The organism is Pedobacter soli (assembly GCF_900101435.1).
Taxonomy (GTDB): Bacteria; Bacteroidota; Bacteroidia; order Sphingobacteriales; family Sphingobacteriaceae; genus Pedobacter; species Pedobacter soli.
Genome location: NZ_FMZH01000004.1, coordinates 348,642 through 406,312 on the forward strand (window position 1 = coordinate 348,642; position 57,671 = coordinate 406,312).

The window sequence follows — 57,671 nt, forward strand, 5'->3', positions numbered from 1 at the left end:
AAATGCGCAAAAAGCAGTAGGTACAGCCAAACGCGATGTAGAAATTGCTACGCTGAATTTAAGAAGTTACACCGGTATAGAAGGCGATGACCGAATTAAACTGGATATGCCCACAGTGGTGACCCAAATGAGTGTAGCTACCGAAAAGGTGCTAAACGAGGCTTACGAAAACCGCTCGGATGCCATTGGCTTTGTGCGCAGACTTGCCGAAGCCCGGCGTGATGTAGCCAAGGCTAAAGGCGAAAATGGGTTAAAGGCCACTTTGCGGGCAAATCTGGGTTATTCAAATGCAGCAACCAATGCTTTCGATGTTTATCGCTCACCTAAGAACCAGCAATCGGTAGAACTGCAGCTTTCTATCCCGGTAATGGATTGGGGCAGGTCTAAATCGCGCACTAAGACTGCCCAGGCCAACGAACAGTTTACCATTTACGCAGTAGAGCAGGATAAGCAGACTTTTAAACAACAAATTGTCACCCAGGTTACGCTTTTTAACATGATGAAAGAGCAAATACAATTAACTGATAAGGCCGAAAAAATTGCGGCAGAAAAGTACAAAATAGCGAGCGAACGTTATGTGTTGGGCAATTTAAGCATTACTGATCTTAGCATTGCCTTTCAGGAAAATGATCGCGCCAAACGCGATTATGTTTCTTCGCTACGCGATTTCTGGGCCGCCTATTATCAATTACGCTATTTATCCCTTTACGACTTTGAAAAAAATAAAAAAATCACCTATTAAATAATATTTATAACCTTACCTTAAATTATGATACGCTTACAGAACATTAAAAAAGTTTACCGGACCGATACTGTAGAAACGCTGGCCATTAACGGCATCAACCTCGATATTGCCAAAGGCGAATTTCTATCCATTATGGGCCCCTCTGGCTGTGGTAAAAGTACCTTGCTCAATATCATGGGCCTGCTTGATGAGCCTTCAAAAGGCAATATACAGATCGATAGTCAGGATATCAGTAGCTATTCCGATCAGAAACTCGCTAAATTCCGTAACGAAAAGCTGGGTTTCATTTTTCAAAGCTACCACCTCATTAACGATTTGCAGGTGCTTGATAATGTAGAATTGCCTTTGCTGTACCGCAACTCATCAGCTAAAGAACGCAAAAGACTGGCGACTGAAGCTTTAGAAAAAGTTGGGTTAAGCAACCGTTTAAAACATTTTCCTACGCAACTTTCGGGTGGTCAGCGGCAACGTGTAGCCATTGCCAGGGCCATTGTGGGCAATCCGCAAATTATTCTGGCCGATGAGCCTACCGGTAACCTGGATAGTGCAATGGGTAATGAAATTATGGATATCCTCATTAATCTGAATAAGAACGAAGGTACAACCATTGTGATGGTTACACACGATGAAAATATGGCGCATAAAACACACCGCTTGGTTAGACTTTTCGATGGTTCTCAGGTTCAATAAAATACAGCTATGTTAAAAAATTACTTCAAAATCGCCATAGCTGTACTCAAAAGGAGAAAGTTTTTCACCTTCGTCAGCTTATTCGGAATCAGCTTTACGCTAACTATTTTAATGGTTACCACTGCATTTATGGATAAAGTTTTAAGTCCCGATTACCCTGATCTAAAGCGCGAACGCTCGCTCTATGTAAGCAGTATGGAATATAAAAACACCAAAGAAGGCTGGATGAACCGTAGCGACGTTTCTTATTACTTTTTCAGTCATTATGTTTCGACCTTGAAAAATGTAGATAAGATGGCTATTTCATCTAATCCCAAAGCTTCAAACGCCTATGTTAACAATAAAAAGATTGTTATTGCCTATAAATACACCAATGCCGATTACTGGAATGTACTCGAATATCGCTTTCTGGCAGGTAAACCTTTTTCGCAAAAGGAAATAGATAATGCCGATAAGGTGGCTGTTATTTCAGAGGAAACCCGGAAAGCTTATTTTGGTGATGCAAGCAATGTAATTGGCCGGTATATCTCGGCTGATAATGTCAATTACCGTGTAATTGGTGTAGTGGCTAATGTTTCTAAAACCGTAAACAGCTTAAGTGGCGATATGTACCTGCCCTATACCGTGTCGACTTCAGATTACAATAAACCTGATTTAATGGGCCCTTATAACGCCGTACTGCTGGCTAAAAGTAAAGCTGATGTGCCTAAAATGCAAAAGGAATTTCAGCAGATGATGCGGAGGGTACCCATACCTAAAGATTTTGACCGGGTATACAGTAATGCCGATCCCTTTTTCTCTTCAATGACGCGTAGAATAGCAGGCGATGGTGCCAATAATGGTAAAACCCGGGTGGTTACCATCATGAGTATTTTTGTATTGCTCTTTTTGCTCTTACCAACCATTAACCTGGTTAACATTAACGTTACTCGTATCATGGAACGTTCATCAGAAATCGGCGTTCGTAAGGCTTTCGGGGCTTCCTCTAAAACGCTGGTTTACCAGTTTATTGTCGAAAATATGATCCTGACTTTTTTAGGAGGCATTATCGGCATCATACTTTCCTTGTTGGCCATTTACCTCATTAACGGTGCAAATGTAATTTCCAATATGCGCCTTAGCATGAATCTAACCGTATTGTTTTACAGTTTTATTGCCTGCGTGTTTTTTGGGTTAATTTCTGGCGTTTATCCGGCATGGAGAATGTCGAAATTAAATGTAGTGAAAGCACTTAAAGCGCAATAATCTCAAATCGAAACCATTATGATGTTCAGACATTTATTTAAATTAATATGGAACAAAAGGAAGCAGAATTTCCTGTTCCTCTCCGAAATACTCGTTTCCTTTATGGTAATATTTGCCGTATTTTCTTTTCTTACCTTCTACTACCAGAACTACAGCAAACCACTTGGTTTTGACTATAAAAAAGTATGGTCAATCAGTTATGATAATGGCTTGTTAACCAAAAACCGCGATTCGCTCAACATCTTTTACGATAATTTGTATAAATCGTTAAAAGCGATGCCGCAGATTGAAGAAGTAACTTATACGGGGGCTAACTTCCCATACTCAAACAGTACCATGAGTACCGGATTGAATTCAAACGGTAAGAAGTTTAATCCCGTAAACAGTTATGTGGTGGGAGCCGACTATCAAAAGGTATGGAACATTAAACTGGTTGCCGGCAGATGGTTTTTACCAGAAGATGCGGTAACTAAAAATAAAAACTTCATTATTAACGAAACGCTGAAAAAGCAAATGTTTGGTGAAGGCGATGCCATAGGTAAACTGATTGGCGATTACGACGATAAAGAAAAAATGAAGATTATTGGCGTAGTGCAGGATATTAAAGCAAATGGCGATTTCTGGCCTGCAGGTAACGCCATGTTTACCCGCCTGGACACCGGATACTTCAGGAATAACAGCCACATATTGGTTAAAGTTCGCGATGGAGCCGATGCTACTTTCGAAAGCCAGTTATACAAGTTCATGACCAATACAATGAAAAATTCGGTCGAAATACAGCACCTGAGCGAAATGCGCGATGCTAAAAATGAAGTCACCATTATCCCGATGGTTATTTTTATCATCATTGCCAGTTTTCTCATCATCAACGTAGCATTAGGCTTGTTCGGCGTTTTATGGTACAATATTAATAAAAGAAGAAGCGAAATTGGCTTGCGGCGTGCCATAGGTGCCAGTGGGAGTTCAGTAAGCCTTCAATTGGTAATGGAGGCCATGATTTTGGCAACCATGTCGCTCATGGTAGGCTGCTTTTTTGCCATTCAGTTTCCATTACTCAGCGTTTTTAATATTCCGGCAAGTGTATATATCGTGGCCATGTTGCTGTCTATTTTGTTTATTTACCTGTTGGTTTTTGCCTGCTCGTTATATCCCGGTAAACAGGCTGCAGGCATTCATCCGGCTATTGCATTGCATGAAGAATAATACTTATCTTAACTTCGTATATGATATTAATTGTTGATGATGATATTGCGGTAAGGACTTCGCTCTCGCTACTGCTAAAAAGCGCAGGGAATGAAGTGCTTATCGCAGACGAAGCTGTTAAGGCTTTTGAAATTGTTAAAACACAGCATCCCGAGCTCATTATCCTTGACCTGAACTTTTCGATCGATACTTCGGGAAAAGAAGGGATGGAACTGCTCAAAAAGATCAGAAATTTTGATGCAACGGTGCCAATTATCCTCATTACCGGCTGGGCGAGTATAGAACTGGCCGTGCAAGGCATGAAATTGGGTGCGAACGATTTTATTAATAAGCCCTGGGATAACGATTATGTGTTGCAATCGGTAAAAACCCTGCTTCAACTCAATCAGCAACAACCACAATCGCGTACACGTAAAGAGCTCGATAAAAAATACAACTTTAAGCAGATTATTGGCGAAGATGCCGGCCTGTTGAATATTTTAGAAACAATTGGTCGTGTAGCCGGCACAAACGCATCGGTTTTAATTACAGGCGAGAGCGGTACCGGAAAAGAATTGATTGCCGAAGCCATACACGAGAACAGTAGCCGCGCAACAAAACCTTTCGTAAAGGTAAATCTGGGTGGTATTTCCGCTTCGTTATTTGAAAGTGAAATGTTTGGGCATGTACGTGGCGCCTTTACTGATGCTCGTTTTGATCGGGTGGGGCGCTTTGAAATGGCCAATAAGGGAACTATTTTTTTAGATGAAATCGGCGATCTGGAAACGGCTAGTCAGGTAAAGTTACTGCGTGTACTGCAAGACAGAACTTACGAGGTTTTGGGTAGCAGCCGTACCAAAACGGTTGATGCCCGCGTAGTTTGTGCAACCAATAAAAACCTGAACGAAATGGTTGCTACAGGTGTTTTCAGGGAAGACCTTTTATACCGTATTAACTTAATTACCATTCATTTGCCTGCGCTTAGGGAACGCGCTGCAGATATACCATTGCTGGTAAATTTCTTCATCAATAATATGAAAGAAATTTATAACCGCCCCGATTTAACGGTTTCAGGAGCGGCCATGCGCTGGTTGCAGCGCTTACCTTTGCCCGGCAATATCCGCCAGTTAAAAAACCTGGTCGAAAGAACGGTTTTAATCAGCCGGAATGAGGAGCTAGGTCCCGACGATTTTAAAGCCCAGTTGAATTTATCGCCATTAAAAAACGAGCAGGTAAAATTACCGGGGGTGGGTACCATGACTTTAGACCAGATGGAGGCCGAAATGGTTAAGCAAGCCATGAATTTCCATAAAAACAGGATTACCAAAGCAGCTGCATCTTTGGGTATTACCCGGAATGCACTTTACCGTCGCCTGGAAAAATATCAAATTCCGTTTAATGAAGCTGAAGACTAAATACATCCTTTTCCTGGTTATCCTGCACCTCATTTGTCTGGTGATGAGCTTTTTTATCTTCCAGGATAATAAGGTTGTTTTTATCCTTACAGAGGTGTTAATCATCATTTCGGTAATCATTTCACTCAACCTTTACAAGCAGCTTATCCAGCCACTTACTTATTTAAGGCAGGGTATTTCGGCTATAAAAGATCAGGATTTTAACGTCAAATTTTTGTTTACAGGCAAAAAAGAGGTCGATGAACTGGTAGATGTATATAACCGGATGATTGATGAATTGCGTAAAGAACGTACCAAACAGGAGGAACAACATTTTTTTCTCGAAAAACTGATCCAGACTTCGCCAACCAGCATCATTGTGTTAGATTTTGATGGACAGATTAAGCAAATTAACCCCATAGCTACTACGGTATTGCAAACTAATCCGGAGCTTTTATCACGTCATATTCAGGATATGGAAACCGGAACCTCCAGAACAATCCGCACGGATGGCTTGCGGACTTTTAAAATTCAGAAATCAAGGTTTATGGACCGTGGGTTCGAACGTGTTTTTGTGATGATGGAAGAAGTAACGGCTGAAATTTTTGAGGCCGAAAAAAATGTTTACAGCAAAGTCATTCGCATGATGGCCCATGAAGTAAACAATACCGTTGGTCCGGTAAATTCGATTATGAATACTGCTTTGGCGCAACAGCATTTGTGGGTAAACGAAACCGACGATCAGCTTAAAAATGCCCTTAAAATCGCTATAGACCGTAACCAGAACCTCAATGTGTTTATGCGCAACTTTGCCGATCTGGTTAAAATTCCCGTAGCTAAAAAAGAACAGGTAGATTTAATAGCCTTGCTAAAATCAGTGACTGAATTGATGTTTTTTCAAGCCAATGAAAAGCAGGTTAAATTTAAATTCGATTTACCCGTTGAGCCTTATATCATCCGGGCCGATGTGGAACAAATGGAGCAGGCGCTGATTAACATCGTAAAAAATGCCATTGAGGCTATTAGAAATGATGGTTTTATTCAGTTTACTGTAGATAAGCGTAGCAGAACTTTGGTTATTACCGATTCAGGCAAAGGTATTTCACCAGAAAATACAGCACATTTATTTAGTCCGTTCTTTAGCACTAAAAAAGACGGTCAGGGCATTGGTTTAACACTCGTTAGGGAAATTCTGCTCAACCATGGTTTCGAATTCTCATTAAAAACCTTCGGCGAAAAGGATACCCGTTTTACTATTAAGTTAATTTAAATGCGGGAGGTTTACGGTGAGCACATCTTTTGAAATCCCTCAGCACAGATCGTCATTGCCAGCTTGACTGGCAATCTCAAGGTAATAGAATAACAAATCTAGAGTTTACCACACACCTTCCCTTTTTCCTCACTATATTTGATTCCATACTATACCTGAAAAATGAGTAAAAACAACCCCGCTACCGTTACCATCCCCGCATCCAGCATCCAATTTCTTGCCCAATTAAAAGAAAACAATACCAGGGATTGGTTTAATGCCCATAAAGATGAATTTGTAGCAGAGCAGACCCATATAGAAGAATTTGCTACGGCACTTCTGGGCATCCTCAACTTAACCGACGTAATTGAAACGCCAAGCGGGAAGAAAAGCCTGTACCGCATTTATCGCGATACGCGTTTCTCTAAAGATAAAACACCATACAAATCGCACTGGAGTGGTAGTTTTAAACGTGCAACCAAACAAAGGAGAGGTGGTTATTATTTTCATATTGAGAAAGGCAACAGTTTTGTAGCTGGTGGATTCTGGGCACCATCGCCGGCAGATATCAAGCTCATTAGAGAAGATATTGCTTTTGATGGCACACCTTTAAGAAAAATCATAGGCAGTAAGGATTTCATGGCCAATTTTGGCACATTAAAAGGCGAGCAGCTGGCCACGGCACCTAAAGGTTTTGCTAAAGATGATCCCGAAATTGATTTGCTACGATACAAACAGTTTCTTTTGGTACGGAAATTTGAAGATAAAGATGTGCTCGATCCAGGCTTTCTGCAACAAGCCGGGCAAACTTTTGCCGCCATGCGACCTTTCTTTGATTACATGAGTTCGGTATTGACCGGCGATGCCAATGGCGAAACCGATTAAATGATGTTTTAAGATGTAAGTAATATAAAAGTCTTTTTTTGAAATACATTTTTTAAAATATACCAAATGGTTTAATTTTGAAGCTTAAATCTAAGATCATGAATAAAGCAGAGCGCACCAGAAGATTTATTATCGAAAAATCAGCTACCATCATCAACAAAAAGGGGATGGCGGCAACATCGCTGAGCGATATTATGGAAGCGACTAAATTAACCAAGGGAGGGATTTATGGTAATTTCGAAAACAAGGATGAAATTTGTAAAGAGTCTTTCTTTTATTTAACCACCTCGCTGGCTAATGTGTTGGATAGGGCTGTAGCCCAGGGTAGAACAGCCAAACAAAAACTTTTTAACCTGATTGAAGCCTATAAAAGTATTAAAACGGAAGATGGGGGATGTCCTTTATTGAATTTTGGTACCGAAGCTGACGATACTGATGAAAGCATGAAAGAATATGTCAAAAAAGGGATTCGTTCAGCACAGAAAAGGATTTTTAATATTGTAAGTGATGGCATTGAAGACGGAGAATTACGCGCAGAGCTGAACGCCAAAAACTTCAGCATTAAAACATTTGCAATGATTGAAGGGGCTATTCTATGCAGCAAAGTATTGGAAACCAGTGAACAAATGAATATCATCACGGATGCCATTAAAGCAGATTTTGAGTCGTATCTGATTTAATTTTTTTTGAAAAAATAAAGACCGATTGGTATAATTTAAATAACCAAATAGCAATTATCAAAGACCAATTAATAAATGTCCAATAAACAAAATACAATTACCAATTAGTTAGTCAGAAGGTAATGTTAACCGAATTGGCTATAAACCATTGACCAATGAACTAATGACTAATGAACTATTAAACCAATAAAAAATAAAATGTCAAAAGTAATCTTAATCACAGGAGCTTCGCGCGGGTTTGGTAAAATCTGGACAGAAGCATTTTTAAAACGTGGCGATAAAGTAGCCGCTACAGTAAGAAATCTCGAATCGCTGACAGACTTGAAAGCACAATATGGCGATCAGTTATTGCCCATTCAATTAGATGTAAACAACCGGGAGGCAAGTTTTGCGGAGGTTAACGAAGTGGCAGCTCATTTCGGACGGATTGATGTACTGATCAACAATGCAGGTTATGGCTTGTTTGGTGCAGTTGAAGAAACCAGCGAGATAGAAGCCCGTAACCAAATGGAAACCAATTTCTTTGGCGTACTTTGGTTATCGCAAGCCGTATTGCCAATCATGCGTGTACAACAAAGCGGCCATATCATTCAGGTATCGAGCTTTTTAGGCTTGGTTACTTTGCCTGTATTGGGCATTTACAACGCTTCTAAATTTGCTGTAGAAGGTTTAAGCGAAACTTTGGCCAGCGAGGTAAAAGATTTTGGTATTCATGTTACCCTGGTTGAACCTAATGGCTACACTACCGACTGGGCAGGAGCTTCGGCAGCACAAACCACCAGTATTGATGCGTATAATCCGCTAAAACAAGGTTTCCAGGAAGCGGCATCAACTCCAGGTATCTTCGGCGATCCACAGGCGACAGCGGCACCCATACTCGATTTGGTTGATAATAGTAATCCTCCTTTGCGTGTGCTTTTCGGCAAATTTGCTTATACTGCTGTAACACAGGCTTACAAAGAACGCTTAAATGCTTTCGAAGCATGGAAAACTGTTTCTGAAGCAGCTCACGGGAATTAATTTTTTTTGCGCCCTATAAAAGACTGATCGGTCTTTTATAGGGCTTTTAGGATAGTAATACAGTACTAAAAACTTACAGGAAAATCATCATATCTTCAGTACTTATTAAAGGTTTTTAAGCGTTAATATCTGTCAGCTTAATTTTATAGGTGTTTTCGATCTTGTTGATACTTTGCTGATTGTTTACAGCATATTGTTTTAAATGATTCAGCTGTGTTTTCAAATAACCTGAGGCCAGGTAAACGGAAATCTTTTTGCGGATCTTATCGGCCAAAAAGATTTCGACCAGAATTAAAACAATTAGAAAAATAAAATGCCCGGTTATTAACGAATGTGTAGGCTGGGTACTTAACAAACCAAAATTCTTGGTCAGGTAATCGAACAATAGCGGGATGCCTAAAATGGGTAGGAGGGCAACTAAGTTTGCCTTTAATTTTGTTTTTTGCTCTGCCGCGCGCAACTCGTCCAGTTTTTCGGCAATATCGGTTAAACTTTCTGTTTTAGGTTGCGAGCGCTGCTGGTTTAGTTTTTCCTGCTGTTTTCCGTATTCGATATCAATTTCGCGTACATGGCTGATTAATGCGGTTTCGGCCTGGTTTAGTTTTTCCTGGTCGGCAACAATCAGCTCCTGCTCCGCAATCATTTTTTCCATAATTAGCAAATCGTCGGGTATCCCCCTCGACATTTTTTGCTCAGCAGCGATAATCCGGTTATCCAGCAGTTTGAATTGCTTTTTTAATTCTGCCAACTCGCCATCCCAATGCGTTTTCTTTAACTCATAATCACTTTGAATGCGCATAGCCGAAGCCTTATGTTCAAACTTATTCAGGGCTTGCTCATTTAATTCAAAACGCTGGTATAACTGGATCAGCTTTGCAAAATTTTCGTGAACTGACTTTTCCTGATCAGCAAGTTGATCTTCAAACTGCAACAAATCTGCTTCGGAAAGCGGGGTTAAAGACATCGGCATATTGCCGTTAAAATTATAAAAATTATGCCATTAGTAGCCACTCAAATCACGATAGTGTAAGTTTTAGATGCAGATATTTGAAAGTAACTGTATGCTAGCGGGTTAATTTTAGTGATTGCGGTTTAGCTGGAAAATTAATTGCCGGTGGGGCGGGTAACTACGACATTTCTTCCGAGTGTTTTAAAACGGTCAGAATTTTCCTGCACCACAGTGATGGTAATATGGCCGGTTTTACTGGTATTGATATCTCTTACCGTACCCGATTTTCCTTTATGTGTACCGCCTACAACTAAACATTGATCGCCGTCTTTTAACAATGAAGGGTCTTGAATATCCATATTTGATCTGTTTATTTTTTTAATTTAATTACTGCTTTTCCTCAAGCTTCATCTTTACTAAGGTACATAATTAAAGATTGGAATAAATTAAAGCAGATAAAAATCATCAAAAACAGCTATTTTATCAAATATCTAAATATTTTATTTGATAAGTATAAATATAAATTTAGATTTGTCTAAAATTATATTTAGACAAACAATATTTGATGAAAACGATTATACTCTTTACTTCTTTCCTTTTTATTTGCCTCGCTTCCAATGGTCAGCAAACCGTATTGCAAGGCCTGGTTACTTCTCAAAATACCCCAACCGAAAATATTACTGTCAAAATTTTAAATTTAAATAAGTCAACCAAATCAAATCAATCTGGTGCTTACCACTTTACTAATGTGCCTTCGGGTAGTTACGATGTTTTGTTCTCTGGTGTGGGCCATCAGAACAAAAAGATTAAAATCACGTTGAACAACGATACCACTTTTCTGAATGTAGATCTGATTTCGATGGAAGCTAATTTAAAGGATGTGGTGATTACCGGGGTAAACCGGGCAACCGAGCTGCGCAAAAGTCCGGTACCTATTGCCGTACTCTCAAAAAAATCGATGGATCAGAACGTGAACACCAATCTGATCGAAGCCATTGTAAAAGGAGTGCCTGGAGTTACTGCGGTTACTACCGGCCCAAATGTTTCCAAGCCATTTATCCGTGGTTTAGGCTATAACCGGGTTTTAACGCTTTATGATGGTTTGCGGCAGGAGGGGCAACAATGGGGCGATGAACATGGTATTGAGGTTGATGAGTATGGAATTGCAAGAGCTGAAGTGGTAAAAGGGCCTGCCAGCTTAACTTACGGATCGGATGCATTGGCAGGCGTAATTAATATGATTCCTTACAGCCCGAATTTTGAAAATGGAAAGTTAAAAGGCGATTTTACAACCAACTACCAGACCAATAATGGCATGATAGGTGCCTCGCTGGGCTTGGCTTACATCAAAAACGATTGGAAATTTACCATCAGGGGGACCGGGAAAACGGCTCACAATTACGAAAATAAGATAGATGGTTTAGTTTATGGTACGGCTTTCAGGGAATATAATTTTTCCGCCACAGCAAGGGTAGATAAACACTGGGGTTATTCGAAAACCGCTGTAACCTATTACGATAATTTAATGGAAATACCCGACGGAAGCAGGGATTCGCTTTCGCGTAAATTTACACGTCAGGTGCTCGATGATGGTGACGATATCAAAAGCAGACCGATTGTACCAGACAACGAACTCAATACTTATCGGATAAACCCTTTGCATCAGCACATTCAGCATTACCGCTTTTACAATACCAGTCAGTTTAAATTTGGTAACAGCGATTTGAATGTATTGCTTGGTGGCCAGCAAAGCGTGCGCCGCGAATACAACCACCCAACTGTACCTCAGCAAGCGGGTCTTTATGTGGTGCTCAACACTTTTAATTACGACCTGAAGTACAACCTTCCTGATTTTTCGGGGATTGAAAGTACTATTGGGGTAAATGGTATGTATCAGGCCAACAGGAGCAAGGCGGCAACCGATTTTCCTATCCCGGATTACGATCTCTTTGATATTGGTGCTTTTTATTTTGCAAAGAAAACATTTGGCAAGGTAGATATTTCGGGCGGGATCAGACTCGATAGAAGGAACATTAAGTGGGACGATTTTTACGTGGGTACCGATGCACAAACCGGTTTCGGACAACAGGTGAATGCATCTACTCCCGGCGGAAACCTGCAATTCCCATCATTTAGCAAAAATTATTATGGGGTATCAGGAAGTTTAGGCTTAACCTATAACATTTCTGAGAAATTATTAATCAAAGCCAATATTGCCCGCGGCTACCGTGCACCAAATATTACCGAAATTGGTTCGAATGGATTGGATCCGGGAGCGCATATTGTGTACTTGGGTAACCGGACTTTTAAGCCCGAATTTAACCTGCAGGAAGATATTGGCCTGATTGCTTATTTAAAGGATGCCGATATCAGTCTGGAGTTGTTTAACAACAATATTCAGAATTATATTTATCAATCGCGCTTAACCGATGCAAATGGTAATCCCGTTGTTATTGTGCCGGGTAATTTAACTTATCAATACCAGCAATCAAAAGCGAGGTTGTATGGTGCTGAGGTTACGGTTAATTTGCATCCCGCTGCCATTAAATGGCTCAGCTTTAACAATAGCATGGCTTATGTGGTGGGTTTAAACCAAAACAAAGAACTTTTGGCCAAACATGGTGATGAGGCTAAGTATTTGCCGTTTATCCCGCCTTTGCAAATCCGATCGGAGCTTAAAGCAACAGCACAAAAGGCTATTGGCTTTTTAAGTAAACCATATGTTAAAATTGATGCTGCCATTTTTGCCGATCAGCATAAGTTTTATGGTTTAGACGATACCGAAACTTTTACCAAAGGTTATACATTAGTTAATGGTGGCGTTGGATCAACAATTGTAAGCAGAAAAAACAAAAGCCTGTTCGATGTTTTTATTCAGGTCGATAATTTGTTCAACACTGCTTACCAGTCTAATTTAAACCGCTTAAAGTATTTCGAATATTACGCTGCTTCGCCAAACGGCCGATCGGGTATATACAATATGGGCAGGAACATGAGCTTTAAAATTATTATACCGATCTAGGATGGAAGAGGTAAGATGGGATAGGGGAAAGGGATAATGTGAACTGAAAATTGCCAACTGATGTCTTCTTTATCCATTTTCTTTTTTTTAATGCTTGTTTAAACCTTTTTTCTGGTAACCGTTCCATCTTATGGACTATGGACTATGGACTATGGACTATGGACTATGGACTATGGACTATGGACTATGGACTGTTTTAGCTATTTTTACATCATCATGGAAGAATCTTTAAGTGAACAAAGACTAAATTTTTTAAGGCAATCGATAGGTAAAGTCATTACCACATCGCCTTCTAATTTTATGAACTGGCTGGCACCGGTTTTAATCAAGGCCGAACATGGCATTTTAGTTTGCCAATATACCGTACGTAAAGAAATGACCAATCCTTATCAGATTTTACACGGTGGCGTAACTGCAGGCATCATCGACGATTTAATTGGTGCCACAGTTTTTACCATGGGGTTGAATGACAGATTTACCACGGTAAACAATTATATTGATTATTTCGCTACTGCAAGCGAAGGAGATGAAATTGTAGCCGAAACCGCTATTGTAAAGCGAGGACGAACGATATTAAATTTGCAATGTGAGGTATTTTTACCTTCAAAAAAGCGTTTAATAGCTAAAGGCTATTCGAATATGTTAAACATAGGTTAAGCCTGTTTTAACGGTTGTAAAGAAATTTATTAATTCCTTAAAATTAACAAAACATTCTCGTTAACAAAGTGTTATAAATTAACCAAAAATATAATGAGCCATGTTAGAAAATTATTCAACCCTGCAATTTATTGTTAGAGGCAAAATTTTTAAAGGATTTTGCATGCGTATCCAAGATGATTTTCATGAAACTTATGCCGTGATTTTAGATGGCTATCATTCTTTTTGTATCTGGTTAGATAACAAGAGCGAAAAGTGGTGTGCATCTAAAAATGTAGCCATAGATCCTGATGCCATTGATGAGATTATCAGCAGAATTTCTTTGCCTGCCGCTGTTTCTTAAGCTTTCATAATAATACCTATAAAAAAATCCTTGTACGGTATAACCGGACAAGGATTTTTTATGCATTTATTTATTTCAGCGTTGGCCAAAACAGGTAGGCCATGGTAATGGCTGTAATTACTCCAATTAAATCGGCCAATAACATCGACCCAATAGCATAACGGGTATTTCTGATGCTAACCGAACCAAAATAAACGGCTACTACATAAAAAGTGGTGTCGGATGCTCCCTGAAATACACCCGATAACCTGCTGGCGAAAGAATCAGGTCCGTTGGTAATCATGGTGCTTACCATCATACCTCTTGCAGCGCCACCGCTCAAGGGTCTGATCAAAGCTGTTGGCAGTGCATCAACAAATCGGGTATCTGCACCGAAAAACAGGAAAACATGTTTAATGCCATTCATCACTACATCAAAGGTGCCGCTGGTTCTAAGCATACAAACGGCTACCAGTATACCTACCAGATAAGGGATAATTTTAATAGCGGTTTCAAAGCCTCCTTTGGCACCGGCTACAAAAGCATCAAATATGTCGATCTTTTTATAAAGTGCACCCAATACAATAAGCAGGAAAATTAATAAGATCAATCCACCACTTAACAGGCCCGAAAAAGAAGTAACTCCTGCTGCATTTAAACTACTTACATACCATACTATAGCCGCAATAACAATCGAAATACCCAATACCCAGGTTAATATTGCGGGCTGTAAGAGGTTGATTTTTTGTTTAAAGGAAACAATCAGCATGGCTGCCATGGTCCCCACAAAGGTTACAATCATACAGGGGATAAATATATCGGTAGGATCGGAGGCATTTTGTGTAGACCGGATTGCAATTACACTTACCGGAATTAAACATAAACCAGCAGCATGCAAACACAAAAACATAATTTGTGGGTTACTGGCTACATTTTTATTAGGGTTTAACTCTTGCAGGCTTTCCATTGCTTTTATCCCGAATGGCGTAGCGGCATTATCCAGTCCCAGTAAATTGGCAGAGAAATTCATAATCATGTGCCCCATTGCAGGGTGTCCCTTAGGTACTTCAGGAAAAAGTTTGGAAAAGAACGGGCTAATGATTTTAGATAATAAACGGATTCCGCCGGCTTTTTCGGCAATACTCATAAAGCCCATAAATAAAGCCAGCGTTCCAACTAATTCAATACAGAGTTTAACGGCAATAGAACAGGTTTCGATAATACCATCCAGTTTTAAAGGATTTAAAGGATCTGATGATTTGCCAATCACCATCCAGTTAAAAATGTCGCTTTGCCCAAAGAAAATACATTTAACACTTGCTACTACAATAGCTACAATAATAAATGCCGACCAAATCCTGCTTAATGCCATTACGTATGTTTAGTTTTTGTTGCGTGAAAATAGCTTTTTTAACTCATAGTGCAAAAGCTGGAGAAAAATGGTTTATGCTTTAATGGTCGATAGTCAATAGCCGATAGTTGATAGCATTTCTGACTATGAACCAATAACCATGGACTATTAACCAAAAAAGCCCATAACTAATAGTGCTCTACTATTAACTATGGGCATTTAACTTCGGGCCTCGGACCGCCGTCTGCTGACTAACTAAGGCTTATCATCAGTTAATTCAAAACCCCAGGTTTTTCCTTTTTCAGTTGCCGGAATTCCGGTAGTCATCCAAACCGGTGCTTTGGCACCTTTTAAATAATAATCGAAAAACTGTTGTTCACGGATCTGAATATCTTTGCGGTTTTGGCGTTGAACCAGGTTGTGTGCTTCACCATTGTAGTTTAACATCCAAACCGGTTTACCTAAACGGCGCAGGCCGGTAAACATTTCAATTCCCTGGTACCAGGGCACAGCTCCGTCAGCATCGTTAGCCATAATTACTACAGGTGTATTCACTTTAGGGAACATGAATAAAGGCGAGTTTTCGATATAAAGTTCAGGTTTTTCCCACAGGGTTGCACCAATGCGGCTTTGTGTTTTTTCGTATTGGAACTGACGGTTCATACCGGTTTCCCAGCGGATGCCACCATAAGCAGAAGTCATGTTGGCTACTGGTGCACCTGCCCATGCTGCTGCATACATGTTATTTTGGGTAATTAAATAAGCAACCTGATAACCACCCCAACTTTGTCCCTGGATACCGATTTTACTGCCATCTACCCAGCTGTTTTTCTTTAAGCTTTCTACACCCGAATTGATATATTCGACAGCTGATTGACCCGGGTGACCGGTTTCGTAACTAATATCCGGTGCAAAAACAAGGTAACCGTTGCTTACAAAATAAGAGATATTTAAACGTGAAGGTGTAGGTGCTGGTTGCTGATAGCTATACAAACCATCGGTAAGTTTCTCATAGAAATAAGCAATCATCGGGTATTTTTTGTTTGGATCGAAATTTTCGGGCTTGTATAAAATACCTTCTGCTTTATAACCTTTTGGTGTGGTCCATTTTACCAGCTCGGCCGTTCCCCAGTTGAAGTTTTGTTGTTGTGGGTTAGTATTGCTTAATTTGGTTTCTGCTTTAAAATCGCTCGTTACATAAACATTTGGCGATTCTACATAACTGGCTTTATCGTAAATGTAAACATCTGCGTCTTTGGCTTTAGCCAGGTCAGAATATTTAAATTTGGCCATTACCACTAGCTCAGGCGCTTTGGCCGAACCTACATTAGTACGGTAGAAACCATTTTCTTTGGTAACATTATTAAATGCCGATAACCAAACCAATTCATTTGCTTTAACAAATTTATCCGAATTTTTCTCAGCTCTGTCTTGCTGTACTCTTTCGTAGTGAAAAGTGAGGTTGTTTGCTCTGCCAAAACCAGCAGTAATGTTTTTTGCAGCCGATTTACCATCTGGTGAAAACGACCAGATATCGTATTTATCGTAAATTAAAACAGCTTTATCATCTTCAGTCCAGGTAGCTAAACCATAGGCCGAAGGAAGATCAGGTACATCGTTTTCTTCGTTAACAAATTTTACATTTAAGCCGGTAGTTAGCGTAGTTATCTTTCCGGTGGCTACTGCATAAGTATTCCAGCTGCCTGCTTTTCTGTCAAAGTATAAAACGTAATTTCCAGCCGGCGAAGCCATGGCATAGCCATTTAAACCTTCTATAATTTTTTTACGCTGACCATTTTTAGTATTTACCAGGTAATAATCTTTGCTGGTAGAACCACTCCATTGCGATTCAATTCTGCGGCCATAATCAGTTGAGGCTAAAACCTGTTCTGCATCGCCATCAGCCATTATACTCGCATCAGGTAAGGTTAAATCGGTTAAAGGAATCACTTTCGGATCGCTGCTATATACATCAATTACAGATAAATAGCTTTTTTTGCTGTCTCTATCTGCATTTTTAAGCTGCATAGGCTGCAGGTAATCATCTTTATAGTTCCAAACATCCACTTTGGCTACTTCAAAATCTACAATGGTGGTATCTTTTGGTTTTTTGATAGGAGAGATACCGAAAAACAATTTCTTACCATCTTTACTAAAAGTGATTTTACCATCGCCGTTAACAGTCCATTTTGCAGGTAAGCCCGGCATATCAAAGTCGACCAGGATCTGGGCTGTATCTAGCGTTACAGAGTTGTAGTAAACGTTATAATTTTTTATTTCTTTCTTTTCAGGATCTTGCTCCCCGACAAAAGCAACATGCTCGTTTTCCTCATCAAAGGTGAAGTTTTTGAAACTTCCTTTACCTTTAATTAAAGTTTTGAGCGTGCCTTTTTCGGTGTTTAGTAGAAATACACCTTGCGGGGCAGTTTTATCTTTTTTAGATCCGCTGCAGGTAAACACCAATTGCTTACCGTCTTTGCTGAAATAATAATCGGTAACGAATTTATAGGTTTTATCAGTTCCCGTTACCAGATTTTTGATCACTAAATCGGTTCCTTCATCAGTTTTACCTTTTCCTGCAGGTTCATCATCAGCAAAATCGGTTTCACCATCTTTTTTCTCGACAGGTTTCACCGTTTTTTTAGCGGTATCAGGTTTTTCGCTCAAATAAGCTAAAACACCAGCACCTTCTTCAGGAAATTTGAACGATTTTACCCGGGCCACTTTTGTAATGGCGTTGGTAGTTAGGTTAGCTATACCCAACGAATCTTTTGGCTGCTCATCTGCTTTTGTTTTTTTAATTTTTGCCTGACGCAAATCTTTATTAAACGGACGGATATTAAAGGCCGCAAATTTAGAATCGTTGCTAAACTGGGCATTAAGACCTCGGGCAATATTTAATTTGGTATGGGTTTTAAGGTTATTAAGGTAAAGTTGTGCATCGCCTTCCTGTTGCAAAATACTGTATATGGCCCATTGACCATTGTTTGATAACTGCTTTGAACCTACCGATTCCCATGTATCATAAACACTGTGGTTTAACGGCTTCTTTTGGGCGTAGGTTAAGCTGACAACGAAAGACAGAATAATTGTTAGTCTCTTATGCATTTTAATAAGTTAATTAATTTGTTGGTTGAGATTTAATCTTCTAAAATTGGAAATTTTTAGCTCATTAAGAAACTTGTATGCCAAATATTACAATTATAGGCGAAAAGGGGAGTCAGGGGACCAAAGCGGAAGTCAGAGGGTTGGGTTTACACGCCCCACGCTCTTCGCTATACGCCTAAACGAAAAACCCCCGATTACGTTAAGCAATCGGGGGTTCGTATATCAAAACTAAATTATTTCTTAGTTTGTTGTTGCTGTTGTTGTTGACGCATGTAATCGTCTAAACGCTGCTGGAATTTAGATTTTTTCTTTTTCTCGTCAGCTGGCCTGGCTTTATTCTGTTGAATTAAAGCGTGGATTTTATCGTCATCAACCATTTTACGGATTAAGAACTGCTGACCGAAAGTCATTAAGTTGGCTAAGAAGTAATAGTAGTTTAATCCGGCAGGATAGCTATTTAATACCCCTAAGAAAATGATTGGCATAATATAACCAATGTATTTCATCTGTCCGGTAGCACCCGAAACCTGGTTGTTAAAGTAGGTCATGATCAGGGTTGATACCGTCATCAATACACACATTAAACTTAAGTGATCACCGATGAATGGTAATTTAACACCGAAACGGATAAACTCATCATAGGTTGACAAATCTTTCATCCAAAGGAAACTCTCGCCACGTAACTCGAATAAGTTAGGGAAGAAGAAGAAGAAAGCCATTACCAGTGGCAATTGTAATACCATTGGCAAACAACCTCCAAGTGGGTTCACACCAGCCTTTTTATATAATTTTAAATATTCTTGTTGAACCAATGTTGGGTTATCTTCGCCTACTTTAGCTTTAATTTCGTCCATTTCTGGCTTCAATACACGCATTTTAGCCATTGAAAGGTACGACTTGTAGGTAAGCGGCGATAAAGCAACTTTTAACAAGATGGTTAATACCAGAATGATTAAACCGTAGTTCCAGCCGAAGCTGTTTAAGAAATTAAATACCGGTAATACAATAAAGCGGTTAATGTATTTTAAAGGCCAGTAGCCCATATCAACCTGTTGCTCTAAATCGTAACCTTGTGCTTTTAAAGCAGAGAATTTGTTGGTGCCGAAGTAGAACTCCATTTCGTAAACCTGGTTTGCAGTATGCGCATAAGGCAATTGCATGTTGGCATCGTAAAACTTAACCTGACCAGGAGCCGTTGGGATTTTTACTTCTAAACTTCCTTTTTCAAAAGCTTGTTTGGCAATTAACGATGCCGAGAAAAAGTGCTGTTTGAAAGAGAACCACTGGATTTTACCTTTCGATAGTTCTTCCTTTTCATCTTTCGAAACACTTAAATGGTTTACATCGCCATCTAAATATTTGTAATAAGGTGCCGAATAACGGTGCTCACTTTCAATCGATTTTTCTTGTTGCAACAGGGTAGTTTGCCAGTTCAAACCAACATTATTACCTGCAATAACCTGCTGTAAGCCAACTAAATTGATGTTGAAAGCAACTTTGTTACTTAATGCTTTTAAATCGTAAACATACTCAACATAAGCATTCGCACCATAATTGGCACGCATGGTAACCGTATTACCGGTTTTAGTTGGCGTAAAGTATAAATCGTTGGTGTTAATTACTTTACCAGCTGCATTCAGGCTTAAACCAAATTTGTTCTGGTTACCTGAAAATAAAACCAGCGGTTTTCCGGCAAAGGTTTTTTGACCTTTAATTTCTACCGATGAAATTTTACCACCTTTATTGCTTAGGGTGATTAACAAGTTCTCGTTTTCTAAAACAGTGCTCGATTCGGTTCCGGTTATTGCCGTACCAAAAGGGCCTTTTAAAGCTAAAGAATCTACTGCAGGATTAACAACTGCAGTTTTTGTAGTATCTTTTTGTATTGGCGAAACGCCGGCTTTTTTCAGCGAATCTAAACGCTCAATTTCTTTGGCTTTTTTCACTTCAGCCTCGTTCGGCTTCAGGAAGTAGAATGATCCAGCCAAAATGATCATAATCAGGAACAATCCTGTAAAGGTATTTCTATCCATTATTTGTGTCTGTACTGCTTTTAATTCGTTTTCTTTTTCGCAAACTCCATCGCAGCGGCGACAAATTTAACAAAAAGTGGGTGAGGATTAGCAACTGTTGATTTTAATTCAGGGTGAAATTGTCCGCCAACGAAAAAAGGATGGTTTTTAAGCTCCACAATCTCAACCAAATTGCTTTGTGGGTTCATACCCGAAGCAATCATACCAGCTTCTTCGTATTGCTTTAAATAGGCATTGTTAAATTCGTAACGGTGACGGTGGCGCTCATTAATGTGCGTTTTACCATAAATGCTATAAGCTTTTGTACCTTTTTTAATATCGCATGGGTAAGAACCTAAACGCATGGTTCCACCTTTATTGGTAATTTTTTTCTGCTCTTCCATCATGTTAATTACCGGATTAGCAGTGTTTTCTTCAATTTCGGTAGTATGTGCATCTTTTAAGCCTAAAACGTTACGGCCAAACTCAATTACCGCACATTGCATACCTAAACAAATACCAAAGAAAGGTACGTTGTTCTCGCGAACATATTTAATGGTATCAATTTTACCTTCAATACCACGGCTACCAAAACCTGGTGCTACTAAAACACCTTGCAGGTGACCTAATTTTTCTTTTACGTTATCGGCAAAAATACCTTCAGAGTGAATATACTCCACTTTTACCTTACATTCGTTTTTCGAACCTGCGTGTACAAAAGATTCGATAATTGATTTATAAGCATCAGGTAACTCAACATATTTACCCACCAAGCCAATTCTAACTTCGGCAGTTGGGTTTTTTAAACGACCAAGGAAATCTTTCCAGCTTTCCATATCCGGATCGTTTTTGGTTGGCAGTTTTAATTTCGATAAAACAGTTTTATCCAGTTGTTCTTTTAACATCAACAATGGCACATCGTAAATAGTAGATGCATCCATCGATTCGACTACGGCATTGATGTTAACGTTACAGAATAAGGCGATTTTTTTTCTTAAATCAGAACTTAAGTGGTGCTCTGTTCTGCAAACCAGGATATCTGGCTGAATACCGTACTCTAATAAGGCTTTAACAGAGTGTTGCGTAGGTTTTGTTTTTAGCTCACCTGCAGCAGCTAAATAAGGCACAAGCGTTAAGTGAATTACAATAGCATTGGTGTTGCCTTCTTCCCACTTAAACTGACGTACAGCTTCGATAAATGGTAACGATTCGATATCGCCAACAGTACCACCCAATTCGGTAATTATAATATCGTACTCGCCGCTTTCGCCAAGCATACGCATGTTGCGTTTAATCTCGTCGGTAATGTGGGGTACCACCTGTACAGTTTTACCTAAATACTCGCCTTTACGTTCTTTGTTAATTACATTCTGGTAAATACGGCCGGTTGTAATGTTATTGGCCTGCGAAGTTGGAACGTTAAGGAAACGCTCATAATGACCAAGGTCCAAATCAGTTTCAGCGCCATCTTCGGTTACAAAACATTCACCATGCTCGTAAGGGTTTAAAGTTCCCGGATCGATATTGATGTACGGATCGAATTTCTGAATGGTTACACGGTAGCCCCGTGCCTGTAAAAGTTTAGCTAAAGATGCGGAAATGATGCCCTTACCTAAAGAAGAAGTAACACCGCCCGTAACAAAAATATACTTAGTCATGTTTGATAATTTGTGAAATCAACCAGTTTTTAATCACTCGTTAATTGTTTTTGTACGGGATACAAAGGTACGAAAAATTATCGCCGGTTTTAGGTTGTGGCCAGAATATTTTTTGTTGATTTTATATGATTGATATTGACTGATTTATCTGCCGGATCTGGTTACAATATTAAATTATAGATCTCTTTTTTGATGTCTTCTATTTTTCGGGGATTCTTTTTATCGTCGTATCGGGTATAGAGATCGATCATTTTTTTGAAATCCTTTTCATTATCCGTCCTTTTGCCTTTAGTTGGTGCTGCAATAGCCAGAATAGGTACATTTTTGGCTTCTATTTTGGTAGCAAACCAGGTAGTATAATAACGGGGGATGGCTAAACCCAGAATCATACCCGGTAAACCGGTAAATCCTTCAGGACCACCGCGCAGCAATATTTCATCGGTATAAAAGGCAACCACCGAAACGGTATCGTTAATCACCGCAATGGCTTTACGGCATTCGTAACCGGCAATCTTGCGTACATCGTGCATAATTTTCCATTTCAAATGGGGGATGGTATCTTTCAGGATAAAATCTTCGCCGTGTATAGGTTTTCTCAGTACGCGGGTTTTCTGACCAAAGTTGGTAAAGATCTCGTTGGTATTTTCATCCGACAGGAAAAAGAACTGATTATCGCTTACTGTTTCTTTGGCTTTTGCACGGTAAATAGAAACACTGTCGTTAAAGTTATATTCCCAGTTTGATGTGCGGTATTTGCTCATTTTATCTTTGGCATCATCTGATATCCAGTCGTTATCGGCAAAGCGTTGCTTTTGGTTTACCTTCTTTTCGAAAGTTATTTTTGCGCTTTGGATAAAAACAGTCTGTGCTTTAAGCAAGGCGACTGTTAAAATCATCATTAGCGTTAAGAATGCGTTTTTCATGCCTGATTATTTTTTATCTGCTTTAATAAAATTGCCTGTTAAATTGTAGGTTACCCCAATTAAAACATACCTCGGGATAAAACTATAGGTATTTTCACTAATATTATTACCACCAACATTGCGACTATAACCTATTTTTTCTGCCAGAATATCAGATACCGATATTTTAAGTTCCAGTTCTTCGGCCTTCATCATTTTTTTTGACAGGTATGCATTCCAGATGGCTACATTTACTGGTGTGCTAAACGAACTATTTGCCGGTTGATACGATAAATTGATGCTGGTGCCAAATTCGGTGCTGTAGGGTAAGTTTATGGTGCCGTTTATATCATGCGCATGACTAAAGTTTTTACCATTGTTGATGGCTCCGATAGACGATTTGCTGTTAGAAAAATTAATTGAAGGACTATATTCCAATTGTACAACCTGGCTATGATAACCAATCCGCGGCCTTATACCGATATTATTACTCACATTTTTATTGAGTTTATTATTGAGAAAAGAAAGTGAAGTATTGCGGTTGTAACTGATATTAACACTGGCATTTAAATGCAATTTACTAAAGCCTTTGTGCAAACTGGCACTGCTATACAAACTGTTTACGCCATTTAAATTGGTATAACTGGTAACGGTTTTATTAAATTCATCAACATTGCTGGTACTTACAATGGCATTTTTGGTAAAATTATAACTTACATAGGCATACATGTACAGCTGCGATTTCTGCTGAAAACTGTTGATATTAAAGTTTACCCCATTGTTAAACGATGGTTTTAAATTAGGGTTACCCAGCACCTGGTACAAGGGATCGTTTACTACCCTGATGGGCTGAAGTTGCTCCAGATCTGGTTGATCGGTGTTACCATAATAGCTTACAGAGAAATTGGTGTTTTTACCTATCCGGTAATCAAAACTGGTGTGTGGTGCCCAGTTGATATAATTTCGGGTAAATTGATTTTTTCTGTCGATATCGTTCAGCTTGAAAGTAGTTCCGGTTGCCTCCATACCACCAGAGATCGAAAACTTTTTAGCGCGGTATTGAAGTAAAGCTTTACCAACATTCGAAAAGTTATTGAAGTCGAAATTATTACTTAATGAATCGATTCTGCTATTGTTCAGGTCTTTGTTAAAAACCTCTTTATGACTGTTAGAGGCTATTGTTTTAAAACTATAGGCCGTTTGTAGCGATAACCTTTTACTCAGCGGCTCAGTGTACGATACACGGGTTGCAAAAGAATGTTGTTTGCCGGAATTATCGTTCAGGTAGTTCCGGTTGTCAGGCCTGATTACTCCTGCCTCGTAATAGTTTGTGGTACTCAGATTTTCGCCTGTATCGCTGTTTTTTTTGGTTTCAGGTTGTACATCAACAGAAAGCGTGCGGCCTTTCTTTGCAAATTTTTTGGCATAATTAATATTGCCACTAAACTGGCTGTTATCACCATCGCTGGTATTGGTCTGTTTGCTATTATTTACAATGTCGCCGGCATCATTTCTGGTTTCATTGTTATTGAAATATTCGCTGCTGTTTCGTGCCTTGCTACCTGCAAATGATACCTTAAGGGTGGCAGATGAATCTAATTTTACTTCTACATTACCCCGTAAACTCTGTCCGCTATTTTTAGTATCGCTGTTTGAGGCATTCTCGCTGAAGAAGTTGGTGCCATTGGGCAGTAGCGACTGGTTTTTGGAGGTGTTGCGATCTAAAATGTTACGGTTATTGCCTTTGTAGTTTAATTTAAGGCTGACTTTGTTTTCATTCCATTTATCAGAAAAATGGGCGCCATAATTGGTAATATCGGGTAAGCCGTTTGTAGGCGAGAAATAATCGTCGTCATCGCCGCCACCATAACTAATCATTACCGAACTTCCATCATCGCCAACTTCAATTACATCATAATCGTTCCCTTTAATTTTGCTCATGGCCGCACTTGCTTTCGAATCCTGATTGAGGTTGCTGTTGGAGCCAAATACGGCTGTTTTTAATTTACCCTTATAAATACCTGCCATTCCGCCCAGGTTTTTAAAATGATTGAGATCGCTATTGGCATCTAAGGTGCTGAGGTAGCCATTCTTGGCATTTTCCTTCAGCTTAATGTTCATCACCTTTTCTTTTGCCTCGCCTTCTTTAATGCCGGTAAGTTCTTCGTCTTTTGTTTTCTTATCGTAAACCTGCACTTCACTAACGGCGTTCGCTTTTAAGTATTTGGCGGCCAGGAGCGGGTCATCGCCAAAAAACTCTTCACCATCCACCAGCAAGGTATTTACATCTTTTCCGCCAGCTTTTATGGCTCCGTTTCTATCAACCTCGATACCGGGTAAACGCCTTAACAATTCCTGCACATTGGCATGGGGTTTAACAGCAAAGCTATCTGCCTGGTAAGTAATGGTGTCGCCTTTCATGCTAATGGCCTGTTTTTGCGCTTTAATTACCACCTCATTTAAAAGTAAAGCCTTACTGTCCATCGCAATTTTGCCAAGATTAAACTTTGCCGTATCAGATAGCTGGATATCGCGGATATAATCGGCCATTTTTGGGTAGGTGATGACCAAAGTATAATTGCCTTTTTTTAAGTTGGTCAGTTCAAACTCGCCATTGGCTTTGGCCCTGACATCTTTAACCAGGATAGAATCTTTGCTGTTAATGAGCAGTATGGAGCTGTTAGAAAGGTTCCTTTTTTCTACAGTATCGACCACAATACCTTTAATAATGGCCTTTTGGGCTAAAGCAGGGAGAAACAATGCCGAAAAAATAAAAACGGCGAGGAGATTTTTGAGCATGTACGGAGAAAACGTTGATAAATAGTTGTTTGGCTATGAGGCGTGAAAATACAACTATTCGATTAGTTTATCTAAAATACCTGCAATTATTTTTAAAAAGCATTGAGGTTTGATATTGCACTACATGGGACTTTGTTTTTGGATCAATTTTCTGATCAATACGATCTGACCCAAATGGTAATAACTGTGCTCAATTACGCCCGCTATATTGCGGAAATAGGTGCCATACTTTTCCTCTTCAAATACTTCATCAAGCTTTTCGTCAGGCATTTGTGCCACTTGCTCAACAAAATTTGTTGCATTAAGTAGAAACCTTTCTACCAAATTATCCCAATCGCTGGCCGAATGGAGAGGAGGTAAATCAAAACTGTACTGGTCTTTTATCGATAATGGATTGCCGTTGAATACCGATAAAATTCCTTCCAGATAATAATTAATGTGATAAGTAAGTGCGGCAATGGTATTGAGGCTTTCTATCTGATGAACAGCTTCCTGCAATCTGATATTCAATAACTGGTCTTTATAATTGGTATTGGCTATCCAATAACCGTTTAATAAAACTTCCTGTAAGCGATTGGCAAGATCCTGGGCCTTTTTCATGTTAGTGTGTAACTAGCAGCAATTATAGTAAATCTTAACTTTCTGCTCTTGCTCACTCCAGGCAATGTAAATGTTATTTTCTTTACCTAAGCGATATTTGAAACCATTCAACCCCTTTTTTTTCAATTCTTCGTAAAGTGCCTTATCAGGAACATAATTGTCTGCTTTATCTTCGGGCATTACGGCAGGTTCCAGGAAATTTTCATCGCTAAAAAAATCATCGGCAATGGTTTTGATGAAAACAATCTGGTCTTTCTCTTTTGTTAAATCAATATTGGGATCGGTACTGCCTAATAGCTCAGTACCCTTTATTTTAGCGTTATAAATCTCTTTCCCATCAGCTTTTTTTATGGTAAATGTCAATACCATATCTTCGGGTTTTCTGCCCGTGAGTTCGATTTTGAAGGTATCAAGCGTTTTCAAATCAGAGAAAGATTTAGCAACACTCTGGTTAACATTTTTGAATTCAACAGATCCGGCTTCTTTGCCCTGTTTAGATTGGCATGCAGAAAATAGAATAAAACAGCTGATAACGAAGATGGGTAATTTTCTCATGTTCCGAAAATACAAATTTTAGGTCTATTACCGTCTAGACGACTAAAAATAATACCCAATAGAGCATTAATTTATCGTGTACATAATGATATTTCAAATATTTATTTAAATTTGCGTAACCGATTACGTAATTAATTATTTATGGATTTTTTCGAACAGACAGGAAAAGTGGCGATAGGCAGCAGGTTGAGGATGTTAACCGATAAGGTAACGGAAGATGCTGCAAATATTTATCAGCTGTATAATATTGATATGCAGCCAAAATGGTTCCCGGTTTTTTATTCCCTATCACAAGGTGAGGAGAAAACCATAACCGAACTGGCTAAGACAATTGGTCATTCGCATCCTTCAGTAAGTAAGATTATTGGCGAAATGCTGAAGAAGGGCTATGTAAAAGAAAGCAAGGATACAGCAGATGGCAGGCGAAATGTGATCAGCTTAACTGATGCAGGGCAGGAGGTTGCTTATAAAATTAAAGACCAGTTGATTGATGTAGACGCAGCAATTGAAGAGCTTTCTGCACAAACACAAAATAAACTCTGGGAAGCGATAGGCGAGTGGGAGTTTTTACTGGAACAAAAAACATTATTAAGAAGGGTGATGGAAAAGAAAAAGGAACGCGATAGCGCAAAAGTTGAAATTGTAGCTTACAAACCCGAATATCAGGAAGTATTCAGGGCTTTAAATGTAGAATGGATTTCTACTTATTTCGAAATGGAAGAATCTGATTACAAGGCTTTAGATAATCCGAAGAGTTATATTTTAGATCAGGGTGGCCATATTTTGGTGGCTTTGTACGAAGGAGAGCCGCTTGGTGTGTGCGCTTTAATTAAAATGAATGATGAAGAATACGATTTCGAACTCGCTAAAATGGCTGTTTCGCCAAAGGCGCAGGGCAAGAATATCGGTTTTTTACTGGCCTCGGCTATTGTTGAGAAGGCGAGATCACTTGGCGCAGCTAAAATTTATTTAGAAAGTAATACCATTTTAAAACCAGCCATAAACCTTTACCATAAACTGGGTTTTAAGAAAGTGGCCGGGAAACCAACGCCTTATACCAGGTGTAATATTCAGATGGAACTGGTTATAAAATAGTTGGGAGTATGGAGTTTTAAGTTTGGAGTCAATTAACCGATTCAAACAATTAACAAGTTAAACTACTTATTACACTAATAAAATGGTTTTGGGTATGGAGTTTTAAGTTTGGAGCCGATTAACCGATTCAAACAGTTAATCAGTTAAACTACTTATTACTCCTGCTTTAACGCTTTCAGCAATTTATTCAACTTCAATAAATCTTCCGGCGTATCAATGGCAACCGTTTCTAAATCGGTAACTTTTGTCTGGATGTAAAAGCCGTTTTCAATCCAGCGCAATTGCTCTAAACTTTCGGCTATTTCTAATGAAGACGGAGGTAATTTGGTAATGGCTTTTAAAGCCTCTACTCTATAACCGTAAATACCAATGTGTTTGTAAAACTGATGTTTTTCTGCCCAAACACCCGGCTCGCCATTTCTGATAAAGGGAATAGGACTACGGCTAAAGTACATGGCGCGACCATTTACATCAATTACAACTTTTGGGCTGTTGGGATTGTAAATGCTTTCCTGGCTTTGAATCGGCTTAATTAAAGTAGCTAATTCTACTTTATCTTCGGCAAAACAGCTGGCTAATAAATCAATTTGTGCCGGTTCTATAAAAGGTTCATCGCCCTGGATATTAATTACGATATCAAAACCCGGCAATTGCTCAATTACTTCTGCACATCTATCGGTTCCGCTTTGGTGGTGAGCAGCGGTGAACGCAAATTCGCCACCAAATCTTTTTACTTCCTCGGCAATCCGCTCATCATCGGTAGCAATAACCACTTTCGATAAACTTTTTGCTTTTGAAGCCTGTTCGTACACGCGCTGAATCATCGTTTTTCCGGCAATATCAACCAAAGGTTTTCCCGGAAAACGGGTAGAGGCGTAGCGTGCAGGAATAATTCCGATAATTTTAGCCATACTATTTATTTAAGGTTCTTAACAGATATACAGCACCAAAAATAAGTGCTAAAATTACATAAGAAATGGGATGAGCAAAGTTGAATGTCCAGCCCAGCATTTTATGCCGTTTCGGAACGAGTACACGGGAATCTGCTTTGTTGAAGTAAATGATTCCCCATTTCCAGTTCAGCGGATTCTCATGTTGGAAATCTTTGCTCATCTTAATTGAATATTTTAAAACCGTGTTTTTTGCTCAGCACTAAAATAAACCGTTAATCTCGGCTTCGATAGACTGGATTACGGTTCCCAAATCTTCAGGGTTGTTGGTGAAATCCAGTTTATCTTTATCTAATATCAGTAATTTCCCCAGGTTGTAACCTTTAATCCAGGCTTCGTATTTTTCGTTCAGCTTAGAAAGGTAATCAATTCTGATTCCAGCTTCATATTCGCGGCCACGACGCTGGATATTATTTACCAACGTAGGGACCGAAGCACGCAGGTAAACCAATAAATCTGGTGGTTTAATAAACGAGGTAATGTTGTCGAAAATCGCACGGTAATTGTCATGATCACGCGTAGTCATTAAGGCCATATCGTGCAGGTTTTCTGCAAAAATATGGGCATCTTCGTAAATCGTTCTGTCCTGAATTACATTGCGTTTATTTACTTCAATATCGGTAATCTGCTGAAAACGGCTGTTCAGGAAATAAATCTGAAGGTTAAAACTCCAGCGTTTCATGTCGCTATAAAAATCTTCCAGATAAGGATTATTGTCAACAGCTTCATATAAAGCTTCCCAACCATAATTTTTTGCCAGCAGGCCAGTTAAAGTGGTTTTACCAGCACCAATATTCCCTACAATTGCTATATGCATATGTTCTTGCGTTTTGCGTTGGGCGTTTTGCGGGTGGCGTTGTCTAGCCAAACGCTAAGCGCTTATCACAATATTAATTAAAAACTTTTAAACCCGATTAAACTGCGAACTTCCCTGATGGTTTTTTGTGCACTTTCGCGTGCCTTTAATGCACCATGTTTGGCCACCTGACGTAAATAAGCATCATCTTTGGCAATATCCTGAATACGCTCGCGCATTGGCGCAGTAGCAATAATCATATCTTCGGCAAGTTGCTTTTTAAAATCACCATAACGGATCTGCATTTTGTTATAAAGGTCATCGAAATGCTGGTGCGTATCTACACTCGAAACCACTTTCATTAGATCGAAAAGATTTTGGATCGGCTCAGGTTTTGGCTGGTTTTCTTCTGTCGGGCCACCATCGCTTACTGCACGCATTACTTTTTTGCGGATCGTTTCCGGATCGTCAGAAAGGTAAACCGCATTGGCTTCTCCTTCCGATTTACCCATTTTACCTTTACCGTCTAAACCTGGTACTTTTACCAGTTTATCCGAATAGCTAAAAGCATAAGGCTCAGGGAAATATTCGGTGTTGTACAAGCGGTTAAAACGGTTACCAAAAGTACGCGCCATTTCGAGGTGTTGCTCCTGGTCTTTACCAACAGGAACCTTAGTGGCTTTGTGAATCAAAATATCGGCAGCCATTAAAACCGGGTAGGTTAACAAACCTGCGTTTACGTTATCGGGATTGGCACGCACTTTATCTTTAAAAGAAGTACTGCGTTCAAGCTCGCCCATATAAGCGTTCATGTTCAGGTATAAATAAAGCTCTGCAATTTCAGGTACATCGCTCTGTATATAAATGGTGCTGTTTTCCGGATCTATACCACTTGCCAGGTATTCAACCAGTACATGTTTAATGTTACCGTGCAAATCGGCAGGGGTAGGGTGTGTAGTTAAAGAGTGTAAATCGGCAATAAAAAAATAGCAGTTGTAATCATTTTGCATTTGCACAAAGTTTTTTACTGCGCCATAGTAATTACCTAAATGTAATTTTCCTGTTGAGCGAATGCCGCTCACCACTGTTTCTTTCATAATGGCACGAAATTAAAAATAAAATGCAAGCATTGTATAACATGAGGTTAATTTTATCTCAATTTAGATTATTGCCTTATACATTACTTCACCGTCGTTTTTTGCTAAATTAATGGAAACGACTATAACCTTAACCACCTAAGAAATATAAGTACACACTAGCTGAATGTTCTAATATGACTTATATGGTGAAATGATTATAATGTTTTAAATTCTACCAGCTTAAAAAATCGTATATATAAAATGTAATTATGTCAAGCTATTTTATATTTTTGAAGCCTCTATGATTAAATTTCTCCGTCAGCTGCACCGTATATGGTTTCTATTCTGGATCATGTTCTTTTTTGCGCTGTTTTACCCATTTTACTATTTAACATCGCGCAACGAGCGCTATTATGGTATCTTAAATTTCTTCAGAAAAGCAAATAGTTTTCTGTGTAGTTTTTTCTCAGGGGTATTTTTCGCTTACCATTATGAAGAAAAGCTGGACAGGAACCAAACCTATATTTATTGCGCCAACCATAGTTCTAACCTCGATATCATGATTTTTTGTATCATGGGGCATGGGAAGTATCATTTTATGGGAAAAGATGAGCTGCTGAATAATCCGGTGTTGGGCATTTTTTTTAAAACTATTGATATATCCGTAAATCGCGATAGCAAGATTTCGGCTTTCAGGGCATTTAAAAAAGCCGGAGAGAATTTAGAAAAGGGAATGAGTCTGGTTATTTTTCCTGAAGGAAAGATTGACGATCATTATCCGCCAAAACTCGGGGAGTTTAAAAATGGTCCTTTTCGTCTGGCTATTGATAAAAACATCCCTTTGGTACCGGTAAGTTTAGCCAATGTTTGGCAAATTAACTGGGATGACGGCGCAAAGTATGGAAGTAAGCCAGGAATTTGCGATATTTACGTCCACAAACCCATAAATACTGCTGCAATGACTGCCGATGATTCGGATGCATTGAAAGAGCAGGTGTACCAATTGATTGATAGTAAGCTAGTATAATATGAATTTAGACGCAAAAACCATCCATAAAATAGCCGATCTGGCCAGAATTCATATTGATGAAAAGCAGGTTGATGTTTTGATTCCGGAAATGAATAAAGTCTTATCGTTTATGGAAAAGTTAAACGAATTGGATACCACTAATGTAAAACCTTTGGTTTATATGAACGAATCGGTTAATGTTTGGCGTGAGGATGTAGTAAAACAAGAAATTACCACTGCCGAGGGGTTAAAAAATGCCGCAAAACATAGCGACGAATTTTTTATGGTACCGAAGATTATTGAGAAATAGCTTGTAATTAAAGCCACAAATTTACAGATTGGATAGCTTTTGTAACTTTGCTCGCTTTACAATCCGTTAATTTAAGCAGTATTTGCAATCAAATTTTAAATCTCTTGTAACATACCTGCCATTGCTCATGTCTAAAGAAGAAAAAACATGGAGAAACCACTCATTACTATAAAGGAAATTGGCCGTAAATATGTTATTGGATCTGAGGTGATTCACGCTTTAAAATCAGTTTCTTTAGATATTCATAAAGGCGAATTTGTAGCACTGATGGGGCCATCTGGTTCTGGTAAATCTACTTTGATGAACATTTTAGGCTGTTTAGATACCCCCTCAAGCGGCACCTATGTGCTAAATGGTACAAATGTGAGTCACATGAGCGATGATGCACTTGCTGAAGTGCGGAACAAAGAAATTGGTTTCGTGTTTCAAACCTTTAACCTGTTGCCACGCTCAACTTCATTAGATAATGTAGCTTTACCGTTAATTTATGCAGGAAGCAGCAAAAAAGACCGCCAGGCCAGGGCTGCCAAAGCCTTAGAAAATGTGGGTTTGGGTAACCGTATGGACCATAAACCTAACGAGCTTTCTGGTGGTCAGCGCCAGCGTGTGGCAGTAGCCAGGGCATTGATTAACGACCCATCTATTATTCTTGCCGATGAGCCAACCGGTAACTTAGATACCAAAACTTCGATCGAAATTATGGGCTTGTTAGAAGAAATCCATAGCAAAGGCAATACCATCATCCTGGTAACACACGAAGAGGATATTGCCCAACATGCACACCGGATTGTGCGTATGCGCGACGGATTGATCGAAAACGATTATTTAAATACCGAAGTAAAAAATGTTTCGCCACGCCTGCAGGCTTTGAAAGAAAGTGGCAGCGATTGGGAGAAAATTAACTAAGGCTGAAGGTGTAAGGCATAGGGCTTAAGGTTTTGTAGCACTATTCTTAAATCTTTGCAAAATAAATAGAGGTTAAGGGTGTAAGGCATAGGGTATAAGGCTTTAAACCCTAAACCTTAAACCTCATACCTTAAACCTTTTCATATGAAAATCTACACCAAAACGGGAGATGGAGGACAAACCTCACTTATTGGTGGTACCCGCGTTCCTAAATTCCATCACCGTATCGAAACTTACGGAACCGTTGATGAGCTTAATTCGTACATTGGTTTAATTATGTGCCAGGATATTAATCCGCATTACAAACAGTTGCTGAAAGAAATTCAGGATCGTTTATTTACGGTTGGTGCATCATTGGCTGCCGATCCGGAGAAATCTAAAATGAAAATTCCTGATTTGCACGATGCGGATATTAACCTGCTTGAAAAGGAGATGGACGAAATGAATGAATTATTGCCTGCTTTAAAGCATTTTGTGCTGCCTGGCGGAAATACTGTAGTTTCTTACTGTCATCTGGCCAGATGTGTATGCAGAAGGGCAGAGCGGCTTGCTGTAGCGCTTGCAGAAAATAGCTTTGTAGATGAGCGGGTAACGATTTATCTGAACCGTTTAAGTGATTATTTGTTTGTTTTGGCACGAAAACTGACGATGGATTTCAAGGCGGAAGAAAACATTTGGATTCCGCGGGTTTGATAGTTGAAAAATAAGTTTGTTTTGCTCAGAAATTTTAATATACTTTGCGCATAATAAAGGAATACGAATTTAATTGAATTGATGATATGTATTGGACATTAGAATTAGCATCGCACCTGGAAGACGCTCCATGGCCTGCAACTAAAGACGAATTAATTGATTACGGTATCCGCTCTGGTGCCCCGGTAGAAGTTATTGAAAACTTACAGGCATTAGAAGATGATGGCGAGCCTTATGAAACGATTGAGGAAATCTGGCCAGATTATCCAACTAAAGAAGATTTCTTCTTTAATGAGGACGAATACTAACATGAAAATAAGGAACCTTCCAGCAAAAATGGGAGGTTTTTTTATGCCTAAAAAAATGTATCTAAGACCGCTTATCTGTTCTGTGTTTATCTTCTTAAATCAGTAGGAGAGTGATTGGCGCTTTATTTCCCGCTGATTACGCGGAGTGCGCAGATGAAGGCCTGTCATAAATAAATCTGCGTTTATTATCTTAAATCTGCGGGGAAATAATTTGATATTATCTGCTCAGATTATGCGATCTAATCCGTCTTTCCCCTCCCGGATTTGTCTGAAAATTATCGCAAAATCAAATTAATCTTTACAATTCTTAAACAAAAGTTAAAAATCGGGTGTTAATACTGCAATAATTTACATTACTAAAAAATTAACACTATGGGAAATTTATTGTATTTAGTCGCAGTAGTATTGGTAATACTTTGGGTCATCGGATTTATATTTCACGGCTTCGGCGATGTTGGCGGTATAATCCACGTTTTATTGGTTATCGCAGTGATTGCCATTCTGCTTAAAATTATTGGCAGGGCAGCATAAAATATATCAATCCGTTATTCACTTCTTTTAAGTACGCCTTAAAACAGTTGGATAATAAAAAAGGAGTTTCGATTTTGAAACTCCTTTTTCAATAAATTAATGCTTAAGCAGCAACTCAGCCAGCTCAAGATCAATCGGGTAGGTGATTTTAAGATTACTGCGTTCGCCTTCAATAATATTAATGTTGTAACCTATTGATTCGACTACGCTGGCATCATCCGTAAAATGATTGTCGAATTCCTGGTTATAAGCTTCTTTAAGCACATTAATACTAAAAGTTTGAGGTGTTTGCACCAGGTAGATTTCATCACGTTTTAAAGCCGATGTTTTTCCATTTTTAAACTGGCGCACGCTATCACTCGATTGTACAGCTGCAATAACATTACCCTGCAGGGCAGCCGCCTGATAACAACTATCGATAAGCTTTTTCGAAACCAGTGGGCGTACGGCATCATGAATGGCAACAAGACTATCCTCTTCTATGCTATAAACCGCATTTTTAACTGAATGGAAGCGCTCCGTACCGCCATCAATAACCTGATGAGGAACACGGAAATTAAATTCATCGCACAGCCGTTGCCAATAAGCTTGTTGTTCTTTATTTAAAACCAGTAAAATTTTGGGTTGAGATTCGCTTTGTGCAAAAGCTTTTATGGTATGCATTAAAACCGGGAGGTTTTTGAGTAGTAGAAATTGTTTTGGGGTTTCTGTTTGCATCCGATTGCCAGAACCGCCTGCTACAATTATAGCGTAGTATTTCATAGTTGTGCGTTTAGGGTTTGGCGTTTAGCGCTAAATCGCCAAACGCCAACCGCAAAACTTATATAATTAGCATGGCATCGCCGTAGCTATAAAATTTATATTTTTCTTTAACTGCAACCTCGTAGGCATTCATTACGTTTTCGTAACCACCAAATGCACTTACCATCATCAATAAAGTAGATTCAGGGGTGTGGAAGTTGGTAATCATGGAGTTTGCAATGCTGAAATCGTATGGAGGGAAGATAAACTTACTGGTCCAGTCGTTAGCTGCTTTTAAGGTTCTGTTGGCAGAAACGGCCGATTCGATAGCACGCATTGAAGTGGTACCTACCGCACAGATTCTTTTTTTGTTTTCTAAAGCCCTGTTTACAATGTTCGCATCTTTTTGCTCGATAATAAACTGCTCAGAATCCATTTTGTGTTTGGTTAAATCTTCAACCTCAACCGTTCTGAAAGTTCCTAAACCCACATGTAAAGTTACTTCAGCAAAATCAACACCTTTAAGCTCAAGGCGTTTCATTAGCTCGCGGCTAAAGTGTAAACCTGCAGTAGGAGCAGCAACAGCACCTTCGTGTTTAGCAAAAATGGTTTGGTAACGCTCTTTATCTTCAGCCGTAGCTTTACGTTTAATGTATTTAGGAAGTGGTGTTTCGCCTAAAATTTCAACGTTTTTTCTAAACTCTTCGTCGCTACCTTCAAATAAGAAACGGATGGTACGTCCACGTGAGGTCGTGTTATCTACCACTTCAGCCACTAACAAATCGTCGTCGCCAAAGTATAATTTATTACCTACACGGATTTTACGGGCCGGATCAACCAAAACATCCCATAAACGCAACTCTTTATTTAATTCACGTAATAAGAAAACTTCAATAGTAGCACCTGTTTTCTCTTTGTTGCCGTATAAACGGGCAGGGAAAACTTTAGTGTTGTTTAATATCATAACGTCTTTGTCGTCGAAATAACCTAAAACGTCTTTGAAAATTTTATGTTCAATTTTACCGCTGTCTTTGTGTAAAACCATTAGGCGAGCTTCGTCGCGTTCTTCAGCCGGATTATTGGCTACCAATGATTCAGGTAAGTTAAATTTGAATTGTGATAATTTCATTCCTGATGAATTTTTTGAGGTGCAAAAATACGAATTTAATTTTTCTTTTCGGTATTTTATCAACCGCATTTGATTATATTATGTTTTACTTCATTTTAAGTTAAATTATACAGCCTGTAAATACGCGCTAGCCACAAAAATTAATTAGTTTTGAAGATATGCTGTAACCTTTTAACAGGCTTTGCATCTAACCACTAATTATGATAATCTTTAGGCTAATAGGCGAGAGTTTCCGTTTTGCATTTGATGCGTTGCGCCAGAATAAATTGCGTACCATGTTATCGCTTTTGGCTATAACCATTGGTATTTTTACCATTATTGCGGTGTTTTCTGCTGTAGATACCTTCCGCGGTAAACTGCAGTCGAGCGTTGATAAACTGGGTTCGAATACCATTTATGTACAAAAATGGCCCTGGATATTTGGTGATGGCTACCCCTGGTGGAAGTACATGAACCGCCCTCAGCCTTCTATACGCGATTTTGAAACGCTGCGCGAAAGGATTGAAAATGCACAAGGTGTAACCTTCGAAATATCGACCAACGACCGTACCATTAAATACCGGAGCAGTTCGGTTGAAGGAATTTCGGTTTGGGCCGCTTCCCACGATTTTAATAAAACCTGGAATTTTGAGCTGCAAGATGGCCGTTACTTTACCGAAAACGAAAGTAAAAACGGTTCGCCGGTTTGTATTTTAGGTTCTGATATTGCCGACGGTCTTTTTAGCGGTGATAAAGCGGTAGGGAAGCAGGTACAGATTTTAGGCAGAAGGCTCACTGTTGTAGGTGTTTTCAAGAAAGAAGGTGAAGATATGCTGGGTACATCGCTCGATAAGAATGTAAATATCCCTATAAATTTTGCCAAAGGTGTGCTTGATATCCAGAGCGAACGCTACGGACCGCAAATTACTGTTCGCGGTAACGATAACGTAAGTTTAGAAGAGGTAGAGAGCGAACTGAGAGGTTTAATGCGCTCAATTCACCGCATCAGACCAGGCCAGGAAGAAGATTTTGCCTTAAATAAAACTACCATCTTATCTAACCAGTTAGATTCGATGTTTAAGATGGTTAATATTGCCGGATGGGTAATTGGAGGCTTCTCTATTCTGGTGGGTGGCTTTAGTATTGCCAATATCATGTTTGTTTCGGTTAAGGAGCGTACCAATATTATCGGTATCCAAAAATCACTAGGCGCTAAAAATTATTTCATTTTACTACAATTTATATTTGAATCGATTTCACTTTGTATTCTGGGCGGATTACTGGGGCTGTTGCTGGTGTACCTGTTTGCACTGGGCATTGGTGCTGCTACCGATTTCCATATTATATTGGGCTTAAATAATATTGCTTTAGGTATTGGAATTTCGATCATTATTGGTACAATTTCGGGATTCTGGCCAGCTTACTCTGCTTCGCGATTAGATCCGGTAGAGGCGATCAGGAGCTAGTTCAGTTGGCAGTTATCAATTTACAGTTGGTAGTTTGCAGTTTGATGGGGCATTAGGATGTAGTTACCCTGGTTAAATAAACCTTATAGAAGTGGAAAGCCCGGAGTGAGGTACGAGCGAGGACTTGAAACGGAAAGAAGGACTGATGCAGCCATGAAATACTGACTTTCATTTTCAAAGTATAAAATATAGCTAAGTTATAGGGATCACTTTTTGTGGTCGGTGTGACACCAACCACAAAATAAATATGCCTGGAGACAGATCTCTCCACTCCATTACATTTCGGTCGAGATGACGAAAAGATAAAACCCCTCGTTAAAACTGAATTAACGAGGGGTTTATTATTATATAGTTAACTGAAAATTGCTAACTGTTAACTGAAAATTGCTAACTGTTAACTGAAAATTGTCAAGTGATTAAGCTAATTTGCCTAAAGCTTCCTTAATTCTTCTTAATGCTTCAACTAAACTCTCGTCTGATGCAGCATAAGATAAGCGGATGTAGTTGTTGTTACCGAATGAATCGCCACCTACGGTTGCTACGTGACCTACGTTTAATAAATATAAAGCTAAATCAGCCGAATCTTTGATTACGTTGCCATCAGCATCTTTTTTACCGAAGAATGAGCTGATTTCTGGGAAGAAGTAGAAAGCACCATCAGGAAGGTTGGTTTTTACACCCGGAATTTCGTTCAACAAGTTGTACACCAATTCTCTTCTGCGTAAAAAAGCTTCTTTCATTACCAAAACACTTTCTAAACCTTGCTCGTAAGCCACGATACCTGCACGTTGTGCAATAGAGCAGGTACCTGAAGTAGTCTGGCCCTGTAATTTATCGTTAGCTGCAGCAATTTCTTTGTTAGCGGCAATGTAACCTAGTCTCCAACCAGTCATGGCGAAAGCTTTAGAAAAACCGTTTACAATAATTACGCGGTCTTTAATGCTGTCGAACTGGGCAATTGATTCGTGTTTATCTACAAAGTTGATGTGTTCGTAAATCTCATCAGAAAGGATGTAAATATTAGGGTGTTTTTCGAAAACCGCTACTAAAGCTGCCAGTTCTTCTTTGCTGTAAACCGAACCTGTAGGGTTACATGGCGAAGAGAACATAAATAATTTACTTTTTGGGGTAATGGCTGCCTCTAACTGTGCAGGGGTAATTTTGAAATTGCTTTCAATGTCGGTATCGATAAAAACAGACTTTCCTTCGGCAAGTGTAACCATTTCTGAGTAAGAAACCCAGTAAGGAGTTGGAATAATTACCTCATCATCAGGATCAATTAAGGTTAAAATTACGTTTGATAACGATTGTTTGGCACCTGTTGAAACCACGATTTGAGAAATATCGTAATCTAAATTGTTTTCTGTTTTAAGTTTATTTACGATCGCCTGGCGCAGGTCAGGATATCCCGGTACCGGCGAGTAGCGTGTATAATTTTCGTCTAATGCTTTTTTAGCCGCATTTTTTACATGGTCTGGCGTATTAAAATCGGGTTCACCAACACTTAAACTGATTACATTAATGCCCTTTGACGCTAGTTCGCGGCCAAGTTTGGTCATTTTAAGGGTTGCAGATTCTGACAGGCTGTTGATTCTTTTCGATAAGGTGCTCATGGTTAATTACTTTGAGCGCAAATATATAAACCAAATATTATTCTGCACTAAAAAACCGATATTTTTCTCATTTAATTTATGCGATAAGCGTATTTTTGTACAAAAAAGCACTGTGTCGGTAAAGAAAAGAGCAATCATACTGTCGTTGGTAGTAAGCATTTTATTAATGCTGGCCAAGTTTACGGCTTATTTTATTACAGGTTCTAACTCCATTTTAACTGATGCAGCAGAGAGTATTGTAAACGTAATTGCCGGAAGCTTTGCTTTTTACAGCATTTACCTCAGTACCCAGCCACGCGATGAAAACCATCCTTACGGACATGGGAAAGTAGAGTTTTTCTCAGCTTTTGTAGAGGGGATATTGATTCTGATCGCCGGAGTGATCATTATTTTCAAATCATCATACAACCTCATTTATCCCCATGCAGTAGGGCAATTGCTTGAAGGAACGCTGATTATCGGGATTACAGGGCTGATTAACATGATAGTGGGCTTGTACCTGATTAATGTAGGGAAAGATCAGCATTCGATTACCTTACAGGCTGATGGAAAACATTTGCTAACCGATACTTATACCAGTGTGGCCATTGTGGTCGGGCTGATCCTGATCCAGCTGACAAATATTATTTGGCTGGATAGTTTACTTTCTGTGCTGGTAGGCTTTTATATCGTTTATTCGGGTTATAAACTTACCCGGGGTTCGGTGGGTGGTTTAATGGATGAAAGCGATTTTACCCTGGTAGAAGAGGTGGTAGAAGTATTGCAGAAAAACCGACATAACCCATGGATTGATGTACACAATCTGCGTACACAACAATATGGCCCGGAGTTTCATATTGATTGCCACGTAACTTTACCTTATTATTTCGATTTAAATAAAGTACATCGCGAAATTTCACAGATAGATGAACTCATTAATTCGAATGGGGTACGCAAGGCGGAGTTGTTTATTCATGCCGATCCTTGTTTGCCCGAGTGTTGTCATTATTGCCACATGAGCGAATGCCCTGTACGATCGGAGGCATTTAGAAAAGAAATTGTGTGGACACCAGAAATTGTAATCAAAAATAAAAAGCATTTCGAAAATGAGCTACTTTAATGTTCGTGTATACGGACTCTTAATTAACCAGAATAACGAAGTTTTGGTAAGTGATGAAGAAGAATACGGTTTCCGTTTTAGTAAATTTCCTGGTGGCGGTTTAGAATTAGGCGAAGGTCTTATTGATGGATTGAAGCGCGAATTTGTGGAAGAATGTGAAGCTGAAATTGATGTTTTATCGCATTTTTACACCACCGATTTTTACGAAAAATCATCCTTTAACGATAGTCAGGTAATCAGCGTGTATTATCTGGTTAAAGAAAAAGCACCTCTGAAACTGGCTTTTAAAGATAAAATTTACGATTTCGATGGTGAGGGCGAGATTTTGCAAGCTTTCAGGTGGGTTAAAGTTGAGGATCTGGCTATCGATGAAATCACTTTTAAAACCGATAAAACCGTAGCGCAGCTTTTAAAAGATCATTATTCAGTTAAATTGTAAATTTTTATGTCTGATACTTCCAAACTTCAAACTCCAAACTCCAAACTTAACTTAGCTGAGCGCGATAAAAAAGTAATCTGGCATCCCTATACGCAAATGAAAAATGCTTTGCCGCATATTCCAATTGTGCGGGGCGAGGGCGTTTATGTTTTCGACGAAAATGGTAAAAAGTATATCGATGCTGTTTCTTCATGGTGGGTAAATATCCATGGCCATGCACATCCTTATATTGCCCAAAAGGTTGCTGAACAACTGAATATGCTCGAGCACGTTATTTTTGCGGGTTTTACCCACGAGCCGGCTGTTTTACTGGCAGAAAGATTGTTACCCATCTTACCGGGTAAACAGGATAAGGTTTTTTATACCGATAATGGATCGACAGCGGTAGAAGTGGCGCTGAAAATGTGCCTGCAGTACTGGGATAATAAAGGAAAACCTAAAACACGCATCCTGGCCTTCAAAAATGCTTACCATGGCGATACTTTTGGAGCCATGTCTGTTAGTGGGCGCAGTATTTTTACCGATGCCTTTAACAGTTTGCTTTTCGATGTAGATTTTATCGACCTCCCAAACAAAGACAATATCTCTGATCTCACATCTTATATTTCAAATTTAACAGATACTGCGTGTTTTATCTTCGAACCACTTATTTTAGGCTCAGGTGGTATGTTGATGTATGAAGCCAAATATCTTGACGAACTGATAGTAGCCTGCCGAAAAGCCGGCATTTTAATTATTGCCGATGAGGTAATGACAGGTTTTGGCCGGACAGGAACTTATTTTGCCTGCGAGAAATTAAGCAATAAACCTGACATTATTTGTTTAAGTAAAGGTTTAACTGGAGGCACTATGCCTTTGGGAGTCACTACATGTACCGACGAAATATTTGAAGCCTTTTTAAGCGAAGATAAACTGAAGACGCTTTATCACGGACATTCATTTACAGCAAACCCGATTGCCTGTGTGGCTTCGCTGGCTAGTTTAGATATCTTATTACAGGAAGAAACCCTAGCCAACATTAAAAGGGTAGAAGCTAAGCACGCCGTGTTTTTACAGGAAATAAAGGCACATGCTAAGGTTAAAGCGGTTAGACAAACGGGGACTATTATTGCTATTGAGTGGGAAACCGGTAACGAAACTTCTTATTTAAGTAACCTGCGCAACTTATTGTATGCTTACTTTTTAGATAAAGGCATTATATTGAGGCCTTTGGGCAATATCATTTATATTTTGCCGCCTTATGTGATAAGCAATGCCGATCTGGATTATATTTATGGGGCTATAAAACAAGCTTTAGAAGAGATTTAATTAGATACCGGGCGCGTTATTCGTGCCCGGTAAATTAGCAATTTGTTAAGCAGCCGGCTCAAGGTAATTTTTAAGCGCATCGTTAACAAAATAGTTCCAGCCTCCATTGAAACTTGTTTTAGCAAAATCAGATCCGTTATTGGCAAAGCTTTCTAAACCTGTATGTGTTAGTTTTAATAGGGTTTTATCGCCTTGCTCAAATAACTCCCAGCTTACTACAGAGTTTCCAGGGTAACCGTCGTACCGCCAGGTATAGGCCAGTTTTTTACCCTCAACAATCTCGGTTATTTCCCATAAATGCAGGTATTGAGGACCGTCATCCGGCCCGCCGGTAAATTCGAATTTAAAGCCAACTTCTGGTTTAAAATCGGCCAACTGAAAATACCATTGCTTAATTTCATTATTATCGGTTAATGCTTTCCATACTTTTCCGATAGGGGCATTGTACACCCGTTCTACAATAACTGGTTCGTTTTCCATCTTTATTTTGGTTTTAGTATAAATTTATTGTTGTTCTGTTTGCTGATCTTTGGAAAGGTGAAGGGCTAAGGCATCTAATTTTCCTGTCCAGAAAGAACGGTATTGCTCTATCCATTGTGCCACTTCTGCCAGTTTTTGAAACTGGATATAGCAATACCTGTCGCGACCTTGTTGTTTCATTTCAACTAAACCGCATTCTGTTAAAATTTTAATGTGTTGTGAAATAGCGGGCCTGCTCATCTCAAAGTTTTCGGCAATGGCATTCAGGTTTAAAGTTTTATGCGCAATGAGGCCAATAATTTCGCGGCGGGTAGGGTCGGCAATGGCCTGAAATACGTCTCTTCTCATAATTATGTAAGTGATTGCTTACAAATATAAACGTAAGTAATCGCTTACGCAAATTTTATTTCATTTTTATATTAGATTTTTGAATCTAAGTAATTGAGGTACATTACTGAATAAGATTAATCTTTGCTGTATTTGGCTGTCAGTTTTGGCGGTGCCACGTTACCATAGGAAAGGGTTAGCGCATCCATCAGCATTTCATCTGCAAGCTCTGTGATTTCAAAAATAGTCCAGCCTTGTTTGCCCCAGGCCCCGTTTGCAGGTTTTATTTTGTCAGGCTTAAAATCGCAGAAAACAGATTGGTCGATTGCTGATAATTTAAAGGTGGCCTTGCTGTGCTGAAGATCAAGCGTGGCAAATATCTTTTTGTTTACCCTGAAAGAAGTTTTATCGAAATGGGGCATTTCAACAGCTTCATCAAATGAAAGGCAATGTGCCCGGAAGGTTGAAATATCCATAACAGTAGGTTTTTGAACTACAATTTATACAATTTCTGCGGAAACTGCTCGGCGTGGCTTAAAATAAGATTTAAGATGTAACTGTTTGATTGGTAAGTAGACAAATCATTTTTAATTGGCGCTAAGCCATCTGAAAGATATTTGGTATCGGTAAAATAACCCATGCCGTAAAACTGACCATTTTCAACTACCAGGCAGCTAAACTCATTGTCAGCCCGGCCTTCATCAACCAGTGCAAAGCTTGGCTGCTGTTTTTGTATATCTGCCAGTGCCGCATTCAACTTTTTGTTGTAAACCGTAACGGTTTCTATGCCACTGCAAGCCCCGAAACATTGCCCGTTTTCGTGCGCATAACATTTGGTTGCTGTTTTTTGCAGGTAGCAGAGCCTGGCGCAAAGCTGGTACTTATCTACCAGCTGGTTTAAAAAGTTATAACCTTCTAACAGGTTGTTAAAGCTCTGAAAGGCACGGTTATTCTTTTTATGCTTATCAATGGCCAAACGCAGGTAGCCGTTCTGATCTTCGAATACATACAAATCGTATTTGTGTTCGTAGCGTTTCATGGCGCGGTTATTTTCTGGCCAAAGGCGTTTAATTTCATTGGCTTCTAAAATTAAAGCCATTAATTCGGTACCACATACCACAAAATCAACATGGTGTATGGTGCGCAAAAAATCCTGACGCTGCCGGTTGGCATTATTGCCTGTAAAATGACTGGTTACCCTTTTTTTAAGGTTTTTTGCCTTTCCAACGTATACAATTTTGCCTTTGCTATCTTTAAAGTAATAAACGCCGGGCTGGTTGGGCAATCTTAAAATAGAAGCCTTATCCAGGTGAGGTGGTAAAGTCTGTTCTTTCGAAGTTTTTTTAAGCATTTCTGCAATAACGCCGTTATCATCAGCGCTTAACAGCAGGTTAAAAAGAATACTCGTTGCATCTGCATCGCCTGCAGCCCTGTGCCGGTTGTATATCGGGATTTCGAGTGCCGTACAAAGTTTGCCTAAACTATAGGATGCTTTACCCGGTAATAATTTTCTGCTCAACCTTACCGTACATAGCTTAGTGCATTGCAAATCGTAACCTGCGGCTGCCAGATGGTGCTTTAAAAAGGAATAATCGAAATTAACATTGTGCGCTACAAAAACCTTATCGTGTAACAGCTGGTATATTTGCAAGGCCACATCGTCAAAAACAGGTGCATCTTCCAACATGGCATCATCTATACCCGTAAGTGCTGTAATATGTGCCGGAATAGCTATTCCTGGGTTAATGAGGGTAGTATACGATTCTATTATTTCATTACCATCGTGAATATTAATGGCAACTTCGGTAATGCCATTTGCTGAGGCATGACCGCCAGTGGTTTCGATATCTACAACTGCGTATAACATGAAATAAATTTTGACTACAAATTTATGCTAAAATAATTAGTATAAAAATAATTTTGATTATTTCTTTAGCATAAAAAAAGCGGTTACCTATTTAACGTAACCGCTGCAGTATTTTGTATGTATGCGCCACTACAGTTTGCTCAGCAATTTGCTTAAATTGGGTTTAATGCCCAGGGTAATCGGCACAGTGTTAAAAACGCGGTTTTGTATTTTACCAAAACCATACATATAACTGGTTTCTACAAATAAATTGGCCCCTCCGAGGTTGTATTCAATACCAGCGCCAGCTTCGGCAATACCCAAACCATTCGATTTGTTGGATTGCGTAACCTGTAGCGTAGCTGCGTTAACGCCTGCCTGCGGAGTAAGTATAATTCCACCTCCGGCACCCGCAAAGCCATAAAAGGCCCATTTATTTACAATTTTACGGTAACCCAGGGCTACATTTAACAGGTAGGTGGTCGACCTTCCTTTTTGCAAAGTGTAGGTATAACCGGCATCGGGGGTAATCTGGTTATAGGCAAAGGCATGTAAACTCACTTTCGGGTAAAGAAATAATCCGCCATCGCCCAGGCCTAAATTTAGCCCAAGCGAAGTAGAAAATTTGGGTTTAAAATAATCGGCAGTTTCACCTACCGGGAAAGCCAGGCCTATACCACTCATGGAGTACAGCTTATCTGGCCTGCTTTGTGCTTTTACCTGGGTTGATACTGCCGTGCATAGCAAAATGCCTGCGGTTAACAATCTTAAATTCATATCTGGTTCTTTAGTTTTCGGTCAGGGTGCCTACTTTCTGTAACAAACTGTTTATTGTAAATGGCTTCTGTAAGTAATCGTCAGGATGATAGCTTTGCGATACAACATAATTTTCGTCAAATCTTCCCGATGTAAGCATAACCGGTATGTTATTGCTTTCGCTGTTTAGCCTTAACTGTTTAAACACAGCGCGCCCATCCATTCCGTTTAACATAATATCCAGAATAATCAGATCCGGGTTAAAGTCTCTAACGGCTTTAAAAATAAAACGTGGAGATAAGAGCGGATAAACTTTATAATTTTCGGTTTCTAATATCTCTTGCACTACATCTAATACATCTGGATCATCATCCACAACCAATACTTTTTTCAAAACAGATAATCAATTATTATTAAATAGACTATCCTAATACAAATCTTGCACAATAATGTTTTGAAGAAAATGAAATTTGGAAGAGATGCGCTCGGAAATTCAGAATACTATAAGGTACGTGGCCCAGGATTTTCGCCAGATTGATTGCTTTTAACAAATCTTGCAAACTGATCTTTATAAGCATCAAAAACAGTGTACATGGCTTCGTTAGATAAAAGTATGCTATCGCCCAGTACACTTTTAATATGCTGTTTGGCAATAATAACGGTCGGGCTTATCTGAATAAATGCCGAATGCTTTTTAAGCATGTTAAGCATTTTGGTGAAATTAGACCTCGAGCTTAAAAAAGTGCTTACAGTTGTTTTGAACTGTACGTCATGTTCAATATCCTCTACTGCAATAAGGTCGTTCAGATTGATTCTAATCAGGTTACCATCATCACCTTGCAACGGAATGTAGAAGAAATTTTCTTCAAAAATAGAGAAAGGGTTGACCTCTTTTTTACCGGTAGGATATAGGTTGTTTATGGTTTTGGTAAAATGCAAAATAGAATAGGGCTTGAGCAGGTAAGCATCTGCATCTACTTTAAAGGCATCTATAGCATAGCGGGCGTGAGCAGTGGTAAAAACAAGATGTTTTGTTTTTTGCCTGAGCAAACCAGCCAGTTCAATACCCGAAAGGGAAGGCATTTCTACATCCAGAAATATAATATCAACAGGATTGGAAGCAGAAATTTCTGCCAGGGCCTGAGTGGGTTCGGTGAAAGTTTGAATAAGCTTTAGGTCAGGGAGCTTATCCATATAGGCTATCAGATTCTCTAATGAATGGGGATCATCGTCGATAGCGATACAACTGATTGACATTTTAGATAGGTTTAGATGCTGCAAATTACAACTTCAGTTATTAAAATGGAAAAAATTAACATTCCTGAATGATTTTTATCTAATCGGCAAGGGAAATGATCTTCTCTGCTTAAATTATAGCGATTTGCAGAAATTGCGGATAAAAATACTAAAGCTGATTGTCTTTTTTTATTGTAACCGATAATATTACCCTGAAATAATTGTCAGCATCTGCAGTATAATCGAAAGTTGCGTCCCGTCCGTAAGCGTAAGCCAAACGCTTTTTTATGTTTTCCAATCCGGCTTGTAAGCCCGAATGATCCTTAACTTCTTTAATCAGGTTTGCAGTTTCAATAATGAGCTTACCCTGCTCTGCTTTAATACTTATTTCGGCAGGGTAGGCCGGTTTTAATAGCTCGCCATGCTTAAACATGTTTTCGGCCAGGGTAATCAGCACCATGGGGATAATTTTAATCCTGCGGATTTCATCATCATACCAAAAGCGTAAACTTATGCCATGATTTTGCCGTAACTGATGCAGGTTGATCAGGTTTTCTACCTGGTTAATTTCTTCAGCCAGCAACACAAAATCTTTGTCTTTGTTATTGTCTACCGAATAGCGCATCATTTCTGAAAGGGAAAGGATGGTTTCTGCGGCAATGGGCGACGATTCGCGGGCGTGCTGGTAAATAAAATCCAGAGTATTAAACAACAGGTGCGGCTGTATCTGGGCTTTTAAAAAGGCATTTTCTGATTTTGCCAGTTGAATAAGGTTGTTTAGACGTTGTTTTTCTAGCTCTTCTGTTTTCTTTCGTTCTTTAATATACCTGATCAGGAAATAATAACCGGTAGAAAAGCACATGAAATAAACACAGCGGTATAAAGGAGCAGAGAAATAGATCAGATCGAGCGTAATTTTTCTTGATCCGGTATAAGCAGTATAGTTAATAATGATATAATCGAGGCAAATGGAAATACAAAAATAAGCGGCAATTTCGGCGAACAGCAAAAGCGGTAATTTCCATGCAGTTTGCCTGGGGTTGCGAAGGCTTACGCTTAAAATAAGGTGCGCATGTACATAAAAGGTGGTAATGTTGAGCGCATAGTATAAAACATAGGGGGTTAAACGACCAAATTTTCCATTAATCAGGCCTACAATAATGGCTTCGTAAAAAATAAAGATGACCCAGATAATCAGGTGGAGTTTTTTACTGGCTATCCAGTTTAAAACAGGCCATTTTTTTGTGCTTTGTTTTGTTATGCTCATAAGGTTAGACGGCTCGTAAATTCGGAAACGGCAAATACATTACCATTCAACAAGCAAAGTAGCTGATGAATTGGTGATACGAAAATAACAAAAAATTAACGTTAAGACCGGTTTGTTTTAATGGTTTTTTCCCGGATGTAATCCTGAATGCTATCGCGATAACTGCTGCCGATGTTGATGGTCAGGTTATTGATCATCTTTAAAGTATGGCCTTCAACCTTTTCTATGTAGTTTTTCGCAATAATAAAAGAGCGGTGCGCCTGTGCAAAATTGGGGTAGTTTAACAGGATAACTTTAATCTCAGACAAGGCGATATAGGCAACAATGGTTTCGTTTAATGTAAAAATTCTGACATAATTCTGAAGACTTTCAACCGCAACGATATCCGGATACCTCACTTTTATGAGGTTATTGTTGTCGTTTTTATTCCTTACAAAGAAGTAATCGTCTTCTTGCTTAAGACTTGTTTGGGGAGTTGCTGGCCTTTTCGGGTACAAAATATTAATGGTTTCGGCAAAACGCGCGAAGGTATAAGGTTTTAGCAGGTAGGCACTGGCGTACATTTCGAAAGCTTCGTAAGCGTATTTAGAATGCGACGTGGTGAAGATCAGCTTGTCGGTTTTATGCCTGATCACTTTGGCAAGTTCAAGACCAGAAATAAGGGGCATGTCAACATCCATAAAGATAATGTCGACCGCATCTCCGGCTGTAATTTCATTTAAAGCCAGCAAGGGATCGGTATATGATTTGATAAGCTGGATGTTGGCCAGCGAATTGATGTAAGATACAATGCCATTAACGGCATGAATATCGTCATCAATTACGATACATGTTAGTTTCATTAAGTGCGTGTGTGTTAGTAAAGCTAATTTATAGCATGCATTTTAATTTCAGAAATTAATTTTTGCGGGGTAACTTTTTTTAACACTTTATGTAATAAATATGATACCTGCTTTTTTTAAATTAAAAATGTTGGTGTGTAGTGGCCTAAAGCTAATATCCGGGGACTATAAAACACACAGGTGTGAGATTTAATTGCTTGTAAAACAATATATTGTATTTTGAATCGTAATAATTTATAGATATATTTATTAAGCGAAATTATCATCCCGGAATTTACCTAAACACAATATCCCATGAAAAATAAAATCCGTACCACCAACCGGTTAAATGTATCAATTACCAAAAAGGTTATAGAATTACAGGAAAAAGGTTACGATTGCGACTTCTTGTTATTGGCCAATAATAACCTGCTTTGTATGCAAACCAATTTTAAATATCCTTTAAGTGCTGTGTCTATTAAGCAAATGGAACACGGTTACGATTTGTTTAGCCATTCTTATAAACATGTACATACCATCGAAACCGGAAATGGCGAAAAAGGTGTGTTGCTTACCGAAAAAGCCTTTAAATAAGCCAGGCTTATATTCTCCGACATCAGGTTTCTAATATTTTTCCGCTCTTTTTACTTTTTTTAACTGCATGGGTTTACCCGTTGGCTTTTGCATACGATAAAAATAAATACGGAATTACTTTTTGTTTAAATTTTAACCAATATATTTGAACAAAATAATGACTTATTCAATTTCAGATCTGGAACAGCTTTCGGGCATCTATGCGCATACCATCAGGATTTGGGAGCGGCGTTATGGCGCATTAAGTCCGGCCCGCTCGCAGGGGAACACCCGCTTATACGATGATAACCAGTTAAGAAGACTGCTGAATATTGTAAGCTTAGTTAAAAGCGGGCTCAAAATCTCTAAAATCTGCTCATTCTCTGATAATGAAATGAACCAGTTGCTGGATCAGGAACTGGGCCATGTAACTGAGGATGAATACAGTGAATATACTGTTTCGCAATTGGTACGACACGGCATAGCCTTTGATGAATTTGCTTTTAACCGGCTGTTGGCCGAATGCATTGATACTTTAGGGCTTTCGGCCTGTTACCGCAAGGTTATTTATCCTTTGCTGGTAAGGTTGGGATTAATGTGGCGTAAAGACGACATTTGTCCGGCACACGAGCATTTTTTATCGAACATTATCCGCCAGAAGATATTTGCGCATATTGATAACCTTCCTGTTCAGCAAGGAAAAGGCCCTAAATGGCTCCTTTTTTTACCTGAATGCGAAGACCACGATATCGGCTTACTTTTTGCCAGTTACCTGTTGCGGATTTACCACCAGGAAGTTATTTTTTTAGGGAGTAAAGTACCCTTAGATGCTATTGCTAAAGTGTATCCTGCTTTAAATGTTGATCATGTATTGCTTTTTATGGTGAAAACACAATCAGCTATAAAAAACCAGTTATACATCAATCAGTTATCGGCTATTTGTGCATCAGCCCAGATCCACCTTGCCGGAAACAACCAAATGATTGATAAGCTGAAAAACATGAGTCACATTAACCGGTTTAAAACACTTGAAGAATTTGAACAATCAATCCAGTTCCAATCCCTGTATGAAAGAAATTTTTGATCAACTATCTGCCGATTGCAGCCGGCTAACCACTAAAAGATACAGCACCAGCTTTTCTTTCGGCATTTACATGCTTGGGAAAGATTTGCGGCTGCCGGTTCATGCCATATACGGTTTTGTGCGTCTGGCCGATGAAATAGTAGACACTTTTCACCATTACGATAAAAAATTTCTGCTCGATAAATTTAAACACGATACTTTTGAAGCAATTAACCTGGGTATTAGTTTAAATCCGATTTTAAACTCTTTTCAAAAAGTTGTTAATCAATATAAAATAGATCACGAACTGATTGTGCTTTTTCTGAAGAGTATGGAAATGGATCTTTCAGAAACCAAATATACGGCCGAGCTTTACAATGAATACATTTTAGGATCGGCTGAAGTGGTAGGTTTAATGTGCCTCAAAGTATTTACCAATGGCAACAATGCCGACTATGAAAGATTAAAGCCCTATGCCATGAAATTGGGCTCGGCGTTTCAGAAAGTGAATTTTCTGCGGGATGTAAAAGCCGACCACCAGGGATTAAAGCGCAATTATTTTCCGAATGTTAACCTGGCTGCGTTTTGCGACACACAAAAGCAGCAGATAGAAACAGAAATAGAAGAAGAATTTGCTGCAGCGCTTTCAGGGATTAAGCTTTTACCCGCAAGTTCGCGCAATGGAGTTTATTTAACCTACATCTATTATAAGAAGCTTTTTGGTAAAATAAAACGGCTAAGCGCCGAAAAAATCATGACGGAAAGGATCAGAATTTCAAATACACGTAAAGTTGGTTTGATGTTTGATTCAATCATCAGGAATAAGTTAAATGTAATATAAATGGAAGAACACGTTATATTGGTAGATGGTGATGATGTGCCCAAGGGGCAGATGGAAAAGATGAAGGCGCACGAAGAAGGGGCATTGCACCGTGCCTTTTCTGTTTTTATTTTCAATTACAAGCGCGAATTGCTCCTGCAGCAAAGGGCCAAAAGCAAATACCATTCAGGAGGTTTGTGGACCAACACCTGTTGCAGTCATCCTAAAATTGGCGAAAGCAATGTGCATGCCGCAAAAAGAAGGCTTAAAGAAGAGATGGGGATGGAGTGTGATATCAGTTACCTGTTTAAATTTACCTACAAGGCTGAATTTGAAAATGGCCTAACTGAACATGAAGTAGACCATGTTTTTTTCGGAATGACAGATGAACTGCCGGTGATTAATAAAGCAGAAGTGGAAGATTTTAAATATATGGATTTGGTATCGTTACAAGAAGATATTAATCTTAATCCTGAGGCATACAGCCCATGGTTAAGGATTTGTTTAGATAAGGTAGTAAGACATGCCTCAACTGCAAGAACAAAAAACGGGCATACAGCCTAAGCCATATACCCGTATCTAAATTAACGCTCTCGAGGACAAATATAGGAGTAGTTTAGAAAATTGCAAGCGTTTTAACATTTCTTTTACTTTAAGATTATACTTGAATAGCTAAATTTAGCATTTTTGATGTTGTAAGCACTTAATGGAGAGAAGTTTACAGCCTTACACTTAAAATGATTTTTTTTTAAAAGTGTAATTTTACCTATTCATTTAGTTTTTAGCGCTTTAGCAAAATGTTTGTAAGCTATCTTTTCAAAGCAGGTGATTTCGGTTTTTATAACAGTACCTTTTTTTATGGCCTGCAGTTGAGTTAAACAGGAAACATTTTGAGTATATTTATGTTATTCAAATTGTATTTAATTGCTAACTGTTATGGAAAGATCAGAAATCATTTCTCTATTAGAAATAATCAATCAACAGATGAGTTCTTCTATTCTGGGCGGGATGGAAGAGGATTACGAAGAATTAGAAAGTATGGGACTAATTAAAATTAACCGCGAATCGGTACAATGGTCTGCGGCGATGACTCCTCTGGGTAATCAATACCTCGGGCACGATTAGCCTGTCAGACTTTAAATACCATTGTTTCTTCAAAATACCCGCCGGAAAACCTTTGGCATTTCTGGTTGACTAAACTTTGACCGAATAATTGCTTTAATTCTGTTAAATTTGCCGCTGGTTTAGAACGCTACATTTCCTAAATAAATTCGTTCTATCTGTGTTTATGAACGATTTACAATTAAGAACAGTAAATGTAACCCGCTACGTTACGCCACTGCGCGAAGGAGGTTCTATGCCTGCCATAGCCGAGGCCGACGACAGCTTTTTATATGTACTGAAATTCAGAGGTGCCGGGCAAGGTCCGAGGGCGCTCATTGCCGAATTAATTGGCGGCGAAATCGCCAGGATTTTAGGCCTCCGTGTACCCGAACTGGTGTTTGCCAATTTAGACGAAGCCTTTGGTCGTACCGAACCCGATGAAGAGATACAGGATTTATTGAAAGCAAGTGTTGGGTTAAACCTCGCCCTGCATTACTTGTCGGGCGCGATAACTTTCGATCCAACTGTAACGACAGTAGATGCTACACTGGCCTCGCAAATTGTGTGGCTCGATTGCTTTTTAACCAACATGGACCGCACCTGCAGAAATACCAATATGCTGGTGTGGCACAAAGAGCTTTGGTTAATTGATCATGGTGCATCTTTATATTTCCACCATTCGTGGCAAAACTGGGAAGAACAGGCCGCTAAACCTTTTTATCTGGTTAAAGACCATGTTTTATTGCCCTGGGCTACCGAACTGGAACAGGTAAACGAAGCCTTTAAAAAAATCCTAACCCCTGAAAAAATTGAAGCCGTAATTGCTTTAATTCCGGATAACTGGCTGGAAGGTGAAACTATTTTCGACAGTACAGCAGAGCACCGTAAAGCTTACGCACATTTTTTAACCACGAGGTTATTACACGCCGATAATATGATAAAAGAAGCACAACATGCAAGAGAAGTTCTTATTTGAGTATGCTGTGATCCGCGTGATGCCCAGGGTAGAACGCGAAGAATTTATGAATGTCGGCATTATTTTGTTTTGTGCCAGGCAGAAGTTTTTAAAAAGTATTTTTGCTTTAGATGAAATCCGTATGCTCGCTTTTTCGCCTAAAATTGATTTAGACGAGCTGAAAGCCAATCTTTGCGCTTTCGAAAGGATCAGCATTGCGGCAAAAGGATCCGGACCAATTGGTCAGTACGATCAGGCTTCGCGTTTCAGGTGGCTTACCGCAACCCGGAGTACGGTAGTACAATGCTCTAAAGTGCACCCAGGGCTTTGTACAGATGCCGAAGAAACATTATTGAGGTTACACCAGGAGCTGGTTTTGTAGATGGGGGCAATGGGGATCGCAATAACCAATGTTCAATTACCAATGTTCAAATAGCAATGATCAGATCTGGCGATAGGTCAAAATTGGCGATTATAATATCAGTTAACCAATTAACCAGTTTAAACAATTAACCTAGTAGGCAATAACCAATGAACCATCGCCAAATCAATCGCCTGTAAACAATTAAACAATCAAGCAATAGCACAATTAAACAATAAAACCCATTCCAGCCTTGCCTAAAGAATATTTTAAACAGCTTCAGCATTTGCTTGATATAGAGCGTGAGGAAGATTTACAGTCGTACTTAAAACTTACCGAAAATACTTCTGCCGCAGATAGAAGGGCCCTGGGTTTAACCTGGTATCCTATAGCCATCAGAAATACGGAGATTGGTCGTGGCGATTACCTTACGGTTGAGCTCGAACGTACCACGCATCAGGAATTTTCGCATCAATTTAGGTTTGGCTCATCGGTGGTGTTGTTTTCCAACCACGATGCCAAAACTGACCGTATAGAAGGGATAATAACGCACCAGAGCGGCAGCCGGATGAAAATTAGCTTCAGGGTGGATGAGCTACCAGATTGGAGCAGAGACGGAAAACTGGGCGTCGATTTGTTGTTTGATAACAACAGTTACGATGAAATGCAGGCAGCGCTGAAACAGGCTACCCATTTAGCTGAAAACGAAGCAGAAAATAAACTAATCCGCATTTTAACTCAGGGCGATAAACCTTCTTTCCGGGGCGAGGAGAAATTTATTATCCCCAATACTTTAAACGCATCGCAACAGCTGGCGGTTAACAAAATTATTTCGGCCGATCATTTAGCCATTGTGCATGGTCCGCCGGGCACCGGAAAAACAACCACGCTCGTTCACGCCATTAAATCGCTGGCGAAACACAGCGATCAAAAGATTTTGGTGGTAGCGCCAAGCAATACCGCAGTTGATCTGCTGACCGAGAAATTAGCTGCCGAAGGATTGAAAGTAATCCGTGTAGGCAATCCGGCAAGAGTATCTGAAAGGTTATTGGCCGCCACACTCGATCATCAAATGGCAGATCATCCGGATATGAAAACCATTAAAGCGCTTAAAAAACAGGCTGCCGAATTTAAAAATATGGCCCATAAGTATAAGCGTAGTTTTGGTAAGGCAGAACGCGACCAGCGGAAAGCCCTTTTTGATGAGGCCCACAAAATTGGCCGTGAAGTAGAAAAAACCGAGCAGTACATTATGGATAATCTGTTTGGCAAAGCACAGATCATTACTGCAACCCTGGTTGGTGCTAATCACTATACGGTACGTAACTTAAGCTATGAAACGATAGTAATAGACGAAGCCGGACAGGCCCTGGAACCAGCCTGCTGGATTCCGATTTTGAAAGCCCGGAAGGTGATTTTGGCAGGAGATCATTTCCAGCTTTCGCCTACCATTAAATCTAACGAGGCATCGAAAAATGGTTTAAGCAATACCTTACTCGAAAAAACTGCAGGCCTTCATCCTGAATCGGTTGTACGCTTAAACGAACAGTACCGCATGCATAAGGATATTATGGGTTATTCGTCAAAAGTATTTTATCAGGATGCTTTAAAGGCACATCATTCGGTAGCAGACCGTTTGCTTTTTGCCGATGATGCCCCGATTAATTTTATCGATACAGCGGGTTGCAGCTTTGAAGAAAAATTAGATGGTACGAGTACCACAAACCCTGATGAAGCGGCCTTTTTGGTTAAACATCTAAGCCATTTGATCGATAATTTGCAGAATGATTCATTTCCTTCAATCGCCATTGTTTCGCCCTATAAGCAACAGGTTCAGCTTTTAACAGCCCTGATTGATGATAATGAGGCTTTGGCTCCTTACCGTAAACAGATTGCAGTAAATACCATCGATAGTTTTCAGGGACAGGAACGCGATGTGGTGTACATTAGCCTCACCAGAAGTAATGCCGACGGTACCATTGGCTTTTTGGCCGATACCCGCAGAATGAATGTTGCCATGACCAGGGCAAAGAAGAAACTGGTTGTTATCGGTGATAGTGCAACCTTATCAAAATCAAAGTTTTATGCCGATTTTATCGAATATACCGAAAAACTAGCTGCCTATCATAGCGCATGGGAGTACATGGATTTGTAAAAAATGATTGAATTTTGAATGGGATGAGTTACATTTAAATTCATTTTCCGTGAAATGGTAGAAAATATTAAAATTCTGATTGCCGACGACAGTGATTTGATGAGACTATTGATGAAGCGTTTTTTTACGAGATGGCTGGGGTCTCCGGTTATTGTAGAAATGGATAATCTGCCCAGTACCATTGAATTACTCCGTCAGGAAAAGTTCAGTTTCCTCTTACTGGATATTAACATGCCAACAGGCGACAGCTCTCCTGATACAGTGAGGGAAATCTTAAACATTCAGCCAGATATCAAAATCTGCATGTTTAGCGGCAATAACAAGGCTGCACTCGAACAAAGTTATCTCGAGGCAGGAGCGATCGGCTTTATAGAAAAAGACGAAAACATGAGTGCAGCGATGGAACAGGTAATTAAAGAAGCCTTTAGTTAAGCTTTTTCCAATTTCTTTTCCTCGTTAAGCTTGCCCGAAATGCTTGCGCCTGCAATTAACAATTCGTTTGTTATCATTTTGGTATATTCGGTAATTTCTGATTTGAAATCTTTAACCGATGAACCTGAGCGGATTTCTTCCAGGCGTTTTTCCCACTGGCCGGTTAGCTCGGCCTGTGCAATTTGCTTATCTTTCACTACTTCGTACACCGCTAAACCTTTATTGGTTGGCACGAGGTTACGTTTTTCGCGGGTAATGTATTCGCGTGTAATTAAAGTTTCTATAATCGATGCACGGGTTGCTGGTGTACCTAAACCACTATCTTTCATGGCATAACGCAACTCCTCATCCTCAATTTCCTTACCGCAGGTTTCGAGGGCCTTTAACAACGACGCTTCGTTATACATCGATTTCGGCTTGGTTTGCTTTTCTAAAAGGTTTTTTTCGTTGATGGGTAAAAGTTCGCCAACAGCAACTTTAGGTAAGGCTGCATTGTCTTCGTCTTTTTTATCATCTTCAGGATCGTTAAATACTGCGCGCCAGCCAGCCGAGCGGATTACCGTACCATTGGCTACAAAGGTAACACCCGATTGAATGGTGATTTTGGTCAGGTCTTTCAGACATTCCTGGTGGAAAGCTTCGAGCATACGACCTACAACCATATCATACACAGCCTGTTTATCGGGGCTAAGTCCGTAGGCTTGCTCGCCGGTAGGCAAAACGGCATGGTGATCGGTTACTTTTTTAGCATTAACACTCCGTTTATTCAGTGCTACTGTTTGTAAAAACTGAGCCTGTTTTCCAAAATCAGGGTGATCGGTAAATTTGGCAATCAGATCAGGTACGCCGGCATATACATCATCGCCTATATACCGCGAGCCTGTACGCGGGTAAGAAACCAGCTTGCTCTCGTATAAATTTTGCAGAATATTCAGTGTTTGATCGGCGGTATAACCTTTTTTCTTATTGGCTTCCTGCTGTAAGCTACTTAAATCGTGC

General features: G+C 39.4%; 59 protein-coding genes (2 of these 59 cut by a window edge). 32 read left to right on the forward strand and 27 right to left on the reverse strand.

From position 1 onward, the window contains the following. From BLR37_RS10995 to BLR37_RS11035, 9 genes are all read left to right on the forward strand, one after another. A protein-coding gene (locus BLR37_RS10995) for a TolC family protein (RefSeq protein WP_090768485.1) crosses the window boundary here: on the forward strand, nt 1–742 show its 3' portion. 719 nt of this gene lie to the left of the window's left edge; the window shows 742 of its 1,461 coding nt (coding positions 720–1,461); the start codon falls outside the window, past its left edge; it ends in the stop codon at nt 740–742. Between the two features lie 27 nt (nt 743–769). After that, a complete protein-coding gene (locus BLR37_RS11000; protein ID WP_090768488.1) occupies nt 770–1,435 on the forward strand; it encodes an ABC transporter ATP-binding protein in 666 nt (221 codons plus the stop codon). Nucleotides 1,436–1,444: 9 nt separating this feature from the next. Further along, the gene (locus tag BLR37_RS11005; RefSeq protein WP_090768491.1) at nt 1,445–2,680 is read left to right on the forward strand and encodes an ABC transporter permease; all 1,236 of its coding nucleotides are present in this window, start codon (nt 1,445–1,447) and stop codon (nt 2,678–2,680) included. 18 nt (nt 2,681–2,698) lie between these two features. Then, the gene (locus tag BLR37_RS11010; protein ID WP_244154639.1) at nt 2,699–3,883 is read left to right on the forward strand and encodes an ABC transporter permease; all 1,185 of its coding nucleotides are present in this window, start codon (nt 2,699–2,701) and stop codon (nt 3,881–3,883) included. A 20-nt stretch (nt 3,884–3,903) separates the two neighbouring features. Then, nucleotides 3,904–5,277: a sigma-54-dependent transcriptional regulator gene (locus BLR37_RS11015; RefSeq protein ID WP_090768494.1), complete on the forward strand. Its 1,374-nt coding sequence runs from the start codon at nt 3,904–3,906 to the stop codon at nt 5,275–5,277. Beyond that, nucleotides 5,261–6,526 (forward strand): sensor histidine kinase, encoded by a 1,266-nt coding sequence (locus tag BLR37_RS11020; RefSeq protein ID WP_090768497.1) that lies wholly within the window; start codon nt 5,261–5,263, stop codon nt 6,524–6,526. Before BLR37_RS11015 ends, BLR37_RS11020 begins: the two co-directional genes overlap by 17 nt. A gap of 162 nt (nt 6,527–6,688) precedes the next feature. Beyond that, on the forward strand, nt 6,689–7,390 hold the full coding sequence (locus BLR37_RS11025) for a DUF2461 domain-containing protein (protein WP_090768500.1): 702 nt from the start codon (nt 6,689–6,691) through the stop codon (nt 7,388–7,390). A 98-nt stretch (nt 7,391–7,488) separates the two neighbouring features. Continuing rightward, nucleotides 7,489–8,070 carry a TetR/AcrR family transcriptional regulator gene (locus tag BLR37_RS11030; protein WP_090768502.1) on the forward strand — a complete coding sequence of 194 codons (582 nt, stop codon included), beginning with the start codon at nt 7,489–7,491 and terminating at the stop codon, nt 8,068–8,070. Nucleotides 8,071–8,268: 198 nt separating this feature from the next. Continuing rightward, on the forward strand, nt 8,269–9,090 hold the full coding sequence (locus BLR37_RS11035; RefSeq protein WP_090768505.1) for an SDR family NAD(P)-dependent oxidoreductase: 822 nt from the start codon (nt 8,269–8,271) through the stop codon (nt 9,088–9,090). Between the two features lie 115 nt (nt 9,091–9,205). Here the strand turns inward: BLR37_RS11035 and BLR37_RS11040 are convergent, their stop codons facing one another. Next, nucleotides 9,206–10,054 carry a hypothetical protein gene (locus tag BLR37_RS11040; RefSeq protein ID WP_090768508.1) on the reverse strand — a complete coding sequence of 283 codons (849 nt, stop codon included), beginning with the start codon at nt 10,052–10,054 and terminating at the stop codon, nt 9,206–9,208. A 140-nt stretch (nt 10,055–10,194) separates the two neighbouring features. Continuing rightward, on the reverse strand, nt 10,195–10,398 hold the full coding sequence (locus BLR37_RS11045) for a KOW motif-containing protein (protein ID WP_090768512.1): 204 nt from the start codon (nt 10,396–10,398) through the stop codon (nt 10,195–10,197). Between the two features lie 206 nt (nt 10,399–10,604). On the opposite strand from BLR37_RS11045, the gene BLR37_RS11050 reads away from it, so the two are divergent. From BLR37_RS11050 to BLR37_RS11060, 3 genes are all read left to right on the forward strand, one after another. Further along, nucleotides 10,605–13,061 carry a TonB-dependent receptor gene (locus BLR37_RS11050; protein WP_090768515.1) on the forward strand — a complete coding sequence of 819 codons (2,457 nt, stop codon included), beginning with the start codon at nt 10,605–10,607 and terminating at the stop codon, nt 13,059–13,061. A gap of 216 nt (nt 13,062–13,277) precedes the next feature. Next, complete coding sequence (locus BLR37_RS11055) at nt 13,278–13,718, forward strand: PaaI family thioesterase (protein ID WP_090768518.1); 441 nt, start codon at nt 13,278–13,280, stop codon at nt 13,716–13,718. Nucleotides 13,719–13,818: 100 nt separating this feature from the next. Continuing rightward, nucleotides 13,819–14,061 (forward strand): hypothetical protein, encoded by a 243-nt coding sequence (locus BLR37_RS11060; protein ID WP_090768521.1) that lies wholly within the window; start codon nt 13,819–13,821, stop codon nt 14,059–14,061. A 70-nt stretch (nt 14,062–14,131) separates the two neighbouring features. On the opposite strand, the gene BLR37_RS11065 is transcribed toward BLR37_RS11060, so the two are convergent. The 8 genes from BLR37_RS11065 to BLR37_RS11100 form a co-directional block, all read right to left on the reverse strand. After that, nucleotides 14,132–15,412: a nucleoside recognition domain-containing protein gene (locus BLR37_RS11065; protein ID WP_090768524.1), complete on the reverse strand. Its 1,281-nt coding sequence runs from the start codon at nt 15,410–15,412 to the stop codon at nt 14,132–14,134. Between the two features lie 234 nt (nt 15,413–15,646). Then, the gene (locus BLR37_RS11070; RefSeq protein WP_090768527.1) at nt 15,647–18,499 is read right to left on the reverse strand and encodes a S9 family peptidase; all 2,853 of its coding nucleotides are present in this window, start codon (nt 18,497–18,499) and stop codon (nt 15,647–15,649) included. Between the two features lie 233 nt (nt 18,500–18,732). Beyond that, on the reverse strand, nt 18,733–20,532 hold the full coding sequence (gene yidC / locus BLR37_RS11075; RefSeq protein ID WP_090768530.1) for a membrane protein insertase YidC: 1,800 nt from the start codon (nt 20,530–20,532) through the stop codon (nt 18,733–18,735). 20 nt (nt 20,533–20,552) lie between these two features. Beyond that, nucleotides 20,553–22,169, reverse strand: a complete 1,617-nt coding sequence (locus tag BLR37_RS11080; protein ID WP_090768533.1) for a CTP synthase — start codon at nt 22,167–22,169, stop codon at nt 20,553–20,555. Nucleotides 22,170–22,330: 161 nt separating this feature from the next. Further along, nucleotides 22,331–23,092, reverse strand: a complete 762-nt coding sequence (locus BLR37_RS11085; RefSeq protein ID WP_090768536.1) for a GLPGLI family protein — start codon at nt 23,090–23,092, stop codon at nt 22,331–22,333. Nucleotides 23,093–23,098: 6 nt separating this feature from the next. After that, nucleotides 23,099–25,870, reverse strand: a complete 2,772-nt coding sequence (locus BLR37_RS11090) for an outer membrane beta-barrel protein (RefSeq protein ID WP_090768539.1) — start codon at nt 25,868–25,870, stop codon at nt 23,099–23,101. Between the two features lie 120 nt (nt 25,871–25,990). Further along, the gene (locus BLR37_RS11095) at nt 25,991–26,470 is read right to left on the reverse strand and encodes a DinB family protein (protein WP_090768542.1); all 480 of its coding nucleotides are present in this window, start codon (nt 26,468–26,470) and stop codon (nt 25,991–25,993) included. A gap of 12 nt (nt 26,471–26,482) precedes the next feature. Next, nucleotides 26,483–27,025, reverse strand: coding sequence for a hypothetical protein (locus BLR37_RS11100; protein WP_090768545.1), 543 nt, complete (start codon nt 27,023–27,025; stop codon nt 26,483–26,485). A 141-nt stretch (nt 27,026–27,166) separates the two neighbouring features. On the opposite strand from BLR37_RS11100, the gene BLR37_RS11105 reads away from it, so the two are divergent. Next, nucleotides 27,167–28,120 carry a bifunctional helix-turn-helix transcriptional regulator/GNAT family N-acetyltransferase gene (locus BLR37_RS11105; RefSeq protein ID WP_090768548.1) on the forward strand — a complete coding sequence of 318 codons (954 nt, stop codon included), beginning with the start codon at nt 27,167–27,169 and terminating at the stop codon, nt 28,118–28,120. A 155-nt stretch (nt 28,121–28,275) separates the two neighbouring features. On the opposite strand, the gene kdsB is transcribed toward BLR37_RS11105, so the two are convergent. From kdsB to trpS, 4 genes are all read right to left on the reverse strand, one after another. Next, on the reverse strand, nt 28,276–29,031 hold the full coding sequence (gene kdsB, locus BLR37_RS11110) for a 3-deoxy-manno-octulosonate cytidylyltransferase (RefSeq protein ID WP_090768551.1): 756 nt from the start codon (nt 29,029–29,031) through the stop codon (nt 28,276–28,278). Between the two features lies 1 nt (nt 29,032). Continuing rightward, nucleotides 29,033–29,233, reverse strand: a complete 201-nt coding sequence (locus BLR37_RS11115) for a DUF5808 domain-containing protein (protein WP_090768554.1) — start codon at nt 29,231–29,233, stop codon at nt 29,033–29,035. A gap of 39 nt (nt 29,234–29,272) precedes the next feature. Next, complete coding sequence (locus tag BLR37_RS11120; RefSeq protein WP_025144984.1) at nt 29,273–29,887, reverse strand: deoxynucleoside kinase; 615 nt, start codon at nt 29,885–29,887, stop codon at nt 29,273–29,275. 77 nt (nt 29,888–29,964) lie between these two features. Beyond that, nucleotides 29,965–30,963 (reverse strand): tryptophan--tRNA ligase, encoded by a 999-nt coding sequence (trpS, locus tag BLR37_RS11125; RefSeq protein WP_090768557.1) that lies wholly within the window; start codon nt 30,961–30,963, stop codon nt 29,965–29,967. 283 nt (nt 30,964–31,246) lie between these two features. Between trpS and BLR37_RS11130 the strand changes: the two genes are divergently transcribed. The 6 genes from BLR37_RS11130 (at nt 31,247) to BLR37_RS25100 (ending at nt 34,702) form a co-directional block, all read left to right on the forward strand. Next, the gene (locus BLR37_RS11130) at nt 31,247–31,972 is read left to right on the forward strand and encodes a lysophospholipid acyltransferase family protein (protein ID WP_090768560.1); all 726 of its coding nucleotides are present in this window, start codon (nt 31,247–31,249) and stop codon (nt 31,970–31,972) included. Between the two features lies 1 nt (nt 31,973). Beyond that, a complete protein-coding gene (gene gatC, locus BLR37_RS11135) occupies nt 31,974–32,264 on the forward strand; it encodes an Asp-tRNA(Asn)/Glu-tRNA(Gln) amidotransferase subunit GatC (protein WP_090768563.1) in 291 nt (96 codons plus the stop codon). Between the two features lie 147 nt (nt 32,265–32,411). Further along, the gene (locus BLR37_RS11140; protein WP_039472370.1) at nt 32,412–33,170 is read left to right on the forward strand and encodes an ABC transporter ATP-binding protein; all 759 of its coding nucleotides are present in this window, start codon (nt 32,412–32,414) and stop codon (nt 33,168–33,170) included. 144 nt (nt 33,171–33,314) lie between these two features. Next, nucleotides 33,315–33,863: a cob(I)yrinic acid a,c-diamide adenosyltransferase gene (locus BLR37_RS11145; protein ID WP_090768566.1), complete on the forward strand. Its 549-nt coding sequence runs from the start codon at nt 33,315–33,317 to the stop codon at nt 33,861–33,863. An 86-nt stretch (nt 33,864–33,949) separates the two neighbouring features. Beyond that, the gene (locus BLR37_RS11150) at nt 33,950–34,171 is read left to right on the forward strand and encodes a DUF2795 domain-containing protein (protein ID WP_010603503.1); all 222 of its coding nucleotides are present in this window, start codon (nt 33,950–33,952) and stop codon (nt 34,169–34,171) included. A gap of 372 nt (nt 34,172–34,543) precedes the next feature. Further along, nucleotides 34,544–34,702 carry a lmo0937 family membrane protein gene (locus tag BLR37_RS25100; protein WP_143009563.1) on the forward strand — a complete coding sequence of 53 codons (159 nt, stop codon included), beginning with the start codon at nt 34,544–34,546 and terminating at the stop codon, nt 34,700–34,702. A gap of 96 nt (nt 34,703–34,798) precedes the next feature. On the opposite strand, the gene BLR37_RS11155 is transcribed toward BLR37_RS25100, so the two are convergent. Together BLR37_RS11155 and queA are read right to left on the reverse strand one after the other, a co-directional pair. Further along, entirely contained in the window at nt 34,799–35,464 is a 666-nt protein-coding gene (locus tag BLR37_RS11155) for a 2-C-methyl-D-erythritol 4-phosphate cytidylyltransferase (protein ID WP_090768569.1), read from the reverse strand. Between the two features lie 58 nt (nt 35,465–35,522). Beyond that, the gene (gene queA / locus BLR37_RS11160) at nt 35,523–36,572 is read right to left on the reverse strand and encodes a tRNA preQ1(34) S-adenosylmethionine ribosyltransferase-isomerase QueA (protein ID WP_039472378.1); all 1,050 of its coding nucleotides are present in this window, start codon (nt 36,570–36,572) and stop codon (nt 35,523–35,525) included. Between the two features lie 200 nt (nt 36,573–36,772). On the opposite strand from queA, the gene BLR37_RS11165 reads away from it, so the two are divergent. Further along, nucleotides 36,773–38,017, forward strand: coding sequence for an ABC transporter permease (locus BLR37_RS11165; protein ID WP_090768572.1), 1,245 nt, complete (start codon nt 36,773–36,775; stop codon nt 38,015–38,017). Between the two features lie 416 nt (nt 38,018–38,433). On the opposite strand, the gene BLR37_RS11170 is transcribed toward BLR37_RS11165, so the two are convergent. Beyond that, nucleotides 38,434–39,630 (reverse strand): pyridoxal phosphate-dependent aminotransferase, encoded by a 1,197-nt coding sequence (locus BLR37_RS11170; RefSeq protein ID WP_208599636.1) that lies wholly within the window; start codon nt 39,628–39,630, stop codon nt 38,434–38,436. Between the two features lie 112 nt (nt 39,631–39,742). On the opposite strand from BLR37_RS11170, the gene BLR37_RS11175 reads away from it, so the two are divergent. The 3 genes from BLR37_RS11175 to bioA are packed head-to-tail and all read left to right on the forward strand — an operon-like array spanning nt 39,743 to nt 42,476. Continuing rightward, the gene (locus BLR37_RS11175) at nt 39,743–40,729 is read left to right on the forward strand and encodes a cation diffusion facilitator family transporter (RefSeq protein WP_090768833.1); all 987 of its coding nucleotides are present in this window, start codon (nt 39,743–39,745) and stop codon (nt 40,727–40,729) included. Continuing rightward, nucleotides 40,716–41,168, forward strand: a complete 453-nt coding sequence (locus tag BLR37_RS11180; protein ID WP_090768576.1) for an NUDIX domain-containing protein — start codon at nt 40,716–40,718, stop codon at nt 41,166–41,168. Before BLR37_RS11175 ends, BLR37_RS11180 begins: the two co-directional genes overlap by 14 nt. A 6-nt stretch (nt 41,169–41,174) precedes the next feature. Next, a complete protein-coding gene (bioA, locus tag BLR37_RS11185) occupies nt 41,175–42,476 on the forward strand; it encodes an adenosylmethionine--8-amino-7-oxononanoate transaminase (RefSeq protein ID WP_090768579.1) in 1,302 nt (433 codons plus the stop codon). 45 nt (nt 42,477–42,521) lie between these two features. Here the strand turns inward: bioA and BLR37_RS11190 are convergent, their stop codons facing one another. The 9 genes from BLR37_RS11190 to BLR37_RS11230 form a co-directional block, all read right to left on the reverse strand. Continuing rightward, nucleotides 42,522–42,956, reverse strand: a complete 435-nt coding sequence (locus BLR37_RS11190; protein WP_090768582.1) for an SRPBCC family protein — start codon at nt 42,954–42,956, stop codon at nt 42,522–42,524. Nucleotides 42,957–42,980: 24 nt separating this feature from the next. Next, nucleotides 42,981–43,304 carry an ArsR/SmtB family transcription factor gene (locus BLR37_RS11195; RefSeq protein WP_090768585.1) on the reverse strand — a complete coding sequence of 108 codons (324 nt, stop codon included), beginning with the start codon at nt 43,302–43,304 and terminating at the stop codon, nt 42,981–42,983. 116 nt (nt 43,305–43,420) lie between these two features. After that, nucleotides 43,421–43,759, reverse strand: a complete 339-nt coding sequence (locus BLR37_RS11200; protein WP_090768588.1) for an MmcQ/YjbR family DNA-binding protein — start codon at nt 43,757–43,759, stop codon at nt 43,421–43,423. Between the two features lie 17 nt (nt 43,760–43,776). Next, nucleotides 43,777–45,150, reverse strand: a complete 1,374-nt coding sequence (locus BLR37_RS11205) for an exonuclease domain-containing protein (RefSeq protein WP_090768591.1) — start codon at nt 45,148–45,150, stop codon at nt 43,777–43,779. Nucleotides 45,151–45,279: 129 nt separating this feature from the next. Continuing rightward, complete coding sequence (locus BLR37_RS11210; RefSeq protein WP_143009564.1) at nt 45,280–45,906, reverse strand: hypothetical protein; 627 nt, start codon at nt 45,904–45,906, stop codon at nt 45,280–45,282. Between the two features lie 10 nt (nt 45,907–45,916). Continuing rightward, nucleotides 45,917–46,279: a response regulator gene (locus BLR37_RS11215; RefSeq protein WP_090768597.1), complete on the reverse strand. Its 363-nt coding sequence runs from the start codon at nt 46,277–46,279 to the stop codon at nt 45,917–45,919. Nucleotides 46,280–46,386: 107 nt separating this feature from the next. Further along, a complete protein-coding gene (locus BLR37_RS11220; RefSeq protein WP_090768602.1) occupies nt 46,387–47,142 on the reverse strand; it encodes a LytR/AlgR family response regulator transcription factor in 756 nt (251 codons plus the stop codon). A 148-nt stretch (nt 47,143–47,290) separates the two neighbouring features. Next, on the reverse strand, nt 47,291–48,388 hold the full coding sequence (locus tag BLR37_RS11225; RefSeq protein WP_090768605.1) for a sensor histidine kinase: 1,098 nt from the start codon (nt 48,386–48,388) through the stop codon (nt 47,291–47,293). 101 nt (nt 48,389–48,489) lie between these two features. Beyond that, nucleotides 48,490–49,230, reverse strand: a complete 741-nt coding sequence (locus BLR37_RS11230) for a LytR/AlgR family response regulator transcription factor (protein WP_090768608.1) — start codon at nt 49,228–49,230, stop codon at nt 48,490–48,492. 294 nt (nt 49,231–49,524) lie between these two features. On the opposite strand from BLR37_RS11230, the gene BLR37_RS11235 reads away from it, so the two are divergent. From BLR37_RS11235 to BLR37_RS11275, 9 genes are all read left to right on the forward strand, one after another. Next, nucleotides 49,525–49,803, forward strand: a complete 279-nt coding sequence (locus BLR37_RS11235) for a hypothetical protein (RefSeq protein ID WP_090768611.1) — start codon at nt 49,525–49,527, stop codon at nt 49,801–49,803. A gap of 157 nt (nt 49,804–49,960) precedes the next feature. Further along, complete coding sequence (locus tag BLR37_RS11240; RefSeq protein ID WP_090768614.1) at nt 49,961–50,866, forward strand: MerR family transcriptional regulator; 906 nt, start codon at nt 49,961–49,963, stop codon at nt 50,864–50,866. Beyond that, nucleotides 50,850–51,686 (forward strand): phytoene/squalene synthase family protein, encoded by an 837-nt coding sequence (locus BLR37_RS11245; protein ID WP_090768617.1) that lies wholly within the window; start codon nt 50,850–50,852, stop codon nt 51,684–51,686. Before BLR37_RS11240 ends, BLR37_RS11245 begins: the two co-directional genes overlap by 17 nt. Then, nucleotides 51,687–52,229, forward strand: coding sequence for an isopentenyl-diphosphate Delta-isomerase (gene idi, locus BLR37_RS11250; protein WP_090768619.1), 543 nt, complete (start codon nt 51,687–51,689; stop codon nt 52,227–52,229). It abuts the gene before it with no gap. 420 nt (nt 52,230–52,649) lie between these two features. After that, nucleotides 52,650–52,790 (forward strand): hypothetical protein, encoded by a 141-nt coding sequence (locus BLR37_RS11255; RefSeq protein ID WP_244154640.1) that lies wholly within the window; start codon nt 52,650–52,652, stop codon nt 52,788–52,790. A 163-nt stretch (nt 52,791–52,953) separates the two neighbouring features. Beyond that, nucleotides 52,954–53,745: a HipA family kinase gene (locus tag BLR37_RS11260; RefSeq protein ID WP_090768621.1), complete on the forward strand. Its 792-nt coding sequence runs from the start codon at nt 52,954–52,956 to the stop codon at nt 53,743–53,745. Next, entirely contained in the window at nt 53,723–54,106 is a 384-nt protein-coding gene (locus BLR37_RS11265) for a DUF3037 domain-containing protein (RefSeq protein WP_090768623.1), read from the forward strand. The genes BLR37_RS11260 and BLR37_RS11265 overlap by 23 nt, the downstream gene beginning before the upstream one ends. A gap of 232 nt (nt 54,107–54,338) precedes the next feature. After that, nucleotides 54,339–56,240: an AAA domain-containing protein gene (locus BLR37_RS11270; RefSeq protein WP_090768624.1), complete on the forward strand. Its 1,902-nt coding sequence runs from the start codon at nt 54,339–54,341 to the stop codon at nt 56,238–56,240. Nucleotides 56,241–56,294: 54 nt separating this feature from the next. After that, complete coding sequence (locus BLR37_RS11275) at nt 56,295–56,672, forward strand: response regulator (protein ID WP_039472422.1); 378 nt, start codon at nt 56,295–56,297, stop codon at nt 56,670–56,672. Here the strand turns inward: BLR37_RS11275 and topB are convergent. Then, nucleotides 56,669–57,671 carry the 3' portion of a DNA topoisomerase III gene (gene topB / locus BLR37_RS11280; protein WP_090768626.1) on the reverse strand. Its footprint extends 851 nt past the window's final position, so only the last 1,003 of its 1,854 coding nucleotides appear in the window; its start codon lies off the right edge, out of view; it ends in the stop codon at nt 56,669–56,671. The genes BLR37_RS11275 and topB overlap by 4 nt on opposite strands.

Coding starts and splice junctions, on each gene's coding strand:
- BLR37_RS11000 (WP_090768488.1), top strand. CDS start 770: ATGATACGCTTACAGAACATTAAAAAAGTTTACCGGACCGATACTGTA.
- BLR37_RS11005 (WP_090768491.1), top strand. CDS start 1,445: ATGTTAAAAAATTACTTCAAAATCGCCATAGCTGTACTCAAAAGGAGA.
- BLR37_RS11010 (WP_244154639.1), top strand. CDS start 2,699: ATGATGTTCAGACATTTATTTAAATTAATATGGAACAAAAGGAAGCAG.
- BLR37_RS11015 (WP_090768494.1), top strand. CDS start 3,904: ATGATATTAATTGTTGATGATGATATTGCGGTAAGGACTTCGCTCTCG.
- BLR37_RS11020 (WP_090768497.1), top strand. CDS start 5,261: ATGAAGCTGAAGACTAAATACATCCTTTTCCTGGTTATCCTGCACCTC.
- BLR37_RS11025 (WP_090768500.1), top strand. CDS start 6,689: ATGAGTAAAAACAACCCCGCTACCGTTACCATCCCCGCATCCAGCATC.
- BLR37_RS11030 (WP_090768502.1), top strand. CDS start 7,489: ATGAATAAAGCAGAGCGCACCAGAAGATTTATTATCGAAAAATCAGCT.
- BLR37_RS11035 (WP_090768505.1), top strand. CDS start 8,269: ATGTCAAAAGTAATCTTAATCACAGGAGCTTCGCGCGGGTTTGGTAAA.
- BLR37_RS11040 (WP_090768508.1), bottom strand. CDS start 10,054: ATGTCTTTAACCCCGCTTTCCGAAGCAGATTTGTTGCAGTTTGAAGAT.
- BLR37_RS11045 (WP_090768512.1), bottom strand. CDS start 10,398: ATGGATATTCAAGACCCTTCATTGTTAAAAGACGGCGATCAATGTTTA.
- BLR37_RS11050 (WP_090768515.1), top strand. CDS start 10,605: ATGAAAACGATTATACTCTTTACTTCTTTCCTTTTTATTTGCCTCGCT.
- BLR37_RS11055 (WP_090768518.1), top strand. CDS start 13,278: ATGGAAGAATCTTTAAGTGAACAAAGACTAAATTTTTTAAGGCAATCG.
- BLR37_RS11060 (WP_090768521.1), top strand. CDS start 13,819: ATGTTAGAAAATTATTCAACCCTGCAATTTATTGTTAGAGGCAAAATT.
- BLR37_RS11065 (WP_090768524.1), bottom strand. CDS start 15,412: ATGGCATTAAGCAGGATTTGGTCGGCATTTATTATTGTAGCTATTGTA.
- BLR37_RS11070 (WP_090768527.1), bottom strand. CDS start 18,499: ATGCATAAGAGACTAACAATTATTCTGTCTTTCGTTGTCAGCTTAACC.
- yidC (WP_090768530.1), bottom strand. CDS start 20,532: ATGGATAGAAATACCTTTACAGGATTGTTCCTGATTATGATCATTTTG.
- BLR37_RS11080 (WP_090768533.1), bottom strand. CDS start 22,169: ATGACTAAGTATATTTTTGTTACGGGCGGTGTTACTTCTTCTTTAGGT.
- BLR37_RS11085 (WP_090768536.1), bottom strand. CDS start 23,092: ATGAAAAACGCATTCTTAACGCTAATGATGATTTTAACAGTCGCCTTG.
- BLR37_RS11090 (WP_090768539.1), bottom strand. CDS start 25,870: ATGCTCAAAAATCTCCTCGCCGTTTTTATTTTTTCGGCATTGTTTCTC.
- BLR37_RS11095 (WP_090768542.1), bottom strand. CDS start 26,470: ATGAAAAAGGCCCAGGATCTTGCCAATCGCTTACAGGAAGTTTTATTA.
- BLR37_RS11100 (WP_090768545.1), bottom strand. CDS start 27,025: ATGAGAAAATTACCCATCTTCGTTATCAGCTGTTTTATTCTATTTTCT.
- BLR37_RS11105 (WP_090768548.1), top strand. CDS start 27,167: ATGGATTTTTTCGAACAGACAGGAAAAGTGGCGATAGGCAGCAGGTTG.
- kdsB (WP_090768551.1), bottom strand. CDS start 29,031: ATGGCTAAAATTATCGGAATTATTCCTGCACGCTACGCCTCTACCCGT.
- BLR37_RS11115 (WP_090768554.1), bottom strand. CDS start 29,233: ATGAGCAAAGATTTCCAACATGAGAATCCGCTGAACTGGAAATGGGGA.
- BLR37_RS11120 (WP_025144984.1), bottom strand. CDS start 29,887: ATGCATATAGCAATTGTAGGGAATATTGGTGCTGGTAAAACCACTTTA.
- trpS (WP_090768557.1), bottom strand. CDS start 30,963: ATGAAAGAAACAGTGGTGAGCGGCATTCGCTCAACAGGAAAATTACAT.
- BLR37_RS11130 (WP_090768560.1), top strand. CDS start 31,247: ATGATTAAATTTCTCCGTCAGCTGCACCGTATATGGTTTCTATTCTGG.
- gatC (WP_090768563.1), top strand. CDS start 31,974: ATGAATTTAGACGCAAAAACCATCCATAAAATAGCCGATCTGGCCAGA.
- BLR37_RS11140 (WP_039472370.1), top strand. CDS start 32,412: ATGGAGAAACCACTCATTACTATAAAGGAAATTGGCCGTAAATATGTT.
- BLR37_RS11145 (WP_090768566.1), top strand. CDS start 33,315: ATGAAAATCTACACCAAAACGGGAGATGGAGGACAAACCTCACTTATT.
- BLR37_RS11150 (WP_010603503.1), top strand. CDS start 33,950: ATGTATTGGACATTAGAATTAGCATCGCACCTGGAAGACGCTCCATGG.
- BLR37_RS25100 (WP_143009563.1), top strand. CDS start 34,544: ATGGGAAATTTATTGTATTTAGTCGCAGTAGTATTGGTAATACTTTGG.
- BLR37_RS11155 (WP_090768569.1), bottom strand. CDS start 35,464: ATGAAATACTACGCTATAATTGTAGCAGGCGGTTCTGGCAATCGGATG.
- queA (WP_039472378.1), bottom strand. CDS start 36,572: ATGAAATTATCACAATTCAAATTTAACTTACCTGAATCATTGGTAGCC.
- BLR37_RS11165 (WP_090768572.1), top strand. CDS start 36,773: ATGATAATCTTTAGGCTAATAGGCGAGAGTTTCCGTTTTGCATTTGAT.
- BLR37_RS11170 (WP_208599636.1), bottom strand. CDS start 39,630: ATGAGCACCTTATCGAAAAGAATCAACAGCCTGTCAGAATCTGCAACC.
- BLR37_RS11180 (WP_090768576.1), top strand. CDS start 40,716: ATGAGCTACTTTAATGTTCGTGTATACGGACTCTTAATTAACCAGAAT.
- bioA (WP_090768579.1), top strand. CDS start 41,175: ATGTCTGATACTTCCAAACTTCAAACTCCAAACTCCAAACTTAACTTA.
- BLR37_RS11190 (WP_090768582.1), bottom strand. CDS start 42,956: ATGGAAAACGAACCAGTTATTGTAGAACGGGTGTACAATGCCCCTATC.
- BLR37_RS11195 (WP_090768585.1), bottom strand. CDS start 43,304: ATGAGAAGAGACGTATTTCAGGCCATTGCCGACCCTACCCGCCGCGAA.
- BLR37_RS11200 (WP_090768588.1), bottom strand. CDS start 43,759: ATGGATATTTCAACCTTCCGGGCACATTGCCTTTCATTTGATGAAGCT.
- BLR37_RS11205 (WP_090768591.1), bottom strand. CDS start 45,150: ATGTTATACGCAGTTGTAGATATCGAAACCACTGGCGGTCATGCCTCA.
- BLR37_RS11210 (WP_143009564.1), bottom strand. CDS start 45,906: ATGAATTTAAGATTGTTAACCGCAGGCATTTTGCTATGCACGGCAGTA.
- BLR37_RS11220 (WP_090768602.1), bottom strand. CDS start 47,142: ATGTCAATCAGTTGTATCGCTATCGACGATGATCCCCATTCATTAGAG.
- BLR37_RS11225 (WP_090768605.1), bottom strand. CDS start 48,388: ATGAGCATAACAAAACAAAGCACAAAAAAATGGCCTGTTTTAAACTGG.
- BLR37_RS11230 (WP_090768608.1), bottom strand. CDS start 49,230: ATGAAACTAACATGTATCGTAATTGATGACGATATTCATGCCGTTAAT.
- BLR37_RS11235 (WP_090768611.1), top strand. CDS start 49,525: ATGAAAAATAAAATCCGTACCACCAACCGGTTAAATGTATCAATTACC.
- BLR37_RS11240 (WP_090768614.1), top strand. CDS start 49,961: ATGACTTATTCAATTTCAGATCTGGAACAGCTTTCGGGCATCTATGCG.
- BLR37_RS11245 (WP_090768617.1), top strand. CDS start 50,850: ATGAAAGAAATTTTTGATCAACTATCTGCCGATTGCAGCCGGCTAACC.
- idi (WP_090768619.1), top strand. CDS start 51,687: ATGGAAGAACACGTTATATTGGTAGATGGTGATGATGTGCCCAAGGGG.
- BLR37_RS11255 (WP_244154640.1), top strand. CDS start 52,650: ATGAGTTCTTCTATTCTGGGCGGGATGGAAGAGGATTACGAAGAATTA.
- BLR37_RS11260 (WP_090768621.1), top strand. CDS start 52,954: ATGAACGATTTACAATTAAGAACAGTAAATGTAACCCGCTACGTTACG.
- BLR37_RS11265 (WP_090768623.1), top strand. CDS start 53,723: ATGCAAGAGAAGTTCTTATTTGAGTATGCTGTGATCCGCGTGATGCCC.
- BLR37_RS11275 (WP_039472422.1), top strand. CDS start 56,295: ATGGTAGAAAATATTAAAATTCTGATTGCCGACGACAGTGATTTGATG.